This window comes from Pseudomonas peradeniyensis, assembly GCF_014268935.2.
Taxonomy (GTDB): domain Bacteria; phylum Pseudomonadota; class Gammaproteobacteria; order Pseudomonadales; family Pseudomonadaceae; genus Aquipseudomonas; species Aquipseudomonas peradeniyensis.
On sequence record NZ_JABWRJ020000002.1, the window covers coordinates 399,287 to 453,058 of the forward strand.

At 66.0% G+C, this 53,772-nt stretch carries 57 protein-coding genes (2 of these 57 only partly in view); 16 read left to right on the forward strand and 41 right to left on the reverse strand.

All coding sequences use genetic code 11. The features are described 5' to 3' along the window. From lnt to HU751_RS11290, 8 genes are all read right to left on the reverse strand, one after another. Positions 1-202 carry the beginning of an apolipoprotein N-acyltransferase gene (lnt, locus tag HU751_RS11255; RefSeq protein WP_186732684.1) on the reverse strand. It extends 1,316 nt beyond the left edge of the window, so only the first 202 of its 1,518 coding nucleotides appear in the window; it begins with the start codon at positions 200-202; the stop codon falls past the left edge of the window. An 8-nt stretch (positions 203-210) separates the two neighbouring features. Continuing rightward, positions 211-1,050, reverse strand: a complete 840-nt coding sequence (locus HU751_RS11260; RefSeq protein WP_050707049.1) for a CorC family transporter — start codon at positions 1,048-1,050, stop codon at positions 211-213. A gap of 26 nt (positions 1,051-1,076) precedes the next feature. Next, complete coding sequence (ybeY, locus tag HU751_RS11265) at positions 1,077-1,550, reverse strand: rRNA maturation RNase YbeY (RefSeq protein WP_186732685.1); 474 nt, start codon at positions 1,548-1,550, stop codon at positions 1,077-1,079. Then, complete coding sequence (locus HU751_RS11270; RefSeq protein ID WP_165673511.1) at positions 1,543-2,541, reverse strand: PhoH family protein; 999 nt, start codon at positions 2,539-2,541, stop codon at positions 1,543-1,545. The genes ybeY and HU751_RS11270 overlap by 8 nt, the downstream gene beginning before the upstream one ends. A gap of 179 nt (positions 2,542-2,720) precedes the next feature. Then, complete coding sequence (locus tag HU751_RS11275; protein ID WP_050707046.1) at positions 2,721-3,266, reverse strand: tetratricopeptide repeat protein; 546 nt, start codon at positions 3,264-3,266, stop codon at positions 2,721-2,723. 239 nt (positions 3,267-3,505) lie between these two features. Beyond that, positions 3,506-4,789 (reverse strand): glutamate-1-semialdehyde 2,1-aminomutase, encoded by a 1,284-nt coding sequence (hemL, locus tag HU751_RS11280; RefSeq protein WP_186732687.1) that lies wholly within the window; start codon positions 4,787-4,789, stop codon positions 3,506-3,508. Between the two features lie 17 nt (positions 4,790-4,806). After that, positions 4,807-5,430: a thiamine phosphate synthase gene (thiE, locus tag HU751_RS11285; protein WP_186732688.1), complete on the reverse strand. Its 624-nt coding sequence runs from the start codon at positions 5,428-5,430 to the stop codon at positions 4,807-4,809. Positions 5,431-5,444: 14 nt separating this feature from the next. After that, positions 5,445-6,242, reverse strand: a complete 798-nt coding sequence (locus HU751_RS11290) for a hydroxymethylpyrimidine/phosphomethylpyrimidine kinase (RefSeq protein WP_186732689.1) — start codon at positions 6,240-6,242, stop codon at positions 5,445-5,447. Between the two features lie 265 nt (positions 6,243-6,507). Between HU751_RS11290 and HU751_RS11295 the strand changes: the two genes are divergently transcribed. The 4 genes from HU751_RS11295 to HU751_RS11310 all read left to right on the forward strand — a co-directional run bounded on the left by HU751_RS11295 (position 6,508) and on the right by HU751_RS11310 (position 12,476). Then, positions 6,508-8,499: a sensor histidine kinase gene (locus HU751_RS11295; RefSeq protein ID WP_186732690.1), complete on the forward strand. Its 1,992-nt coding sequence runs from the start codon at positions 6,508-6,510 to the stop codon at positions 8,497-8,499. 147 nt (positions 8,500-8,646) lie between these two features. Beyond that, entirely contained in the window at positions 8,647-10,299 is a 1,653-nt protein-coding gene (locus HU751_RS11300; RefSeq protein WP_186732691.1) for an acyl-CoA dehydrogenase family protein, read from the forward strand. Between the two features lie 77 nt (positions 10,300-10,376). Then, positions 10,377-11,840: an AMP nucleosidase gene (gene amn / locus HU751_RS11305; RefSeq protein WP_186732693.1), complete on the forward strand. Its 1,464-nt coding sequence runs from the start codon at positions 10,377-10,379 to the stop codon at positions 11,838-11,840. Positions 11,841-11,846: 6 nt separating this feature from the next. Continuing rightward, positions 11,847-12,476 carry a pseudouridine synthase gene (locus HU751_RS11310; RefSeq protein WP_225933305.1) on the forward strand — a complete coding sequence of 210 codons (630 nt, stop codon included), beginning with the start codon at positions 11,847-11,849 and terminating at the stop codon, positions 12,474-12,476. A 156-nt stretch (positions 12,477-12,632) separates the two neighbouring features. On the opposite strand, the gene HU751_RS11315 is transcribed toward HU751_RS11310, so the two are convergent. From HU751_RS11315 to HU751_RS11325, 3 genes are all read right to left on the reverse strand, one after another. Further along, on the reverse strand, positions 12,633-12,836 hold the full coding sequence (locus HU751_RS11315) for a DUF2788 domain-containing protein (RefSeq protein WP_023378567.1): 204 nt from the start codon (positions 12,834-12,836) through the stop codon (positions 12,633-12,635). Positions 12,837-12,889: 53 nt separating this feature from the next. Next, positions 12,890-13,366, reverse strand: coding sequence for an Lrp/AsnC family transcriptional regulator (locus HU751_RS11320; protein ID WP_011535815.1), 477 nt, complete (start codon positions 13,364-13,366; stop codon positions 12,890-12,892). A gap of 312 nt (positions 13,367-13,678) precedes the next feature. After that, positions 13,679-14,884, reverse strand: a complete 1,206-nt coding sequence (locus HU751_RS11325; RefSeq protein ID WP_186732694.1) for an MFS transporter — start codon at positions 14,882-14,884, stop codon at positions 13,679-13,681. Positions 14,885-15,017: 133 nt separating this feature from the next. Here HU751_RS11325 and HU751_RS11330 point away from each other — a divergent pair, with 133 nt between their 5' ends. Both HU751_RS11330 and HU751_RS11335 read left to right on the forward strand, forming a co-directional pair. Continuing rightward, positions 15,018-15,602 (forward strand): TetR/AcrR family transcriptional regulator, encoded by a 585-nt coding sequence (locus tag HU751_RS11330; RefSeq protein WP_186732695.1) that lies wholly within the window; start codon positions 15,018-15,020, stop codon positions 15,600-15,602. Positions 15,603-15,687: 85 nt separating this feature from the next. Further along, a complete protein-coding gene (locus HU751_RS11335; RefSeq protein WP_186732697.1) occupies positions 15,688-16,524 on the forward strand; it encodes a DUF6515 family protein in 837 nt (278 codons plus the stop codon). Between the two features lie 21 nt (positions 16,525-16,545). Here the strand turns inward: HU751_RS11335 and HU751_RS11340 are convergent, their stop codons facing one another. Continuing rightward, positions 16,546-17,415, reverse strand: a complete 870-nt coding sequence (locus tag HU751_RS11340) for a cation diffusion facilitator family transporter (protein WP_050707035.1) — start codon at positions 17,413-17,415, stop codon at positions 16,546-16,548. A gap of 24 nt (positions 17,416-17,439) precedes the next feature. Then, complete coding sequence (gene pmcY, locus HU751_RS11345) at positions 17,440-17,859, reverse strand: periplasmic Zn2+ metallochaperone PmcY (RefSeq protein ID WP_050707034.1); 420 nt, start codon at positions 17,857-17,859, stop codon at positions 17,440-17,442. A 119-nt stretch (positions 17,860-17,978) separates the two neighbouring features. Between pmcY and hrpB the strand changes: the two genes are divergently transcribed. Continuing rightward, positions 17,979-20,507, forward strand: coding sequence for an ATP-dependent helicase HrpB (hrpB, locus tag HU751_RS11350; RefSeq protein WP_186732698.1), 2,529 nt, complete (start codon positions 17,979-17,981; stop codon positions 20,505-20,507). Between the two features lie 30 nt (positions 20,508-20,537). Here hrpB and HU751_RS11355 read toward each other — a convergent pair whose 3' ends face one another. Next, positions 20,538-21,194, reverse strand: coding sequence for a YciC family protein (locus HU751_RS11355; protein WP_186732699.1), 657 nt, complete (start codon positions 21,192-21,194; stop codon positions 20,538-20,540). Positions 21,195-21,351: 157 nt separating this feature from the next. On the opposite strand from HU751_RS11355, the gene HU751_RS11360 reads away from it, so the two are divergent. Next, on the forward strand, positions 21,352-22,080 hold the full coding sequence (locus HU751_RS11360) for a DUF2076 domain-containing protein (RefSeq protein ID WP_186732700.1): 729 nt from the start codon (positions 21,352-21,354) through the stop codon (positions 22,078-22,080). Positions 22,081-22,146: 66 nt separating this feature from the next. On the opposite strand, the gene HU751_RS11365 is transcribed toward HU751_RS11360, so the two are convergent. The 3 genes from HU751_RS11365 to HU751_RS11375 form a co-directional block, all read right to left on the reverse strand. Further along, on the reverse strand, positions 22,147-23,235 hold the full coding sequence (locus HU751_RS11365; RefSeq protein ID WP_186732701.1) for an AGE family epimerase/isomerase: 1,089 nt from the start codon (positions 23,233-23,235) through the stop codon (positions 22,147-22,149). A 109-nt stretch (positions 23,236-23,344) separates the two neighbouring features. Continuing rightward, the gene (locus HU751_RS11370) at positions 23,345-23,977 is read right to left on the reverse strand and encodes a TetR family transcriptional regulator (RefSeq protein WP_186732702.1); all 633 of its coding nucleotides are present in this window, start codon (positions 23,975-23,977) and stop codon (positions 23,345-23,347) included. A gap of 122 nt (positions 23,978-24,099) precedes the next feature. Continuing rightward, positions 24,100-24,645: a phage infection protein gene (locus tag HU751_RS11375; RefSeq protein ID WP_186732704.1), complete on the reverse strand. Its 546-nt coding sequence runs from the start codon at positions 24,643-24,645 to the stop codon at positions 24,100-24,102. Positions 24,646-24,963: 318 nt separating this feature from the next. Between HU751_RS11375 and HU751_RS11380 the strand changes: the two genes are divergently transcribed. Further along, positions 24,964-27,030, forward strand: a complete 2,067-nt coding sequence (locus HU751_RS11380) for an AsmA family protein (RefSeq protein ID WP_186732705.1) — start codon at positions 24,964-24,966, stop codon at positions 27,028-27,030. 78 nt (positions 27,031-27,108) lie between these two features. On the opposite strand, the gene HU751_RS11385 is transcribed toward HU751_RS11380, so the two are convergent. Next, positions 27,109-27,636, reverse strand: coding sequence for a ferritin-like domain-containing protein (locus HU751_RS11385; protein WP_186732707.1), 528 nt, complete (start codon positions 27,634-27,636; stop codon positions 27,109-27,111). A gap of 27 nt (positions 27,637-27,663) precedes the next feature. Next, positions 27,664-28,005, reverse strand: a complete 342-nt coding sequence (gene osmE, locus HU751_RS11390) for an osmotically-inducible lipoprotein OsmE (RefSeq protein WP_050707118.1) — start codon at positions 28,003-28,005, stop codon at positions 27,664-27,666. A gap of 124 nt (positions 28,006-28,129) precedes the next feature. Here osmE and HU751_RS11395 point away from each other — a divergent pair, with 124 nt between their 5' ends. Then, the gene (locus HU751_RS11395; RefSeq protein WP_186732709.1) at positions 28,130-29,020 is read left to right on the forward strand and encodes a lipase family alpha/beta hydrolase; all 891 of its coding nucleotides are present in this window, start codon (positions 28,130-28,132) and stop codon (positions 29,018-29,020) included. Between the two features lie 117 nt (positions 29,021-29,137). Here the strand turns inward: HU751_RS11395 and HU751_RS11400 are convergent, their stop codons facing one another. After that, complete coding sequence (locus HU751_RS11400; RefSeq protein WP_186713790.1) at positions 29,138-30,010, reverse strand: DMT family transporter; 873 nt, start codon at positions 30,008-30,010, stop codon at positions 29,138-29,140. A 128-nt stretch (positions 30,011-30,138) separates the two neighbouring features. Between HU751_RS11400 and HU751_RS11405 the strand changes: the two genes are divergently transcribed. The 3 genes from HU751_RS11405 to HU751_RS11415 all read left to right on the forward strand — a co-directional run bounded on the left by HU751_RS11405 (position 30,139) and on the right by HU751_RS11415 (position 32,354). Continuing rightward, the gene (locus HU751_RS11405; protein ID WP_186732711.1) at positions 30,139-30,927 is read left to right on the forward strand and encodes an AraC family transcriptional regulator; all 789 of its coding nucleotides are present in this window, start codon (positions 30,139-30,141) and stop codon (positions 30,925-30,927) included. Between the two features lie 64 nt (positions 30,928-30,991). After that, positions 30,992-31,276, forward strand: coding sequence for a PsiF family protein (locus HU751_RS11410; protein WP_050707114.1), 285 nt, complete (start codon positions 30,992-30,994; stop codon positions 31,274-31,276). Positions 31,277-31,346: 70 nt separating this feature from the next. Next, complete coding sequence (locus tag HU751_RS11415) at positions 31,347-32,354, forward strand: AI-2E family transporter (protein ID WP_110734957.1); 1,008 nt, start codon at positions 31,347-31,349, stop codon at positions 32,352-32,354. Between the two features lie 82 nt (positions 32,355-32,436). Here HU751_RS11415 and HU751_RS11420 read toward each other — a convergent pair whose 3' ends face one another. Continuing rightward, on the reverse strand, positions 32,437-33,708 hold the full coding sequence (locus HU751_RS11420; protein WP_186732712.1) for an Hsp70 family protein: 1,272 nt from the start codon (positions 33,706-33,708) through the stop codon (positions 32,437-32,439). Positions 33,709-33,871: 163 nt separating this feature from the next. Between HU751_RS11420 and cbpA the strand changes: the two genes are divergently transcribed. Both cbpA and HU751_RS11430 read left to right on the forward strand, forming a co-directional pair. Further along, on the forward strand, positions 33,872-34,837 hold the full coding sequence (gene cbpA, locus HU751_RS11425; protein ID WP_186732714.1) for a curved DNA-binding protein: 966 nt from the start codon (positions 33,872-33,874) through the stop codon (positions 34,835-34,837). Positions 34,838-34,839: 2 nt separating this feature from the next. Continuing rightward, positions 34,840-35,145: a chaperone modulator CbpM gene (locus HU751_RS11430; protein ID WP_186732715.1), complete on the forward strand. Its 306-nt coding sequence runs from the start codon at positions 34,840-34,842 to the stop codon at positions 35,143-35,145. A 21-nt stretch (positions 35,146-35,166) separates the two neighbouring features. Here HU751_RS11430 and HU751_RS11435 read toward each other — a convergent pair whose 3' ends face one another. The 7 genes from HU751_RS11435 to urtA form a co-directional block, all read right to left on the reverse strand. Further along, complete coding sequence (locus tag HU751_RS11435; protein WP_186732716.1) at positions 35,167-35,709, reverse strand: GNAT family N-acetyltransferase; 543 nt, start codon at positions 35,707-35,709, stop codon at positions 35,167-35,169. Between the two features lie 5 nt (positions 35,710-35,714). Next, positions 35,715-36,239 carry a GNAT family N-acetyltransferase gene (locus HU751_RS11440; protein WP_186732717.1) on the reverse strand — a complete coding sequence of 175 codons (525 nt, stop codon included), beginning with the start codon at positions 36,237-36,239 and terminating at the stop codon, positions 35,715-35,717. A gap of 31 nt (positions 36,240-36,270) precedes the next feature. Further along, positions 36,271-36,969, reverse strand: a complete 699-nt coding sequence (gene urtE / locus HU751_RS11445) for an urea ABC transporter ATP-binding subunit UrtE (protein ID WP_062572701.1) — start codon at positions 36,967-36,969, stop codon at positions 36,271-36,273. A gap of 134 nt (positions 36,970-37,103) precedes the next feature. Continuing rightward, positions 37,104-37,961: an urea ABC transporter ATP-binding protein UrtD gene (urtD, locus tag HU751_RS11450; protein WP_186732718.1), complete on the reverse strand. Its 858-nt coding sequence runs from the start codon at positions 37,959-37,961 to the stop codon at positions 37,104-37,106. Then, positions 37,958-39,037: an urea ABC transporter permease subunit UrtC gene (gene urtC / locus HU751_RS11455; RefSeq protein ID WP_186732719.1), complete on the reverse strand. Its 1,080-nt coding sequence runs from the start codon at positions 39,035-39,037 to the stop codon at positions 37,958-37,960. Before urtC ends, urtD begins: the two co-directional genes overlap by 4 nt. Continuing rightward, entirely contained in the window at positions 39,037-40,524 is a 1,488-nt protein-coding gene (urtB, locus tag HU751_RS11460; protein WP_186732720.1) for an urea ABC transporter permease subunit UrtB, read from the reverse strand. Before urtB ends, urtC begins: the two co-directional genes overlap by 1 nt. Positions 40,525-40,636: 112 nt before the next feature. After that, positions 40,637-41,902, reverse strand: a complete 1,266-nt coding sequence (urtA, locus tag HU751_RS11465; protein WP_186732721.1) for an urea ABC transporter substrate-binding protein — start codon at positions 41,900-41,902, stop codon at positions 40,637-40,639. A 508-nt stretch (positions 41,903-42,410) separates the two neighbouring features. Here urtA and HU751_RS11470 point away from each other — a divergent pair. Beyond that, entirely contained in the window at positions 42,411-42,710 is a 300-nt protein-coding gene (locus tag HU751_RS11470) for a hypothetical protein (RefSeq protein ID WP_186732722.1), read from the forward strand. 86 nt (positions 42,711-42,796) lie between these two features. Here HU751_RS11470 and cycA read toward each other — a convergent pair whose 3' ends face one another. The 13 genes from cycA to cbiE form a co-directional block, all read right to left on the reverse strand. After that, complete coding sequence (cycA, locus tag HU751_RS11475; RefSeq protein ID WP_186732723.1) at positions 42,797-44,212, reverse strand: D-serine/D-alanine/glycine transporter; 1,416 nt, start codon at positions 44,210-44,212, stop codon at positions 42,797-42,799. A 245-nt stretch (positions 44,213-44,457) separates the two neighbouring features. Beyond that, positions 44,458-45,822 carry a PepSY-associated TM helix domain-containing protein gene (locus HU751_RS11480; protein ID WP_186732724.1) on the reverse strand — a complete coding sequence of 455 codons (1,365 nt, stop codon included), beginning with the start codon at positions 45,820-45,822 and terminating at the stop codon, positions 44,458-44,460. Positions 45,823-45,880: 58 nt separating this feature from the next. Further along, complete coding sequence (locus HU751_RS11485) at positions 45,881-47,947, reverse strand: TonB-dependent copper receptor (RefSeq protein WP_186732725.1); 2,067 nt, start codon at positions 47,945-47,947, stop codon at positions 45,881-45,883. 69 nt (positions 47,948-48,016) lie between these two features. Beyond that, positions 48,017-48,448 carry a DUF2946 domain-containing protein gene (locus HU751_RS11490; RefSeq protein ID WP_186732726.1) on the reverse strand — a complete coding sequence of 144 codons (432 nt, stop codon included), beginning with the start codon at positions 48,446-48,448 and terminating at the stop codon, positions 48,017-48,019. A gap of 25 nt (positions 48,449-48,473) precedes the next feature. Beyond that, positions 48,474-48,956, reverse strand: a complete 483-nt coding sequence (locus tag HU751_RS11495) for a copper chaperone PCu(A)C (protein ID WP_186732727.1) — start codon at positions 48,954-48,956, stop codon at positions 48,474-48,476. Between the two features lie 47 nt (positions 48,957-49,003). Continuing rightward, positions 49,004-49,393 carry a DUF2946 domain-containing protein gene (locus HU751_RS11500; protein ID WP_186732728.1) on the reverse strand — a complete coding sequence of 130 codons (390 nt, stop codon included), beginning with the start codon at positions 49,391-49,393 and terminating at the stop codon, positions 49,004-49,006. 153 nt (positions 49,394-49,546) lie between these two features. Continuing rightward, positions 49,547-50,401: an SPFH domain-containing protein gene (locus tag HU751_RS11505; RefSeq protein WP_186732729.1), complete on the reverse strand. Its 855-nt coding sequence runs from the start codon at positions 50,399-50,401 to the stop codon at positions 49,547-49,549. Between the two features lie 26 nt (positions 50,402-50,427). Continuing rightward, positions 50,428-50,865: an NfeD family protein gene (locus tag HU751_RS11510; RefSeq protein ID WP_186732730.1), complete on the reverse strand. Its 438-nt coding sequence runs from the start codon at positions 50,863-50,865 to the stop codon at positions 50,428-50,430. A gap of 72 nt (positions 50,866-50,937) precedes the next feature. After that, positions 50,938-51,348: a type II toxin-antitoxin system tRNA(fMet)-specific endonuclease VapC gene (gene vapC / locus HU751_RS11515; RefSeq protein ID WP_186732731.1), complete on the reverse strand. Its 411-nt coding sequence runs from the start codon at positions 51,346-51,348 to the stop codon at positions 50,938-50,940. Continuing rightward, positions 51,348-51,578 (reverse strand): type II toxin-antitoxin system VapB family antitoxin, encoded by a 231-nt coding sequence (gene vapB, locus HU751_RS11520; RefSeq protein WP_011535889.1) that lies wholly within the window; start codon positions 51,576-51,578, stop codon positions 51,348-51,350. Before vapB ends, vapC begins: the two co-directional genes overlap by 1 nt. An 83-nt stretch (positions 51,579-51,661) precedes the next feature. Continuing rightward, on the reverse strand, positions 51,662-52,390 hold the full coding sequence (locus tag HU751_RS11525; protein WP_186732732.1) for a cobalt-precorrin-6A reductase: 729 nt from the start codon (positions 52,388-52,390) through the stop codon (positions 51,662-51,664). Next, entirely contained in the window at positions 52,387-53,481 is a 1,095-nt protein-coding gene (locus tag HU751_RS11530; protein WP_186732733.1) for a cobalt-precorrin-5B (C(1))-methyltransferase, read from the reverse strand. Before HU751_RS11530 ends, HU751_RS11525 begins: the two co-directional genes overlap by 4 nt. After that, on the reverse strand, positions 53,474-53,772 hold the 3' end of the coding sequence (gene cbiE, locus HU751_RS11535) for a precorrin-6y C5,15-methyltransferase (decarboxylating) subunit CbiE (RefSeq protein ID WP_186732734.1). The gene runs 913 nt beyond the window's last position; 299 of the gene's 1,212 nt are visible here — the last part of the coding sequence; its start codon lies beyond the right edge, outside the window; its stop codon occupies positions 53,474-53,476. The genes HU751_RS11530 and cbiE overlap by 8 nt, the downstream gene beginning before the upstream one ends.

Genomic DNA, 53,772 nt, shown 5'->3' on the forward strand with positions numbered 1-53,772 from the left:
CGCCATAGAGGCCGAAGCCGAAGCACCAGCCACGGCCCAGGGCCTGGCGCGGCGTCAGTTCGCGCAGGCCGGCGTAGAACAGGGCGATGGACAGGATGGCCAGCGGCCAGACGTCGAACGGCGCCAGGGCCAGGAGGGTGGAAGCGCCGGCCGCCATGGCCAGCAGGTTACCGGGCCAGCCGGGGCGGGTGATCCAGCGCATTTTCGTCCTTAACGGTTGATCGGGGTCAGGCGCAGCAAGTGTATCCGCCGGCTGTCGGCGTTGAGAATACGGAAGCGGTAGCCGCCGATCTCGGTGGTTTCGTTGCGCTTGGGCAGGTGGCCGAAGGCGCTCATCACCAGGCCGCCGACGGTGTCGAATTCGTCATCGGAGAATTCGCTGTCGAAGAACCCGTTGAAGTTCTCGATCGGGGTCAGTGCCTTGACCAGGAAGTCGCCACTGGGCAGCGGCTTGATGTAGCTGTCTTCCTCGACATCGTGCTCGTCCTCGATATCGCCGACGATCTGTTCGAGCACATCCTCGATGGTCACCAGGCCCGCCACGCCGCCGTACTCGTCGATGACGATGGCCATGTGGTTGTGGTTGGCGCGGAACTCGCGCAGCAGCACGTTCAGGCGCTTGGACTCGGGCACGAAGGTGGCCGGGCGCAGCAGGTCCTTGATGTTGAAGCTGTCGCCGTTCTCCTTGAGGATCAGCGGCAGCAGGTCCTTGGCGAGCAGGATGCCGAGCACATCGTCATGGCTTTCGCCGATCACCGGGTAGCGCGAGTGCGCGGCGTCGATCACCGCCGGCAGGAACTCGCGCGGCGACTGGCTAGCCTTGATACTGATCATCTGCGAGCGCGGCACCATGATGTCGCGCACCTGTAGGTCGGCGACCTGGATGGCGCCTTCGACGATGGTCAGCGCTTCGCTGTCGAGCAGCTTGTTCTGATGGGCTTCGCGCAGCAGCTCGAGGAGCTCCTGGCGGTTTTTCGGCTCATGGGCAAAAGCCTGGGTCAGTTTGCCCAGCCAGGACTTTTGCCCGTTGCTCGATCGGTCTTCGCTCATGGCGGTTACTCGTGATCCTTGCAGTGTCAGTGTGTGATTGAATCGGTTTCGTCGTCGGCGTAAGGGTCCGGGTGACCCAGTTCGGCCAGCAATTCTTGTTCCAGCGCTTCCATTTCCTCGGCTTCATCGTCTTCGATGTGGTCGTAGCCGAGCAGGTGCAGGCAGCCGTGGATGACCAGGTGCGCCCAATGCGCCTCGAGCGCCTTGCCCTGTTCGCGGGCTTCGCGCTCGACCACCGGCACGCAGATCACCAGGTCACCCAGCAGCGGGATGTCGAGCAGGTCGTCGGGAACGTCGGCGGGGAAGGACAGCACGTTCGTCGCGTAATCCTTGTGCCGGTAGGTGTGGTTCAGCTCGCGGCCTTCGGCTTCGTCGACCAGGCGAATGGTCATTTCCGAGTCGGCGGTGCGCTGGCGCAGGGCAAGTTCGCACCAGCGGCGGAAGGCGGCGTCATCGGGGGCTGCGGCGTCCGTGGCCCGTTGCAGGTCGAGTTCAAGCATCTTTGCCGGGTGCCTCGGGCTTCGACTGACGGGCTTCGAAGCGGTCGTAGGCTTCGACGATACGCTGCACCAATGGATGGCGCACCACGTCCTTGGGCTGGAAATGGGTGAAGCTGATGCCCGGTACGTCCTTGAGCACCTCGATCACGTGGGCCAGGCCCGACTTGGTGCCGCGTGGCAGGTCGACCTGGGTGATGTCGCCAGTGATCACCGCGGTCGAGCCGAAGCCGATGCGGGTGAGGAACATCTTCATCTGCTCGAGGGTGGTGTTCTGGCTTTCGTCGAGGATGATGAAGCTGTTGTTCAGGGTGCGGCCGCGCATGTAGGCCAGCGGCGCGATCTCGATCACCTGGCGCTCGATCAGCTTGGCCACGTGCTCGAAACCGAGCATCTCGTAGAGCGCGTCGTAGAGCGGGCGCAGATACGGGTCGATTTTCTGGGCCAGGTCGCCGGGCAGGAAACCGAGCTTTTCGCCGGCCTCGACCGCCGGGCGCACCAGCAGGATGCGGCGCACCTGTTCGCGCTCCAGCGCATCGACCGCGCAGGCCACGGCCAGGTAGGTCTTGCCGGTACCGGCCGGGCCGATGCCGAAGTTGATGTCGTTGGCCAGGATTTCCTTGACGTAGCGCTGCTGGTTGACGCCGCGCGGACGGATGTTGCCCTTGCGCGTGCGCAGCGAGACGCTGACTTCGTTGACCGCCGGGTTCTCGAGGGTCTCGACCGTCGATTCCTGGAGATAGAGATGGACCGTTTCCGGCGACAGGTCGGTGGCCTTGGCCTCGCGATAGAGGCGGCGCAGCAACTGTTCGGCGGCGGAGGTGGTCTTGGGTTCGCCAATCAGTTCGAACTGGTTGCCGCGGTTGCGGATCTCGATGGCCAGGCGTTGTTCGATCAGGCGCAAGTGCTCGTCGAACTGGCCGCACAGGTTGGCGAAACGATGGGCCTCGAAGGGCTCGAGGATGAAGCGATGGGGTTGTATGGGTGCGTTCAAGGTCGTTTTTAGCCGCTCGACGGCAATGAATGTGAACTCAAGAATAACCCTTGAGTGGCAGTGGCGAAAGCACTGAAACGATCAAGGGTCGGTGCGACGCTTCCGATCCGCGTGTCGATCATGGCAGGGCAAGTTGACGAAACGATGATGCCGGTGGAGCGCGCAGGGGCCGGGGCGGCTCAGGGCAGGGGCGAGAAGGGCGTGCGGCCTTCGGCGTTCTGCAGTTCCAGCAGGTACTTGCGGAAGATCTGGCCGAGCACCTGGGTGGCGTGCTCGAGTTCGTCGCGGGGCATCTGCTCGGTGACTTCGTCGGCCATGTCCAGGGCGTCTTCGGCGCCGTTGACCGCAGCGATCTTGAGCAGGATATAGGCCTGCACGTTGTTGGCCTTGACCCCTTCGCCATGGAAGAACATCGAGCCGAGGCGGTACTGGGCCTGGCCCTGGCCCTGCAGCGAGGCCTTCTCGAACCACTTGAGCGCCTTGTCGAGATGGCGCGGCGTGCCGCTGTAGTAGAACTCGCCCAGCTCGTACTGCGCTTCGGCATCCCCGGATTCCGCCGTCTGCTCGCAGGCCTTCAGGGCATTCTGCAGGTCTTCGGGCGCGGTATCGAGCGTGCAGCGGCCCGTCGTTGGAATCAGCAACGAGTTACCGCCCTCCGCCAGGGCCAGCAGGGGCTGAAGAAGCAACAGGCAGCCCAGGGTCAGGGCGCGGCCGGTGCGGTTCATGGGGATCGACTTACCTCTGCAAAGCTACGGCCAATGTCTCTGGTGGCACATTATGGGATAAGCAGCGCCTACCTTACAAAGTTTTACTCAGATTTCTACAACGCGGTGAGCAGTGCAAGGGTGTGACGCGGTTATCGCTTTGCTCATTTGTCGCCTGTGGCGGCCCCATCGCGGGGCAAGCCCGCTACCACGCATGTCGTTATGGCGTGGGAGCGGGCTTGCCCCGCGATGGAACACCCTTACTTCAGCTTGGCGAACGCCCGCTCGGCCGCATCCAGGGTGATCTGCAGCTCCTTGTCGCCATGGGCGATGGAGGTGAAGCCCGCCTCGAAGGCGCTTGGCGCCAGGTACACGCCACCTTCGAGCATCAGGTGGAAGAAGCGCTTGAAGCGCTCGGCGTCGCTGGCCATCACGTCGTCGAAGGTGACGATGTCGTCGGCGCCGCTGAAGTACAGGCCGAACATGGCGCCCGCCTGGGTGGTGACGAACGGGATGCCGGCGGCATCGGCGCGCTGTTGCAGGCCGTCGAGCATGCGGCTGGTGAAGGCGCTCAGCTCGTCATGGAAGCCTGGGCGGCTGATCAGCTTCAGGGTGGTCAGGCCCGCGGCCATGGCCAGCGGGTTGCCCGACAGGGTACCGGCCTGGTAGACCGGGCCCAGCGGGGCGATGCAGCCCATGATCTCGCGCTTGCCGCCGAAGCAGCCGACCGGCATGCCGCCGCCGACGATCTTGCCGAAGGTCGACAGGTCCGGGGTGATGCCGTAGTAGCCCTGGGCGCCGCCCAGCGACACACGGAAGCCGGTCATCACCTCGTCGAAGATCAGCACCACGCCGTGCTTGTCGCACAGTGTACGCAGGCCCTCGAGGAAACCTGGCGCCGGCGGTACGCAGTTCATGTTGCCGGCCACCGGCTCGACGATGATGCAGGCGACGGTCTGGCCGACGTCGGCGAGGGTTTTCTCGACAGCGGCGATGTCGTTGAACGGCAGGGTCAGGGTGTGCTTGGCGAAGTCCGCTGGCACCCCGGCCGAGCTCGGCACGCCCTGGGTCAGCAGGCCGGAACCGGCCTTGACCAGCAGGCTGTCGGAGTGACCGTGGTAGCAGCCCTCGAACTTGATGATGGCGTCGCGGCCGGTGTAGCCACGGGCAAGGCGGATGGCGCTCATGGTCGCCTCGGTGCCGGAGCTGACCATGCGCACCATCTCCATCGACGGCACGATCGAGCAGACCAGGTCGGCCATCTCGGTTTCCATGGCGGTCGGCGCGCCGTAGGACAGGCCGTGCTCGAGCTGCCTGCGCACGGCATCCAGCACGTCGGGGTGGCCGTGGCCGAGAATCATCGGGCCCCAGGAACCGACATAGTCGACATAACGTTTGTCGTCCTCGTCGATGACGTAGGCGCCTTCGGCGTGCTTGAAGAACAGCGGGGTGCCGCCGACACTCTTGAAGGCGCGCACCGGCGAGTTGACGCCGCCGGGGATGTGTTTCTGGGCTTGGGCGAACAGGGCTTCGGAACGGGACATGGAGTCTTCTCTCGAAATCAGGAAACGAACAGGGCGTTGAAGGCGCGGGCGCGGCGGGTGACTTCCTGCGCGCTGTCGGCACCGAACAGGCCGTGGATCACCGCCAGCAGGTCGGCGCCATGGGCGACCAGCGGGGCGGCGTTGTCGAGGGTAATGCCACCGATCACGGCGATCGGCAGCTTGACCTGGGCGCGGGCCTGTTCCAGCAGTTCGACGCTGGCGGCGGGCGCGCCCGGTTTGGTGACGGAATTGAAGAAGCGACCGAAGGCGACATAGCTGGCGCCTTCGCTGGCGGCCTGCTGCGCGAGGTCGAGGCTGGCGTGGCAGGTCGAGCCGATGATCGCCTGGCGGCCGAGCAGGGCACGGGCCGGGGTGAGCGGGCCGTCGGTCTGGCCCAGGTGCACGCCGACGCCCAGGCGCGCGGCCAGTTCGGCGTCGTCGTTGATGATCAGCTGGGTGCCGTAGCGTTCGCAGAGCTTCGCCAGCGCTTCAGCTTCGCGCAGGCGACGTCCGGCATCGTCGCTCTTGTCGCGGTATTGCAGCAGGCAGACACCGCCTTCGAGTGCTGCCTCGACATGGCTCAGGAAACGGCCGGCGAGCAGCTGGCTGTCGGTGATGGCATACAGACCGCGGAGCGTCATCGGATGGCCTCGAGTCAGGAACAGAAATCCAGGGGCAGGCGGCGCGGCACGTACTGGCCCTTGCCCAGTTGCTCGGCGTCGCGCAGGGTCCGCCAGGTGTAGTCCAGGGCGCTGCGCACGGCGCTGCTCAAATCTTCGCCCAGCGCCAGGCGGCCGGCCAGGGCGCTGGCCAGGGTGCAGCCCGAGCCGTGGTAGCTGCCCGGCAGGCGCTGGCAGGTCCAGGTGTGCTGCTGGCCGTCGCGGCTGTACAGGCGGTTGTGGATTTCCACTTCGTCGCCGTGACCGCCGGTGATCAGCAGGTGTCTACAGAACGGCAGCAGCTTTTCGGCGCATTCGTCCGCGGTGCCTTCAGGCAGTTCCGCCAGGATACGCGCCTCCGGCAGGTTCGGCGTGGCGATGGTGGCCAGCGGCAGCAGGCGCTCGCGCAGCGCGTAGCCGACCTCGTCCTTGCCCAGGCGACCGCCGCCGCCAGCGCGCAGCACCGGGTCGCAGACCAGTGGCAGGTGCGGATGGGCGGCGAGCAGTTCGGCGACGGTGTCGACCATCTCGATCGAGCCGAGCATGCCCAGCTTCACCGCAGCCACCGTGGAGTCGGCCAGCACGGCGTTGGCCTGGGCCAGGACCCACTCGCGGTCGAGCACGCGGAAGTCGGAAACGTTGACGGTATCCTGCACGGTCAGGGCGGTCACGGCGGGCGCGGCGTGACAGCCCTGGGCGATCAGGGCTTCGATATCTGCCTGCAGCCCGGCGCCACCACTGGGGTCGTGGCCGGAGAGACAGAGGACAACGGGGCGGGAGCTGTAGGTATTCATGGTCGGCGAGCTTATCACCAAACCTTTTTCTGCGGTTCGCTCGCGGCGAGAGAATTGCTGATCAAGCGATCAGGTTGGACTGGTTGTATATTCTGAAACATGCGTTCTAGAGCCTCTGTGCGCAAATTGCTAGTAGCTGCTAGTCAGTGCGGGAGGCTATGCTAGAGTGCTCGGATAACTCGATAAATGGGTTCTGCCGGATCACGTCGTCTCAAAGGGATGGGAGGCAACCGCGACGCGACCGCACAGGCCATGCTGGGGCTGTATGCGCTATTTGCTGATTGTGCTTCTGGGCTGCTTGCCCATGCTGGCCGGAGCGGTCGAATTCGACGACGCCACCGGGCGCCTGCCGCTGGGTCGGCACATGCAGGTCTATGAAGACCACGATGGCAGCGCCAGTATCGCCCAGGTCAGTTCCGCGGCGTTCGCCGGGCGCTTCCAGGCGCATCAGGACGAAGTACTCAACGCGGGCTATTCCACCTCGGTGTTCTGGCTGCGGGTCGATCTAGCCTATGCCGCCGCCCCATCAGCCGCGCCGCGCCAGTGGTTGCTGGAACTCGCCTACCCGCCGCTGGATCACCTGGAACTCTACCTGCCGGACGCGCAGGGCACCTATCGCCTAGCCCGGCGCACCGGTGACGCGCTGCCCTATGCCAGCCGGGAGATCCGCCAGAACAACTACCTGTTCGAATTGCCGCTGCAGCCCGGCCAGGCGACCACCGCCTACCTGCGCCTGCACAGCCAGGGCTCGATCCAGGCACCACTGACATTGTGGTCGGCCGAGGCCTACCTGGAAGACCAGCCCACCCGCCTTTACGTACTGGGCATGATCTACGGCGTGCTGCTGGTGATGCTGGTGTACAACCTGTTCATCTACCTCAGCGTGCGTGATGTCAGTTACCTGTACTACATCCTTTATATCGCTTCGTTCGGTCTCTACCAGGTGTCGGTCAACGGCGCCGGCATTGCCTATTTCTGGCCGGACAGCCCATGGTGGGCCAACGCCGCCACCCCGTTGTTCATTGGTGCCGCCGGGCTGTTCGGCTGCCAGTTCGCCCGCCACTTCCTGCAGCTTGGCAGCCTCAGCCGGGGCTTCGACCGCCTGCTGAAGGGGTTGATGGCCGGTGGCGTGCTGGTCATGGTGCTGGCGGTGACCCTGCGCTACGGCGTGGCGCTGCGCATGGCCACGGTGCTGGCGCTGATGTTCACCGTCAGCATCTTCAGTGCCGGGCTCTATGCCTGGTGGCGCGGATTGCGCGTGGCGCGCTGGTTCATCATCGCCTGGACCGCCTTCCTCGCTGGCGGTCTGGTCAACACCCTGATGGTGCTGGGCTACCTGCCCAATGTGTTCCTCACCATGTACGCCAGCCAGCTTGGTTCGGCGCTGGAAGTGGCGCTGTTGTCGCTGGCCCTGGCCGACCGTATCAACAGCCTGCGCGAGCAGCAGGCGCAGACCCTGCGCGAGACCGGGCGCACCCTGGAGCAACTGAACCTGCAGTTGGCGCGCAGCAACCGGCTCAAGGACGAGTTCCTGGCCACCGTGACCCATGAACTGCGCACGCCGATGAACGGCGTGATCGGTTCGCTGGAGCTGCTGCACACTCTGCCCATGAGCGCCGAGCAGGCCCAGTACCACCGCACCGCCACCGGCTCTGCCCAGGACATGATGGCGATGGTCGACGACATCCTCATCCTTACCGAATTGCAGGCCGGGCGCCTGCGCAACCAGGGCATGGCGTTCAGCCTGCGTCGCCTGCTCCAGGAACTGCGCGCCGGCTATGCCAGCCAGGCGCTGGCCAAGGGCCTGTACCTGAGCCTGGACATCCCCGCCGACCTGCCCGACAGCCTGGTCGGCGATGCGCAGAAGCTCGCCCGCTGCCTCGCTTGCCTGGTGGACAACGGGCTGAAGTTCACCCACCAGGGCGGCGTCACCGTGCAGGCCCGTAGCCGGCGCACCGGGCCGGACAGCCTGGTCCTGAGCCTCACGGTCAGCGACAGCGGCATCGGCTTCGACGATCTGGACCAGGCGGTGCTGTACCAGCGTTTCTTCCAGGTGGACGGTTCGATGACCCGGCGCTACGGCGGGCTGGGCATCGGCCTGTCGATCTGCCGGCAGCTGGGCGAGTTGATCGGTGCGCAGCTGTCCCACGAGTCGACGCCGGGCCTGGGCAGCCGCTTCGAGCTGACTCTGGCCCTTGCCGTGGCGCAGGTGCAGGTACCACCGGCGCGTGCCGCCTCGGGGCTGGAGCGCTTCTGACGGACCCTTCGCGGTACCCGTGGGAGCGGGCTTGCCCCGCGATCAGGGCGTGAAGCGCCCCCACGTAGTCCGTTTTGTCACTTTGACTCGAGGGCCTGCGGTGCTTCACTGGGTTATCCAGGCATGAACGGATCCAGGAGGCCACCGATGAACCTGCACCAGTTCGCTGAAACCCACGAAGTCACCAACCAGCCGCCGTCCCTGGACGGCGCCAACCTGTATCGCCTCGACCAGCCCCTGCAGGAGTGGTCGCGCCGGTTCGGCGCCGGCTGGGCCGAGTCGCGGATCGACGCCTACGGTGCCCTGGCCGGTGGTCCTTTGATGGCCGCGGGTTTCCTGGCCAACGCCCACAAGCCCGAATTCAGCAGCCATGACCGCTATGGCCACCGCATCGACCTGGTGGAGTTCCATCCCGCCTATCACCAGCTGATGCGCACCGCCGTCGAGCACGGCCTGCCCTCGCTGCCCTGGGCCGAGCCACGGGACGGCGCCCACGTGGCGCGGGCCTCGATGACCTACCTGCACAGCCAGGCCGAAGCCGGTACCGGCTGCCCGCTGACCATGACCTTCGCCGCCGTGCCGGCCCTGCGCCTGCAACCCGAGCTTGCCGGCTACTGGCTGCCGAAGATCCTGGCTCGCGAATACGACCCGCGCAACGTCGGTGACCGGCACAAGGCCGGTGTCACCATCGGCATGGCCATGACCGAGAAACAGGGCGGCACCGACGTGCGCGCCAACACCACCCGCGCCTACCCGGTGGGCACGCCCGGCCCGGGCCAGCCCTATGAGCTGGTGGGGCACAAGTGGTTCTGTTCGGCGCCCATGTGCGACGCCTTCCTCACCCTGGCCCAGACCGACAAGGGCCTGAGCTGTTTCCTGCTGCCGCGCCACCGGCCTGACGACAACCGCAACCAGTTCTACATCCAGCGCCTGAAGAACAAGCTGGGCAACTGCTCCAACGCCTCCAGCGAGGTGGAGTTCCGCGGTGCCCTGGCCTGGATGATCGGCGAGGAGGGGCGCGGCGTGCCGACCATCATCGAGATGGTGGCCATGACCCGCTTCGACTGCATGGTCGGCTCCAGCGCCCTGATGCGCCAGGCCCTGACCCAGGCCGCGCACCACTGCGCCCACCGCAAGGTCGGCGGGCGCGTGCTGGCCGAGCAGCCGCTGATGCAGAACGTGCTCGCCGACCTGGCCCTGGAAAGCGAGGCCGCCCTGGCCCTGAGCCTGCGCATGGGCCAGGCCCTGGACCGCCTCGACGACCCGCAGCAGGCACACTTCGCCCGGCTGGTCACGGCCGTGGGCAAGTACTGGATCTGCAAGCGTGCTCCCGGGATGATCAACGAGGCCGCCGAGTGCCTGGGCGGCGCCGGGTATGTCGAGGACAGCATCCTGCCGCGGCTGTACCGTGAGGCGCCGGTCAACTCGACCTGGGAGGGCTCGGGCAACGTGCAGTGCCTGGATGTGCTGCGGGCCTTGTCGAAGGAGCCGGGCGTGCTCGAGGCGCTGTTCTGTGAGTTGGGAGACGGCCATGGCGATCCGCGGCTGGCGGCGTTCATCGGCAACCTCAAGGGTGCCTTCGCCGATACCGGCGATATCCAGTACCGCGCCCGGCAGTTGACCGAGGACATCGCCGTGGCGCTGCAGGCCAAGCTGCTGCTTGAGGCGGGCAACGCCACGGTGAGCGATGCGTTCATCGGCAGTCGCCTTGGCGGCGGCGGGCGGGTGTATGGCGCACTGCCGCGCGGGGTGGATGTCGAGGCGCTGGTGGCCAGGGCGACGCCGGTGTGCGCCGGGTAACGCCCTCGTGGGGGTGTATTTGCCCTGCAACGCAGGCAAGATGGCTGTCATGCATTCCATAAGACAGGAAGCCCAGCGTGAGCCAAGCGTTTGTAGTCGTTGATACCCCCGAACAGGCCGTCGACCGTCTGGCGGCCTTGCATGAACAGGCCACCGGGGCCCTGAGCCAGGCCCTCAAGCGCTACCTCAAGGACCGTACCGAGCCGGGTGACGAGGAACGCGCGTTGTTCCGCTATCCGGCCCTGCGCCTGACCTACTCCAGCCAAGGCGAAGTCGCCGCCACCACCCGTGCCTACGCCAAGGTCCAGGTGGACGGCACCTACAGCGTCACCGTCACCCAGCCGGCGGCGTTCCGTGGCTATCTGCTCGAGCAACTGCGCCCGTTGATGCACGACTATACCGTGACCGTGGAAGTCGGTGTCAGCGAGCAGAACATCCCGTACCCCTACGTGGTCGACCAGGGCGATGAGCTGGCGGGCAGCGGCATCACCGCCGCGCAGCTGGCGCGGGTGTTCCCCAGCACCGACCTGTCGGCGGCCACCGACAACATCGCCGATGGCCTGTACGACTGGGAAAGCGCCGAGACCCTGCCGCTGGCGCTGTTCGACGCCGCCCGTGTGGACTTCTCCCTGCGCCGCCTGGTGCACTACACCGGCAGCGACTGGCGGTACATGCAGCCGTGGATCCTTCTCACCAACTACCACCGCTACGTCGACCAGTTCATTGCCCATGGCCTTGAGCAACTGCGCGAGGACCCTCGCTTCGTGCGCATGGTCCTGCCGGGCAACGTGATCATCGAGAAGGGCATGGACAACGGCGAGGCCCAGGCACTGGTCGCCAGCGTGGTCTGGCACCGCTACCAGATGCCGGCCTACCACTTGATTGCGGCCGATGGCGATGGCGTGACCCTGGTCAACATCGGTGTCGGCCCGTCCAATGCCAAGAACATCACCGACCACCTGGCGGTGCTGCGTCCGCACTGCTGGCTGATGATCGGCCACTGCGGCGGCCTGCGCCAGTCGCAGACCATAGGCGACTACGTACTGGCCCACGCCTACATGCGTCGCGACGGCATCCTCGACCGCGTGGTGCCGCCGAACATCCCGATCCCGGCCCTGGCCGAGGTGCAGCTGGCGTTGCAGGAGGCGGCCGCGCAGGTCACCGGCGAGCGTGGCGAGCAGCTCAAGAAGCGTCTGCGCACCGGCACCGTGCTCACCTACGACGACCGCAACTGGGAGCTGCGCTGGGCCCAGGAGCGTCCGTTGATCAACCTTTCCCGCGCCGTGGCGGTGGACATGGAGAGCGGCACCATCGCGGCCCAGGGCTACCGCCTGCGCGTGCCGTACGGCACCTTGCTGTGTGTCTCCGACAAGCCGCTGCACAGCGAGATCAAGCTGCCGGGCTCGGCCAACGCGTTCTACAACCGCGCGGTCAGCCAGCACCTGAAGATCGGCATCGCCGCCCTCGACCTGTTGCGCACCGAGCTCAACTCGCTGCACTCGCGTAAACTGCGCAGCTTCGATGAGCCGCCGTTCCGCTGAGGATCCATGCCCCTGCCACCCCGTAGCACACCGCGCCGCCCTGCGGCGCGGCCCACCGGCCCGCGTCGCCAGCCCAAGGCGCCGCCGGCCGAACCGCGCCTGATCCTGTTCAACAAGCCGTTCGATGTGCTCACCCAGTTCAGCGACGGCGAGGGGCGGGCCACGCTCAAGGACTTCATCGACATCCCCGGCATCTATCCGGCCGGGCGCCTGGACCGCGACAGCGAAGGCCTGCTGCTGCTGACCAACGACGGGCGCCTGCAGGCGCGCATCGCCGATCCGAAGCACAAGCTGGCCAAGACCTACTGGGTACAGGTTGAGGGTGAGCCGAGCGAAGAGCAGCTACAGCGCCTGCGGGACGGCGTCGAGCTCAACGACGGGCCGACATTGCCGGCCCAGGCGCGCCTGCTCGAGGAGCCCGAGCTGTGGCCGCGTAATCCGCCGGTGCGTTTTCGCAAGAGCGTGCCGACGGCCTGGCTGGAGTTGGTCATTCGTGAAGGGCGCAATCGCCAGGTGCGGCGGATGACGGCAGCGGTGGGCTTGCCGACCTTGCGCCTGGTGCGGGTGCGGATTGGCGACTGGACGATCGAAGGGTTGGACCAGGGTTGCTGGCGTGAGGTGCCGGCGAAGCTTTGAGCCGCACGCGTCCCCTGTGGGAGCGGCCTTGTGTCGCGAAAGGGCCGCGAAGCGGCCCCAGCAATTTTTGCCTTGATGCTGAGATCTGGGGCCGCTACGCGGCCCTTTCGCGACACAAGGCCGCTCCCACAAGGAAGGGTGGGGGGCGTCAGGCCGCTACACCCCTTCGAGAAACCCCACCACCACGCTCTTGATGATAAACGCCAGCACGCCCAGGCCCAGCACAAAGAACAGGATCAGCGTGCCAAAGCGCCCGGCCTTGGACTTCTTCGCCAGGTCCCAGACGATGAAGCCCATGAAACCGATCAGCACGGTGACCAGGACGATCATCATCCATTCTTCGAATACTGCGGGATCCATCAGTTCACTCCAGGCAGATTGAGCCCCCGATCATACGCCGCACGCGCAAGGATTCAACGCAGGTGGGTCAATGGCAGCTCGGTGCTGGCCAGCACCTGGTTGAGCACGAAGCTCGAGCGCACGCTGGTCACGCCTTCGATACGGGTCAGGCTGCCCAGCAGCAGCTTCTGGTAGTGGTCCATGTCCGGCACCACCACCTTGAGCTGGTAATCGGCGTCCATCCCGGTGACCAGGCTGCACTCGAGCACCTGGGGCAGGCTGCGGATCGCCGCCTCGAAGGTCTCGAAGCGCTCGGGCGTGTGCCGGTCCATGCCGATCAGCACGTAGGCGGTCAGGCTCAGGCCGAGCTTCTTGCGGTCCAGCAGGGCCACCTGGCGCGAGATGTAGCCATCGTCTTCGAGCTGCTTGACCCGACGTGAGCACGGGGAAGGCGACAGGCCGATGCGTTCGGCCAGTTCCTGGTTGGAGATGCGCGCATCGCGCTGCAATTCGGCGAGGATGCTCAGGTCGTAGCGGTCGAGCTTGCTCATGGAAAGGACCTTTTCTGTTCGGATTGCTGCGAATTATCGATCCTGGGTGAAAAATTGCGCAAGCGCTATTTATCAGAGCAATCTTCGCAATCATCTGCCCCGGCGTCTGGCCTATCTTTATCACCAGAATCACTGCCCGGACATCAGTCCACGGCGACGCGCCCTAGGCGGGCGGTCGCGGCCAGCCATCCAACAGGATCCGCCAGGCCCCCGGGCTACGCACTGTCCAGAAGACGGCGCGAGGTGAGCCGGTGCCACAAGCGCCGAGCACGGACGACAATTCCCAAAGGGAGGCCGCAAGGCCTCCCTTTTTTATTGCTGCGCAGGCTGAACGCGAGAGGCCTTGCGCCGGCCGATTACGGCCAGCGCCGCCAGCAGCACCAGCAACCCGCCAGCCACGGCAATCACGAAGCCGCTGCGCGGTGTGGTGGCGTCCACCCACTGACCGGCGCCTGCCGCGCCGATGGCCACGCCGACATTCAGGCCAGCCAGCAGCCAGGTCAGGCCCTCGGTCAACTGGCGCTCGGGCACGTTGCGCTCCACCAGGGCCATGGCCACGATCATGGTCGGGGCGAAGAATACCCCGGCCAGCAACACCGCCACGGCCAGCAGGGTGAGGGTGTCGACCATGAGCAACGGCAGGGTAGCGAGCAGGGTGGCCAGTGCGCCGAGCAGTAACTGGCGGGGCAGCGGCAACCGCCAGTGCATTGCGCCGAACAGCAGCCCCGAGGCACAGGAACCCAGGGCATAGGCCGACAGCACCAGGCTGGCGGCGGCCAACTGCCCCTGTTCGCTGGCGAAGGCGACACTGACGATGTCCACCGTGCCGACGATCATGCCCATCGCCACCATCAGCAAGGTCAGTTGACGCACGGTCGGCAGCCGCCATACCGGCAGGTCACTTGCCAACGGCGCGTCGACAGCTGCCGGTGGTGGTTCGCTGGCGGCCTGCATCGCCAGTGCCGAAGTGCCCAGTAACAGCAGCGCGGCGGCGGCCAGCAGCCCGGCCTGTGGCCACAGTGCCACGCTGAGTCCAACCGCCAGGGGCGGCCCGGCGATGAAGCTGACTTCGTCGAGCACGGTTTCCAGCGAGTAGGCGGTCTGCAGTTGGGGTTGGCCGCGATACAGGTGGGTCCAGCGGGCGCGGACCATGGCCGACATGCTGGGCATGCACCCGGCCAGCAGGGCGGCGAAGAACAGCAGCCAGTCGGGGCCGCGCAGCCAGGCGCAGGCCGCCATCAACAGCAGCCCGAGCACGCTCAGCAACCCGGCCAGCGGCAGCACCCTGCGTTGGCCCAGGCGGTCGACCAGGCGCGAGACCTGCGGCGACAGCAGGGCATAGGTCAGCACGAAGCAGGCCGACACCGCTCCGGCCAGGGCATAGCTGCCGCGCCATTGCGCCAGCAGGGTGATGATGCCGATCCCGGTCATCGGTAACGGCAGGCGCGCCAGCAGCCCGGCCAGGGTGAAGGCGCGAGTACCCGTGGGAATGAACAACTGGGCGTAGGGGTTGGACATGTTGCTTCCTCCTTGAGGCGGCCCGCTTGCCGGTGGCTGGGCGGGGCGTGAATAATACGTACAGTGCGTATGATTAAATATTCATACGCGTTGAATGTAAATATTCATACGAAGTGTACGTAAAGGAGAGGCCATGGTTCGCCGCACCCGTGCCGAAATGGAAGAAACCCGTGCCGCCTTGCTGGCGATGGCCCGTCAGGTCCTCGGTGAGCAGGGGTACGCACAGACGTCCATGGACGATCTGACCGCCCGCGCCGGGCTGACCCGCGGCGCGCTGTACCACCATTTCGGCGACAAGCAGGGCCTGCTGGCGGCCGTGGTGGCGCAGATCGACGGTGAGATGGATGCGCGCCTGCTGGCCATCTCCGAAGCCAGCGATGACCCTTGGCAAGGATTCTGTCAGCGCTGCCAGGCGTACCTGCGCATGGCCCGCGAGCCGGAGATCCAGCGCATCGTCCTGCGCGATGCGCGGGCCGTGCTGGGCGCCGCTTCGCCCGAGGCGCAGCAGTATTGCATCGCGTCGTTGCAGCGGATGTTGGCGAGGCTGGTCCAACAGGGCGTGGTGGCCGAGGCCGACCCTTGGGCGCTGGCGGCGCTGGTGCATGGCAGCCTGTCGGAAGCGGCATTCTGGATCGCCCAAGGCGAGGACGGTGACGCTCGGCTCGGTCAGGCACTGGGTGCGCTAGAGCTGCTGCTGCGCGGCCTGTTGACGCGCTAGTCTGTCGGCTATTTCATCTGCCGGTCGCGGTCCGCGGAGTAGACTGCGAATGGTAAAGGCGAGCGTTTTCATCGAGAGGAACAACATGAGTTCGCGCATCTGGCGGTTGGCAGGTGTTGGTTTGCTGGGCCTGGGCATCAGCCTGGGTGCCCTGGCCGAAGGGCCTGGAGAAGGGCATGACGGCCATGGCGGCCAGCAGGAGCAGGGCGGTGGCGAACGGCGTGGATCGCCGCTCAATTCACGTGACGAAGTGCGCCAGACGCAACCGCCACGCCAGGGCTACTACCAGGACATTCCCCGTCGCTACGGCGACAACCGATACTGGGAAGCGGGCGGTCCGGGTCAGCGCCCCGGTGGCGACTGGTCCGGCCGGCCCGATGGTCATGGCAATGGCTGGGGGCCAGGGCCGCAGTACCATCCCGGGCATACCGTCGAGCGCTTCCCGGATCGCTACTGGAAAGTGCCGTACCGCGGGCAGGACTATTTCTACTCTGGTGGCTACTGGTACCGGCCCCACGGCGGCGGCTACGTGGTGGTCACGCCACCCTACGGCGTGCGGGTCGGCTACCTGCCGCCCTATGCCCGTGAAGTGTGGCTAAGCGGTGCGCTGTTCTTCCTGGTGGCCGACACGTATTACCAGTACCAGGCTGACAGCCGCGAGTACGTGGTGGTCAACCCGCCCGCCGTGGCGCCTGCGCCTATGCCACAGCAGGGCGGCGGCTACGATGTGATCGCCTATCCGATGTACGGCCAGGGGCCGGAGCAGCAGGAGCAGGACCGCTATCAATGCCATCGCTGGGCGGTGAGCCAGTCGGGGTTCGATCCGGCGACCGCCAGCTATGCGCCGCCGGCCAATGTGGCGGACAACTATCGACGGGCGTTGGGGGCGTGCCTGAGCGGGCGCGGCTACAGCATCAATTGACGGGGCATTCGCGATAACGGACTACACCGGGTCGGCGTGAACCATCACATCGGCCCGCGGGTAGCGCTGGCGAATGACTTGCGAGGCCTGCACGCACAGCTCATGGGCGGCATGCAGCGGCATGTCGCCGGGCAGTTCCAGATGCAGTTGCACGAACCACTGGCTGCCGGACACCCGCGTGCGCAGGTCATGCACCCCCTTCACCCCCGGGATCGCCAGCACCACCTCAAGCATGCGCTCGCCGATATCGGCCGGCAGTTCCTTGTCCATCAGGATTGCCGTGCTCTCGCGGGCGATCTGCAGCGCGCTCCACAGGATGTACAGGGCGATCCCCAGGCCGAACAGGGCGTCGAGCTGCGGCCAGCCGAAGCGGGCGAGCAGCAGCGCCAGCAGGATGCTGGCGTTGAGCAGCAGGTCGGAGCGGTAGTGCAGCGAGTCCGCGCGCACGGCGGTGGAGCCGGTCAGGCGGATGACCTTGCGCTGGAACGCCAGCAGCGCCACGGTCAGCGCCAATGACAGCAGCATCACCGCGATGCCGGCGGCGGTGTCACCCAAGGGCTCCGGCGACTTCAGCCGCTCCACCGCCTGCACCCCGATCAGCACCGCGCTGACCCCGATGAACAGCGCCTGGGCCATGCCGGCCAGGGCTTCGGCCTTGCCGTGGCCGAAGCGGTGGTCGTCATCGGCCGGGCGCAGCGCGTAATGCACCGCCAGCAGGTTGAGGAAGGAGGCGGCGGCATCCAGCGCCGAGTCGGTCAGCCCGGCCAGCAGGCTGACCGAGCCGCTCAGCCACCAGGCCACGGCCTTGCTCAGCACCAGGATGCAGGCGACGCTCAGCGAGGCGCGGGTGGCCAGGCGCAGCAGGCGTTGGTGTTCGGCGGTGGCAGTCATGCGCAGGAGATCGTCCGGATCAGGTCAGGCCGCGGGTACCAGGCCGTAGCTGGCCAGTTGCTCGACGCTGCCGCGGTGCTGGATCAGCCGCGGGTCGTTCAGCGGCAGGCGCTGGCCCAGTTCGCTTTCAAGGATAGCCTGCAGCTTGGTCCGGTCGACCTGGCCATCGGCATTGATCGCCGGCTTGAGCTTGGCCGGGTCGACATGGGCCGTGGTGCCCCCGGGGTAGTAGATGGCGCCGGTGGCGAAGTCGATGCCGAAGGCGATCAGGCCGGGAATGACATAGAACAGGATACCGATGGCATCCAGCGCCGCGACCACCGGATCGATCTTGCCTTCGATCTGGCCGCGACGGTCGGGGTAGAACAGGGTGCCGCAGGCCGTCAGCTGGGTCAGCAGGGTGGCGATGAGGGCGCCACCGATGACGCGGGAAGGGATGCGCATGTGAATCTCCGGAAGATAACGACAAACAACGGCGCGGCAATCGCCCGCGCCTGAGCTTAAGACCATGATAGGGCAGCCTCGGTTCGCCGTTATACTCGGTCGATTGTTCGAGGACCACCATGATTTCATTACCGATCGATGCCGTACTGTCCGACCTGCGCCAGGCCCTGGCCGAACGTGACGAAGCGGTGCTCGAGGCGCCGCCCGGCGCCGGCAAGACCACCCGCGTACCACTGGCCCTGCTCGCTGAGCCGTGGCTGCAGGGACAGACCATCCTCATGCTCGAGCCCCGGCGCCTGGCCGCCCGCGCCGCCGCCGAACGCCTGGCCAGCGAACTGGGCGAGAAGGTCGGCGAAACCGTGGGCTACCGCATCCGCCTGGACAGCAAGGTCGGCCCGAACACGCGCATCGAAGTAGTCACCGAGGGCATCCTCACCCGCCGCCTGCAGGCGGATCCTGCGCTGGATGGCGTGGGGCTGCTGATCTTCGACGAGTTCCACGAACGCAGTCTGGATGCCGACCTGGCCCTGGCCCTGAGCCTCAACGGCCGGGCGCTGTTGCGCGACGAGCCGCCGCTGAAGATCCTGCTGATGTCGGCGACGCTGGAGGGCGAGCGGCTGTCGCGCCTGCTCGACGACGCGCCGATCATCAGCAGCCAGGGGCGCATGCATCCGGTGGATATCCGTTGGAGCCGGCCCTTGCAGCCTGGCGAGTTCGTCGAGCCGCGGGTGGTCGACTGCGTGCTCCAGGCCCTGGCTGACGAATCCGGCAGCCTGCTGGTGTTCCTCCCCGGGCAGGCCGAGATCCGCCGTGTGCATCAGGCGCTGCAGGAGGCCGTGGGTGAGCGTCCGGACGTCCTGCTCTGTCCGCTGCACGGCGAGCTTGACCTGAGCGCCCAGCGTGCCGCCATCGAGCCGGCGCCCAAGGGTCAGCGCAAGGTGGTGCTGGCCACCAATATTGCCGAAACCAGCCTGACCATCGACGGCGTGCGCGTGGTGATCGACGCAGGTCTGGCGCGGGTGCCGCGCTTCGATCCCGGCAGCGGCATGACCCGGTTGGACACCCAGCGCATTTCCCGCGCCAGCGCCACCCAGCGTGCCGGACGAGCCGGGCGCCTCGAGCCCGGCGTGTGCTATCGACTGTGGTCCGAGGCGCAACACGATCAGTTGGCGGCCCACGCCAGCGCCGAGATCCTCCAGGCCGACCTGGCCGGGCTGGCCCTGCAACTGGCGCGCTGGGGCGTGCCGCCGGAGCAGCTCAGCTGGCTCGACCAGCCACCGGCGGCCGCCTACGGCCAGGCTCAGGACCTGCTGGCCCGGCTCGGTGCCTTCAAGCCAGGCTGCCGCGACAACTTGAGCGTACATGGCCAGGCCATGGCCGAGCTGCCTGCGCATCCGCGCATCGCCCATCTGCTGCTGCGCGGGCAGGACCTTGGATTGGCCGACATGGCCTGTGATGTCGCCGCATTGCTGGGCGAGCGCGACATCCTGCGCGGCGGCGGTGCCGACTTGCACAGCCGGTTGGCCCTGCTCAGCGGTGAAAGCCGTGCCTCCCGTGGCGGGCAGGGCGGCGTGCAGCGCGCCCGGCAACTGGCCCGGCAGTATCGCGGCCAGTTGCGTGGCAAACCGCGCAGCCCGGTCGCCGACCCCGACCATCCCCGCTGGCTGGGCGCGGTGCTGGCGCTGGCCTACCCCGACCGGGTGGCGCAGCAGCGTCGCGAAGGCGGCGCCGAGTACCGCCTGGCCAATGGCCGTGCGGCGCTGTTCGCCGAAGCTGATGCACTGATGAAAAGCCCGTGGCTGGTGATCGCCGACCTGGGCAGCCGCCAGGGGCAGCGCGAGGAGCGCATCTACCTGGCCGCCGAGTTCGATCCGGCGCTGTTCGACGGTGTGCTGGCCGAGCAGGTGGAGCAGCTCGACCTGCTCGACTGGGACGAACGTGAACAGGTGCTGCGCGCCGAGCGCCAGCGCAAGGTCGGCGAACTGGTGCTCAGCCGCGAGCCGCTGCCGGGGCTGGATGACGACGCACGGGCCAGGGCATTGCTGGGGCTGGTGCGGCGCAAGGGCCTGAACCTGCTGACCTGGACCCCGGAACTGCGCCAGTGGCAGGCCCGTGTCGCGCTGTTGCGTCAGCTGGACCTGGAAAAGGACGGCCACAGCGAGTGGCCCGACCTGGGTGACGACGCCTTGCTCGCCAACCTGGAAGACTGGTTGCAACCTTATCTGGGCAAGGTGTCGCGGCTGAGCCACTTCGCCAACCTGGACCTGCCCTCGATGCTGCGCAACCTGCTGCCCTGGCCGCTGCCCCAACGTCTGGACGAGCTGGCGCCATCACACCTGGCCGTGCCCTCGGGCTCCAGCATTCGCCTGGACTACAGCGAGCAGCCACCGATCCTCGCCGTACGCCTGCAGGAACTGTTCGGCCTGGCCGACACCCCGCGCATCGCCAATGGCCGCCAGCAGGTCAAGCTGCACCTGCTGTCGCCGGCGCGCCGGCCGGTGCAGGTGACCCAGGACCTGGCCAACTTCTGGCGCACCACCTATGCCGAGGTGAAGAAGGACCTGAAAGGGCGCTATCCCAAGCACTACTGGCCGGACGATCCGCTGGTGGCCGAAGCCACGGCCAGGGCCAAGCCAAGGAAGGCCTGACCCGTGCATTCGCTCGGGAGAACGCCGGCCTCAGGCGCCGGCTTCACCCTCGAGCAGCATGAACAGGCGGTACAGCACCACGGTGCTGAACAGCTGCAGGAAGCCGCTGAGGCTGTCCAGCGCCAGTTGCACGCCGGGCTGCGGCTCGGGGAACAGCTGCAGCAGCAGGCCGTCGATCAGCCACAAAGGCGCCAGCACCGACAGCATGCAGACCATGATGCGCAGGAAATGCCCGGTGGTCATGCGCGCGCTGGTGCGCATCGACTCGATCACCGGCAGGCCACGCAGCACCAGCAGGTACTCGGCGAACACCAGGTTCACCATGATCCATACACCGGGGAAGATGAGCAATGCCAGGCCCGCCATGATCAGCAGCGAGCTGATCACGATCAGCAGGGCCAGCATCGGCCACAGCTGCAGGGCGCGGGCGAACAGGTCGCGCTTGGCGGTGTCCTGGCCGTTGCTGCGGGTGTCGAGGTAGAGAATCAGCGCGGCGCTGTACAGCGGGTAGAACAGCAGGCTGACGAGCATGCCGTAGGCCGGCGAGGCCTGTGCACCCAGCTGGCTGTAGAGCAGCTGGGTGCCGAGGGCCTCGAGTACCACCAAGGGCAGGCACAGCTGGAGGATGCTCGTCAGGTGACGGCGGAAGAAGTACAGGGAGTCGCGCAGAACGCTCAGCGGATTCATCGGTCAACATCGCATGGCAGAAAAAGCAGGGCGTAACTTTAGCCCACTCGGCCCGCTTGCTGAAAAAAGTTTCATGGCCCGGACAATTGAATCGCTTTGCCCGGGCCTCCATCTTTGACGCTGTCCGATGTCCTGTTCAGCGCACGAGGTTGCCCCGATGAACACTGAAGAACAAACCCTGATCGATGGCCTGTTCGGCCGTCTCAAGCAAGCCGAGGATCCGGCCCAGCCGCGCGATGCCCAAGCCCAGGCGCGGATCGAGGAGCACCTGCGCCAGCAGCCGGCGGCACCTTACTACATGGCCCAGGCGATCCTGGTCCAGGAGACGGCGATCAAGCGCCTGGACGAGCAGAACAAGCAGCTCGAGGCCGAACTGCGCCAGGCTCGCGCGCAACTGGATGCGAGCCGCCCCAGCAGTGGCGGTGGTTTCCTCTCCAGCATCTTCGGCGCGGGAGCCCGCAATCCAGAGCCGCAGCGCCCGGTCGCTCCGCCGCCGACTTCCTCGGGTGGCTGGCGCGAACCGGCGCCCCAGGCCTACGCTCCGCCACCACCGCAGCAGGGCTTCGGCGCGGCGCCCGCCCCGGCACGCAGCGGCGCCAGCAGCTTCCTCGGCGGTGCCATGCAGACCGCCGCGGGTGTGGCCGGTGGCGTGTTGCTGGCCCAAGGCATCAGCAGTCTGTTCAACCACAATTCGCAGCCTGAGGAGATCGTCGAGGTAATCAAGGAAGCGCCGGCGCCGGCCAGCGACGCGGGTGGCTGGAATGACCAGGACAGCCAGCGCCAGGTGGCGGACAGCGGTGGCTGGGGCAATGACCAGGGTGGTTATGCCGATGCCGGTTACAGCAATGACGATGGCGGCTTTTTCTCGGACGACGACTACGCCTGAGGGCTTGGCATGCCCGAGAAGTTCCAGGGGTGCCTTGCGCCCCTCACGGGCACGCCCGCGACAAACTCAGGCCAGGCGCTGCAGGCCTTCCAGGCAAGTCGCCAGGTGGTAGGGCGTGGTCGAAGGCATGTCATGGCGGCTCACCGCCCCCGCGCCATCGCGGCACTCATGCCAGCCGCCTTCATGCAGGAAACGTGACTCCAGCGCCGCAAGCTGTGCCAGCAACCGTGCCTCGCTTCCCGGCCGCAACGCCAGTGCCCGCAGGTACTCCGCCTGGGCCCAGATCCGCTGGGTCGCATCGAGCACCTTGCCGTCCATGTCCAGCATCGCCAGCACCGCCGTATCCTTGACTCCGTACTGCTCGGCAAAGTCGAAGGCTCGCTCGATGGAAGCGTGCAGCGCCGTGCCGCGCAGCAACGGCGAGGTATCCAGCAGGTAGAACCATTCGAACTGGTGGCCTGGCTCGAACCAGTTATCCACAGCCCCACGCGGTTTTTCCAGCATCAGGCCGTGGCTTGGCTCGATGAACTGCGCCTGCAGCGCGTCGCACAGCTGCAGCAGCGACTGGCGAACCTCGTCGTCCTCGCGCTCGGCCAGCACCTGGAGAAAGGCCTCGGCCAGGTGCATCTGCGGGTTCTGCAGCGGGCCGCTGCCCAGGTCCGACCAGTCCTCACCGAGGCTGGCCTCGTACAGGCCATCGTCGCGGGCGAACTGCTCGGCAATGACTTCGAGGGCGCCGTTGAGCGTGGCCTCCACCAGGCCTTCGCCGACCTTGCCCCAGTAATGGGCGCAGGCAAACACGATGAAGGCGTGGGTGTAGAGGTCCTTGCGCCGGTCCAGCGGTTTGCCCTGGGCGTCGATGCTGTAGAACCAGCCGCCGTGCTCGGCGTCGTGGAAGTGCTTCTGCAGCGAGCGGAACAGCGTGGCGGCGCGTTCGGCGGCGCCCGGTTGCTCGATGCGGCTGCTGAACAGGTAAAGCTGACGGGCACAGGCCATGGCCCGGTAGCGCTGCACGGGCATTGGGCGGTGCTGGGTGTCCAAGGCTTCGTACGGCAGGGCCATGTCGGCGTTCCAGCCCGGGCCTTGCCACAGCGGCACGATGCGCTCGGCGAAGTGCTGGCGGAAACGGGTCAATGCGGGGCGGGGGTCGGACATGGTCGCGCTCGTGACGGTCGGGCAGGGCGCCATGGTAGCAGAAGTGGCAACTGCTTCGTGTGCGCGGGCAGCGTGGGAGCGGGCACATGATCCGATCTGGGCGAAAGCGTCAGCCGGGATTACCCAGCCCCTGCCAGTGCCGCGCGCCGACGAATATGAAGCGCAGTTGCTGGGTGATCTTTTCTTGTGGCGTCAGCGCCTGTGGATGACCGGGCTCGGGGCTGTCGATCAGCTCGGGCAGGGTAGCGAACACGGTCTTGACCACCAGGTCGGCCATCACCGCCAGGGCGGCGCCGTCCAGATGCTGCCAACGCGGCATGCGTGCCAGGTCCGTGGCCAGGTCGCTGCTGATGTCCTGGCGCAGGCGGGCGATGGCCTGGCGCACCGGCTGCGAGCCGCCGTATTGCTCGCGGGCGAGGAACAGGAACTGCGCGCGGTGGGCGATGACCACGTCGAGGAAGATGCGCACCGAGGCGTCGGTGATGCCGCCCAGTTCGAATTCATTGTGGCGCACCAGGCGGATGGTCTGGCGGAAGGTGGTGTCCACCTCGGCGACCAGGGCCAGGCCCAGGGCATCCAAGTCGGGAAAGTGGCGGTAGAAGCCCGTGGGCACGATACCCGCGGCCTTGGCCACCTCGCGCAGGCTGATGCTGCCGAAGCCACGGCCGCTCTCCATGAGCAGGCAGGCGGCGTCCAGCAGGGCCTGGCGGGTTTGTAACTTCTGTTCGGCGCGCGGCAGCATGGGGCAGGATTCTATGACTGTACGACTGGGCATTCTGGATAAAAAAACAAAGCCCGGTCAATGGACCGGGCTTGGAGGGTAGCAGGCGCAGTGGGGCGGGTTGTTGTTCTCGGCCATGGCGATCAGCTCACACGGCTGAGTTCGACCAGACGATCCGAGCCACCCTCGGCGACACGGTTGTTGCGTTCGTTGAGGCGATCGGCGCCACCTTCGGCGACACGGTCGTTGCGTTGGATCAGACGATCCGAGCCACCTTCGGCAACGCGGTCGTTGCGTTGGATCAGACGATCCGAGCCACCTTCGGCAACGCGGTCGTTGCGTTGGAGCAGACGATCCGAGCCACCTTCGGCAACGCGGTCGTTGCGTTGGATCAGACGATCCGAGCCACCTTCGGCAAAACGGTCGTTGCGTTGGATCAGGCGATCCGAGCCACCTTCGGCGACACGGTTGTTACGTTCGAGCAGACGCTCGGAACCGCCTTCGGCCAAGCGGCCTGCGCGTTCCTGCAGGCGCTCGGCGCCGCCTTCTGCCAAGGTGTTCAGCGGTTGGCTGACGGTGGCGGCGCTGGAGCGCGATTCGGCGCTCAGGTGCTGGTCTTCGGCTGGCAGGGCGAAGGCGTTGGCGGCAAGTACGGACAGGGTCAGGCTCAGCAGCAGGTGGCGTTTCATGGTTCGGTGCTCCTCAGGGGGGGCTGGAAAGTGGGTACGAAGCCAATGCTACGCCTGGTAACTCCAGAGAAAAGTTCATCAGGATAATGGTAACAATCGACGGGATTGATACTGTGCTTGGAGGGCTCTGGATCAATGTTTTCAGGTGTTCCGCAAGCGCTGAGGCACGCTTGAGCCCCGGTAACACTGCCGCTGTCCATGGGCGAAAAGCTGAGAAAGGCGTCAGGAAAATCCTGGTTATCATGGCGCACGGATTAAACCCGGCGGTTTTTCATCAGTCCGACATAATGAGTGCCATGCAGTCAGGAGAACCATGCAATGACGCGCCCTGCCAGAATCCTCATCTGGACCTTCGCCACCCTCGCCACCCTGCTGGCGATCCTGGTGGTGGTGATAGCCACTTTCGACTGGAACCGCGTCAAGCCGCTGCTCAACGAGAAAGTCTCCGAAGCCCTGCACCGGCCGTTCGCGATCAACGGCAACCTCGCCGTGCACTGGCGCACCGAGCCCGAGGAAGGCGGCTGGCGGGCCTTCGTGCCCTGGCCGCACTTCAGCGCCGAGGACCTCACCCTGGGCAACCCCGACTGGCTCAAGGAGCCGCGCATGGTCGCCCTGGAGCGCGTGGACTTTCGCCTGGCGCCGTTGCCGCTGATCGTCCAGCGCATCAGCATCCCGCGCATCGACCTGGTCAAGCCCAGCGCCAGCCTTACCCGGCTGGCCGATGGCCGGGCCAACTGGGTGTTCGATTTCGGGCCCAAGGATGAGAACGAGGTTCCGTCGAAGTGGGAGCTGGACATCGGCGCCATCGGCTTCGACCAGGGCAATGTCAGCTTCGACGACCAGACGCTGAAGACCAGCATGAAGGTGCAGGTCGACCCGCTGGGCAAGCCGATCCCGTTCAGCGACATCGTCGGCAAGGCCCGCGCCGAGAAGGCCGGCAATGCCCAGGCCTACGCCTTCGGCTTCAAGGCCCAGGGCCGCTACAAGGGCCTGGCGGTGGCCGGCACCGGCAAGATCGGCGGCCTGCTGGCGCTGCAGGACGCCAGCCAGCCGTTTCCGCTGCAGGCCGACGTGCGTATCGGCGACACCCGGGTCGCATTGGCCGGGACCCTGACTGACCCGCGCAACCTCGGCGCCCTCGACCTGCGCCTGAAGCTTTCCGGCAGCAGCCTGGGCAACCTCTACCCGCTGACCGGCGTGACCTTGCCCGATACGCCGCCGTATGCCACCGATGGTCATCTGACCGCCAACCTGCACGCCGCCGGCGGCGCGCAGTTCCGTTACGAGGGCTTCAACGGCAAGATCGGCGATAGCGACATTCACGGCGACCTGGCCTTTGTCGCCAGCCAGCCCCGGCCGAAGCTCTCCGGCAACCTGGTATCCAACCAGCTGCTGTTCAAGGACCTGGCGCCGCTGATCGGCGCCGACTCCAACAGCGAGCAGAAGGCCCGCGGCGGCGCCAGCAAGCAGCCGGCCGGCAAGGTGCTGCCGGTCGAAGAGTTCCGCACCGAGCGCTGGCGAGCCATGGACGCCGACGTGACCTTCGCCGGCAAGCGCATCGTGCACAGCGAGAAGCTGCCGTTCAACGACCTGTCCGCCCATGTGATCCTCGAGGACGGCCTGCTGCGCCTGGAGCCGCTGCGCTTCGGCGTGGCCGGCGGCAACCTCGATTCCAACATCCGCCTGGACGGGCGCAGCGCGCCGTTGGAGGGTCGCGCCCGGCTGACCGTGCGTGGCTTCAAGCTCAAGCAGCTGTTCCCTGGCTTCGCGCCGATGCAGACCAGCTTCGGTGAGCTCAACGGCGATGCCGACATCAGTGGCCGCGGCAACTCGGTGGCGGCACTGCTGGGCACTTCCAACGGGGATCTGCGCCTGCTGATCAACGATGGCGCGATCAGCCGCAGCCTGATGGAGATCGCCGGGCTCAATGTAGGTAACTACGTGGTAGGCAAGTTGTTCGGTGATGAGGACGTGAAGATCAATTGTGCTGCGGCGGATGTCGGGATCAAGAATGGCCTGGCCACTACCCGGTTGTTCGTCTTCGACACCGAGAACGCGATCATCTACATCAACGGCACGGCCAACTTCGCCAGCGAACAGCTGGATCTGAAGATCACCCCCGAGTCCAAGGGCTTGCGCCTGTTCTCGCTACGCTCGCCGCTGTATGTGCGCGGACCGTTCGCCAAGCCGAGTGCCGGCGTACAGGCGGTGCCGCTGGCGCTGCGTGGCGCGGGGATGGTGGCGTTGGGCGTGGTGGCCGGGCCGGCGGCGGGGCTGCTGGCGCTGATCGCGCCGAGCAGCGGGGATGAGCCGAACCAGTGCACGCCGTTGTTGCAGCAGATGCGCGCCGGCAAGGCGCCAGCGGCGGCCGGCAAAGGTCATTGAGGTTCGTGGGAGCGGGCTTGCCCCGCGATGGCATCGACGCCATCGCGGGGCAAGCCCGCTCCCACGTAAACCATGGGATCAGAGGCCTTTCAACAGATCGGACATATCGTCCGCGTGCTCTTCTTCCTGCGCCAGGATGTCCTCGAAGATGCGCCGGGTGGTCGGATCCTTGTCGCCGATGTACTGGATGATCTCGCGGTAGCTGTCGATGGCGATGCGCTCGGCCACCAGGTCCTCCAGCACCATTTCCTTCAACGAACTGCCCGCCACGTACTGGGCGTGGGCGTTCCTGGTCAGGTTGTCCGGATTGAAGTCCGGCTCGCCGCCCAGCTGCACGATGCGCTCGGCCAGCTTGTCGGCGTGCTCGGCTTCCTGGTTGGCGTGCTCGAGGAACTCCGCGGCGGCGACGCTGGCCTTGATGCCGCTGGCCATGAAGTAGTGACGCTTGTAGCGCAGGACGCAGACCAGTTCGGTGGCCAGCGACTCGTTCAGCAGGCGCAGGATTTTCTCGCGGTCGGCGTGGTAACCCTCGGTCACCGCGCCTTGCTCGACATGCTTGCGGGCATTGGCACGCAGGGTCTTCACATCGGTCAGTTCAACGCTCATGTTCATCTCCGTAGGCATCGGGTTGGGTCATGCGCCGTGCGCGGCGTCGCTGTCTTGCTGGCGTTGCTTGCAGGTCTTGAAGCCCTTGGCGTCGACATGGCCGGTGGCGTCGAAGCGCACGTAGTATGGCTGCTGGTGGCCATCGCGGTTGAGGATGTAGTCGTTGCAGGTGCCGCCGTGGGGCAGGTCGATGACATTCGACGGGCTGCCGCCGATGGCGATGACCTTCTGCATGGTCATGCCGTGCTCGACCTGCTTGACCAGCGGCTCGTCGCGGTAGGTGACGTAGTCCACCGGGTTTTCCGGGCGGCTGCCGCAGGCGGCGAGGGTGGCGCTTGCCAGAAGGATGGCCAGGGTTCGCTTGTACATGGTCCCGCTCCTTGCTCAGGGTCTGTTCTGCTTGGAACCGCGCGGCGCGCCGGGAGTTCGATTGCGCTTGTCTCCGATCGCGCTGTAGGGTGGGCCGGTCTGTTCACGGATGAGGGCAAGGGTGATGAGTCAGGAGCTGGCCACGCGTTATCCACTGGTGCTGGTGCCGGGCATGCTCGGGTTCGTGCGGGCGCTGGTCTATCCCTACTGGTTCGGCATCGTTCCGGCATTGCGCCGGGGCGGCGCGCAGGTGTTCCCGGTGCAGGTGTCGCCGCTGCATTCCAGCGAAGTGCGGGGCGAGCAGTTGCTCTGCATCATCGAGGACATCTGCCAGCGCACGGGGGCCGACAAGGTCAACCTGATCGGGCATAGCCAGGGCGCCCTCAGTGCCCGCTATGCGGCGGCGAAGCGGCCTGATCGGGTGGCTTCGGTGACGTCGGTGGCCGGCCCCAACCATGGCTCGGAGCTGGCCGACCACCTCGAACGCACGGCACCTGGTGACTCTGTCCGGGGGCGCATCCTCAAGGCCGTGCTGCATGGCTTCGCTGTGGTGCTGGGTTGGCTGGAGACCGGCTGGCGCCGCGATCCGCTGCCGATCGACGTGCACGCTTCGCACCAGTCGCTGACCAGTGCCGGGGTGGCACTGTTCAACCAGGCTTATCCACAGGGGTTGCCCGAAGTCTGGGGGGGCGAGGGGCCGCCGGAAGTGAACGGGGTGCGCTATTACTCCTGGTCCGGCACCCTGCAGCCTGGGCGTACCGACCAGGGCCTGAACCGTTTTGACGGCAGCAACTACTTCTGCCGCTTGTTTGCCCGCAGCTTCGTCAGGGAGACGGGGCAGTGCGACGGCATGGTCGGGCGCTTCAGCTCGCACCTGGGTCAGGTGATCGGTGACGACTATCCGCTCGATCACCTGGATATCGTCAACCAGTCGCTGGGCGCGGTGGGCAAGGGAGCCCAGCCGGTGAGGCTGTTCACCGAGCATGCCGCCCGCCTCAAGCAGGCAGGGTTGTGATCCATCGCGGGGCAAGCCCGCTCCCACGCCTGTGGATTGCCCCAAAAAGCTTGCAGCGTGATTGCGGGACAACCCAGTTTTCGTGGGAGCGGGCTTGCCCCGCGATGAGGGCGTGGCCTAACGCCGTACCGGCGTGGTCCAACGCTCGGCCAGCAGCACGCCAACCAGTGTCAGCACACCGCCAACCAGGTGATAACTGGCCAACTGCTCATCCAGCACCACGGCGGCGATCACCGCCGTGACCACCGGCAGCAGGTTGAAGAACAGCGTGGTACGGCTCGGCCCCAGACGGTGCACGGCCTGCATCCACACCCGCGGCGCGACCATCGAGGCCAGCAGGCCCGCGTAAAGTACCAGGCCAATGTTGTGGCCGTTCAACCCGGTCTTGGGTGACAGCAGGAACAGCGGCAGCAACACCAGGATCGCCACCAGCACCTGCAGGTACAGCAGCTGCAGCGGTGGCAAGCGCAGCTGCCATTTCTTCAGCAGGAAGCTGTACAGCGCATAGGCGAAGGTAGCCACCAGCATCATCAGGTCGCCGGCGTTCAGCCCCTGGTGCAACAGCACGCCGGGTTGCCCGGCCGAGACCACCTCCAGCACGCCGAAGAACGACACCAGCGCGCCCAGCAGCGCGCCATAGGTCAGCCGCTGGCCGAGCCAGGCAATGGACAGGGCCAGCGACATCAGCGGCATCAGCGAGAGGATGATGCCCATGTTGGTGGCGCTGGTGATGGCCGCGGCGAAGTAGGCCAGGCTCTGGTAGATGGCCATGCCCAGCACGCCCAGCACGAAGATCTTGCCCAGGTGCGGGCGGATGGCTGCGCGGTTGCGCCAGACCTGCGGCAGTAGGAAAGGAGTGAACAGCAGGCCGGCCAGCAGCCAGCGGTAGAAGCCGATCTCGGCAGGGAAGATGGCCCCGGCGGACATCTTGGTGACCACGGTGTTGCCAGCCCAGATGAGGATGGCGATGAGGGGGAAGAGGTAGTTCATGATGACTCTCGAGTTGCGGTTGACCCGTGGGAGCGGGTCAAGCCCGCTCCCACGTGGCGGCCATTATCGCTTGTCTGTTCGAATGCCTATACTTCCATCCAGACAACTCGCCCCGCGAAGCAGACAGCATGACCCGCAAGTACCTCGACATTCCGCAATTCGACCGGCTCCCCGCACCGGTCTACTTCCGCTACGACGAATTCGGCGCCGACACCCACAGCCCGCCGCACCGTCACCCCTGGGGCCAGCTCAACTATGCCTCCCATGGCCTGATGCACCTGGACGTCGAGGGCCAGCGCTTCATCTCGCCCCCGCATTACGCCGTCTGGGTGCCGCCGGACACCGAGCACGGCTGCTACAACCCCCAGGCCATCATCTACCGCTCGGTCTACCTGGAGCGCAGCCTGTGCGCCGAGCTGCCGACGCAGCCCTGCAGCCTGGTGATCAGCGACATCCTCAAGGCGATCCTCGGCGACTTCGCCCGCCGCGACCTGCACATCGCCCAGGACGAGCGCGACCAGCGCCTGGTCCAGGTGCTGATCGACCAACTGCACCTGGCGCCGACGCAGACCTGCTACCTGCCGTTCGCCCGCAGCGACAGCCTGCGCCAGGTGCTAGAGGCGTTGCACGCGGAGCCTGGCGACAACCATCCACTCGCCTATTGGGCCGGGCAGGTGCATGTCAGCGAGCGCACCCTGGCCCGGCAGTTCCTGCGCGAGCTGGGGATGAGCTTCGGCGAATGGCGTCTGCGCCTGCGCTTTCTGCGGGCCATCGAGGCACTCGAGGCGGGCACGCCGATCCAGGCCATCGCCTTCGATCTGGGCTACAGCAGCGCCTCGGCCTTCATCGCCATGTTCCAGCGCCAGGCCAACTGCACCCCGGAGCAGTACCGGCGGCGGGCGCGGACAGAGATGTAAGAATTCTTGTCTACACTCAGCTGCGACGAGCGCGCATCCGGCGCGCAGGCAAGGAGACCACTCCATGAAGCTGCTGCACGTACCCCTGCTGGTGTTGGGCCTGTTGATCGCGGGCCAAGGGTTCGCCGCCACCGCGCAACAGGAAAAGATGAAGACCTGCAACGCCGACGCCACCACCAAGGCGCTCAAGGGCGATGAGCGCAAGGCGTTCATGAGCACCTGCCTGAAGAAGGATGTGCCGCAGACCCAGCAGGAGAAGATGAAGACCTGCAACGCCGACGCCACCACCAAGGCGCTCAAGGGCGATGAACGCAAGACCTTCATGAGTGACTGCCTGAAGAAGAAATGACCTGCGCCTATGCCTCTGCCGTGAAGGCTGGCAGACTGCGGGACTTTCCGCTGTCTGCCGTTGAGGCTGTATGACTTTCACTCCCCGCCAGGTCACCCTGGCCAGCTGGATCATCGTCATGGCGGGCCTGTTGCTGGCGCTGCCGCTGAAGCTGCTGCCGAGCCTGCTGGCCGGCCTGCTGGTCTACGAGCTGGTCAACATGCTCACTCCGCGGCTGCAACCGCTGATCGCCGGGCAGCGCGCACGCTGGCTGGCGGTGGCGCTGCTCGGCACCCTGGTGGTGAGCACGCTGACGTTGCTGATCGCCGGCGCCTTCAGTTTCCTGCTGCACGAGGCCGAGAACCCCGGCGCCTCGCTGGACAAGTTCATGGGCCTGGTCGAGCGCGCGCGAGGCCAGCTGCCGCCGTTCATCGAAGCCTACCTGCCGGCCAGCGCCGCCGAGTTCAAGGTGGCCATCGGCGACTGGATCAAGAGCCACCTGAGCGACCTGCAACTGGTGGGCAAGGGCATGGCGCACATGTTCGTGACCCTGCTGATCGGCATGATCCTCGGCGCCATCGTTGCCCTGCAGCGCATCCCCGACATCTCCCGGCGCAAGCCCCTGGCGGCAGCGCTGTTCGAACGCCTGAGCCTGCTGGTGCAGGCGTTTCGAAACATCGTCTTCGCGCAGATCAAGATCTCGCTGCTCAACACCGTCTTCACCGGCATCTTCCTGGCCGTGGTGTTGCCGCTGTTCGGCGTGCACCTGCCGTTGACCAAGACGCTGATCGTGCTGACCTTCCTGCTGGGGTTGTTGCCGGTGATCGGCAACCTGATGTCCAACACCCTGATCACCATCGTCGGGTTGTCGCTGTCGATCTGGGTGGCGATGGCGGCGTTGGGGTACCTGATCGTGATCCACAAGGTCGAGTACTTCCTCAACGCGCGGATCGTCGGCGGGCAGATCAGTGCCAAGGCCTGGGAGCTGTTGCTGGCGATGCTGGTGTTCGAGGCGGCGTTCGGGCTGCCGGGGGTGGTGGCGGGGCCGATCTATTACGCCTACCTGAAGAGTGAGTTGAAGCGGGCGGAGTTGGTCTGATCATCGCGGGGCAAGCCCGCTCCCACAAAGCAGTCATGAACTTGGCGTGGGAGCGGGCTTGCCCCGCGATAAGGCCTTTGAATCAGGCCGCGCCGTAACGCTTGCGCGCCTCGATCGCCAGCCCGCTGCCGATACTGCCGAAGATATTGCCTTCCACATGCCGCGCATTGGGCAGCATAGCCGCCACGCTGTTGCGCAGCGCTGGAATCCCGCTGGAACCACCGGTGAAGAACACCGTGTCCACCTGGCCCTCGCTCACGCCGGCCTTGGCCAGCAACTCGCTCACGCTGCCACGCACCCGCTCCAGCAGCCCATCGATGGCCTCCTCGAACAGTACCCGGGTCAGCTCGGCCGACAGCTCCGGCTCGATACGGCCAAAGTCGATGTGCCGGCTGTCGCGCTCGGTCAGCTCGATCTTGCTGGCCTCCACCTCCATCGCCAGCCAGTGCCCGGCGCGCTGTTCGATCAGGTTGAACAGGCGATCGATGCCCAGCGTGTCCTCGATGTCGTAGCGCATGTTGCCCAAGGCCAGCTGCGACTTCTGCGAGTAGAGGGCGTTGATGGTGTGCCAGGTAGCCAGGTTGAGGTGGTAGCTGGTGGGCATCAGCGCGCCGCTCTTCATCCGGCTGCCGTAGCCGAACAGCGGCATCACGCCCTGCAGGCTCAGCTGCTTGTCGAAGTCGGTACCGCCGATGTGCACGCCGCCGGTGGCCAGGATGTCGCTCTGGCGCTCGGCCACCAGGTGGCGCTCGGGCGACAGGCGGATCAGGGTAAAGTCCGAGGTACCACCGCCGATATCGACAATCAGTACCAGCTCTTCCCGGCTGATGCCTGACTCGTAGTCGAACGCCGCGGCGATCGGTTCGTACTGGAACGACACGTCCTTGAAGCCGATCTTGCGCGCCACCTCCGCCAGGGTGTCCTCGGCCTCCTGGTCGGCGGCCGGGTCTTCGTCGACGAAGAATACCGGGCGGCCCAGCACCACCTGGTCGAATTCACGGCCGGAATCGGCTTCGGCGCGCTTTTTCAGCTCGCCGATGTACATGCCCAGCAGGTCCTTGAACGGCAGGGCGCTGCCCAGCACGCTGGTGTCGTGCTTGATCAGCTTGGAGCCCAGCAGGCTCTTGAGCGAGCGCATCAGGCGGCCTTCGTAGCCTTCCAGGTACTCGTGCAGGGCCAGGCGACCGTACACGGGACGACGCTCCTCGATGTTGAAGAAGACCACCGACGGCAGGGTGATCTTGCCGTCTTCCAGGGCGATCAGCGATTCGACGCCCGGACGGTGCCAGCCGACCGTGGAGTTGGAGGTGCCGAAGTCGATGCCAAGGGCACGGGCCGGGGATACGTCAGACATGAAGGAGAGCTTCCGGAGGCAAAACGGCCGCGCAGTTTATGCCAGTCTGCGGCTAAATCAAGACCGGTCGTCTGCGATAGCGCAACCCCGGATGAACCTTGAAAGGCTATGCTTGACCCCAATCTTCAGTGGCAATACGTACATTCACATCGGTGATCCATAGATGGACTTCAAAGACTATTACAAGATACTCGGCGTCGAGGCGAGCGCGGACGAGAAGGCGATCAAGGCCGCGTACCGCAAGCTCGCGCGCAAGTATCACCCCGACGTCAGCAAGGAGCGTGACGCCGAGGACAAATTCAAGGAGGCCAACGAGGCCTACGAAGTGCTTGGCGACAAGGACAAGCGCGCCGAGTACGACGAGATCCGCAAGTATGGCGGCCAGCATGGCCGGCCGTTCCAGGCACCGCCTGGCTGGCAGTCCCGTGGCGGCAATGGCGGCGGCGGTGGCTTCGAGGGTGGCGATTTTTCCGATTTCTTCAGCTCGATCTTCGGCGCCCGGGGCGGCAACCCCTTCGGTGGCGGCGGTGGCCGGCAACAACGCAGTGCCGGCAGGCGAGGGCAGGACGTGGAACTGGAACTGGCGGTCTTCCTCGAAGAGACCCTGAACAAGGAATCCAAGCAGATCAGCTTCCAGGTGCCGCAGACCAACGGCGCCGGGCAGCGCACCGGCTTCACCACGAAAACGCTGAACGTGAAGATCCCCGCCGGGGTGACCGACGGCGAGCGCATCCGCCTCAAGGGCCAGGGCGCGCCGGGCGTGGGCGGTGGCGCCAATGGCGACCTGTTCCTGACCATCCGCATGGCACCGCACCCGCTGTTCGATGTCGAAGGCCATGACCTGATCATCACCGTGCCCCTGGCACCGTGGGAGGCGGCGCTCGGCGCCAAGGTGGCCGTACCCACCCTGACCGGCAAGATCAACCTGACCATCCGCCCTGACAGCCAGAGCGGCCAGCGCCTGCGGGTCAAGGGCATGGGCCTGTTGAACAAGCAAGGCGAGCGCGGCGACCTGTACGCCCAGCTCAAGGTAGTGATGCCTGCCCAATCCGACGACGCAACTCGCGCATTGTGGACCCAGCTCTCCGAGAAAGCCGCGTTCAACCCGAGGACTCAATGGAGTAAGTGATCATGAGCAGCCCCCTGATCGTTCAACTGGACATGCGTACCCTGTGCCAGGAGGCCGACATCACGGCCGACTGGGTGATCGAGATCGTCGAGCACGGCATTGTCGAACCGTCGGGGCGAACGCCCGAGGAGTGGGTGTTCGATGACCGCGCGCCGGTGACCTTGAAGCGCGCGGTGAAGCTGCATCAGGAGCTGGAGCTGGAGTGGGAAGGGGTGGCGCTGGCGTTGGAGCTGTTGGAAGAGGTGCAGCAGTTGCGCAGCGAGAACAGCATGTTGAAGCAGCGGTTGGGCAGGTTTACCCAGATGTGAGAGTTAAAGCATCGCGGGGCATCAACGCCGTTCTGAGGCGGGGGCCAGGACCTTGAAATACAACGCTGTTGCCCGGTAAACCCCTTCCGGTCCGCAGGCATAATCCGGAATCTCCCCTGCCTTGCTGTACCTCAGCACCCGATAGAACGCCTCTGCCTCGGACCCAGCCTCGGTATCGAGAAACAGCATCCCCCGCCCGATCCGCCGCGCCTCGGTCTCCAGCGCGTTCATCAACTGCTGCCCCAGCCCACGCCTGCGCGCATCGCTGTGCACCAGCAGCTTCTGCACCTCGCCCCGGTTCAGCCCGTTGGGCTTCAGGCACAACCCCAGCTGCACACTACCCAGCACCTCCTGCCCCTGGGCGATGACCCAGAGCAGCCGCTCGCCACCGGCCAGCTTTGCCTTCACCTCATCGAAGTAGGCCTTGGCCTGCTGCTCGTCGATATCGGCTAGAAACCCCACCGACGCGCCCTGGCGCACCGCATCGAGCAAAAGGGTCACCAACCCGTCGCGGTAGTACGCCAGGCCTTCGTGGGTCACGCGGTGCAGCTGGGCGGTGTTCATCGGCTTCAGGTCCTTGAAGGGGGAAGGGAGTTGTCATTCAGGTACAGCTGCATGAAGGTCAGGTCTAGCCAGCGCCCGAACTTCACCCCCACCTGCGGCATCTGCCCGGTGGTGCTGAAACCCAGGCGTTCGTGCAGGCGGATCGACGCGGCGTTGCCGCTCTCGATGGCGGCAACCATCACATGTTTGTCGCAGTGGCGCGCGCGCTCGATCAGCGCGTCCATCAACACCGGCCCCAGGCCCTTGCCGCGTTGGTCGCCACGCACGTACACCGAGTGCTCGACGGTATGCCGGAAGCCTTCGAACGGCCGCCAGTCGCCAAATGAGGCATAGCCCAGCACGCCGCTGTCGTCCACCGCGACCAGGATCGGGTAGCCCTGCTGCGCACGGGCCTCGAACCAGGCCAGGCGGTTGCCCAGGTCCACGGGGGTTTCGTTCCAGATCGCCGTGGTGTTGGCCACGGCGTCGTTGTAGATGTCGAGGATGCCCGGCACGTCGTCGATCAGGGCGTCGCGGATCTGGTAACTCATGACAGCGTCTCGCAAGGGAAGTGGTTGCAGATTAAATGGTAACCAGGCCGCGCACACCTTCGGCCTGCATGTTTTCACCCCGGCCGCGCTGGACGATCTCGCCGCGTGCCATGACCAGGTATTGGTCGGCCAGCTCCTCGGCGAAGTCGTAGAACTGCTCCACCAGCAGGATGGCCATGTCGCCCCGGTCGGCGAGCTTGCGGATCACCGCGCCGATCTCCTTGATCACCGACGGCTGGATGCCTTCGGTGGGCTCGTCGAGGATCAACAGGCGCGGGCGGCTGGCCAGGGCGCGGCCGATGGCCAGCTGTTGCTGCTGGCCACCCGAGAGGTCGCCGCCACGGCGTTGCTTCATCTGCTCCAGCACCGGGAACAGCTCGTAGATGAAGGCGGGTACTTCCCGTGCCTCGCGGGCGGGGAAGCGCGACAGGCCCATCAGCAGGTTTTCCTCGACGGTCAGGCGCGGGAAGATCTCGCGGCCCTGGGGCACGTAGGCGATGCCGGCCTGGACCCGTTGCTGGGGCTTGAGCGTGGTGATCGGCTTGCCTTCCCATTCCACGCGGCCCTCGCGGGCCGGCAGCAGGCCCATCAGGCAGCGCAGCAGGGTGGTCTTGCCCACGCCGTTGCGACCCAGCAGGCAGGTGACCTCGCCGACCTTGGCCTCGAAGGACAGGCCGCGCAGGATGTGGCTGCCGCCGTAGTATTGGTGCAGGGTGTCGATCTTGAGCATGTGTTGTCCTTTTCGAATCTGCTTTGTGTTTTCGGGCCTCATCGCCGGCAAGCCGGCTCCCACAGGGGCTGCGCTTGCACAAACCCTGTGGGAGCCGGCTTGCCGGCGATGAGGCCGGTACAGCCACCCAGAATTCAGCGGCCCAGATACACCTCGACCACCCGCTCATCCTCCTGCACCTGCGCCAGCGACCCTTGCGCCAGCACGCTGCCCTGGTGCAGCACCGTCACATGGTCGGCAATGCTGCCGACGAAGCCCATGTCATGCTCCACCACCATCAGCGAATGGTGGCCCGCCAGCGAGCGGAACAGCTCGGCGGTGAACTCGGTCTCGGCATCGGTCATCCCCGCCACCGGCTCGTCGAGCAGCAGCAACCTCGGCTCCTGAACCAGCAGCATGCCGATCTCCAGGAACTGCTTCTGCCCATGGGATAACAACCCCGCCTGGCGCTGTGCCAGGGGCAGCAGGCGCAGGGTGGCCAGCACCTCCTCGATGCGCTGGCGCTGCTCGCCGGACAGCCGCGCCACCAAACTGGCCCACACCGACTTGTCGGCCTTGAGCGCCAGCTCCAGGTTCTCGAACACCGTCAGCGCCTCGAACACCGTGGGCTTCTGGAACTTGCGACCGATGCCGGCCTGGGCGATCTGGCACTCGCTCATGCGGGTCAGGTCGAGGGTGTCGCCGAAATACGCCGTGCCGCTGTCGGGGCGGGTCTTGCCGGTGATCACGTCCATCATCGTGGTCTTGCCGGCGCCGTTGGGGCCGATGATGCAGCGCAGCTCGCCGACGCCGATGTACAGGTTCAGGTCGTTGAGCGCCTTGAAGCCATCGAAGCTGACGCTGATGCCCTCCAGGCTCAGCACCGTGCCGTGGCGGGTGTCGAGCCCGGCCTCGCGGCGCCGGCCCAGGCCGATCGCCTCGCGACCGCTGCCGATCTGGTCGAAGATCGGTTCCAGCATGAATTCCGGATGCACCGGGGGCACGCTTCTCATGGCTGGCTCCTTTTCTTCACAAGGCCGACCACGCCCTTGGGCAGGTACAAGGTGACGAGGATGAACAGCGCGCCGAGGAAGAACAGCCAGAACTCGGGGAACGCCACGGTGAACCAGCTCTTCATGCCATTGACCAAACCGGCGCCGAGCAGCGGCCCGATCAGCGTGCCGCGCCCGCCCAGGGCCACCCACACGGCGGCCTCGATGGAGTTGGTCGGCGACATCTCGCTGGGGTTGATGATGCCCACCTGCGGCACGTACAGCGCTCCGGCCAGGCCGCACAGCACGGCGCTGAGCACCCATACCAGCAGCTTGAAGCCGCGCGGGTCGTAGCCGCAGAACATCAGGCGGTTCTCGGCATCGCGCACGGCAGTGAGCAGGCGACCGAACTTGCTCTGGGTCAGGCGCCAGCACAGGAACAGGCTGCCCAGTAGCAGGCCGACCGTCAGCAGGAACAGCGCGGCGCGGGTGCCCTGGGCGGTGATATCGAAACCGAGGATGGTGCGGAAATTGGTGAAACCGTTGTTGCCGCCAAAGCCGGTCTCGTTGCGGAAGAACAGCAGCATGCCGGCGAAGGTCAGGGCCTGGGTCATGATCGAGAAGTACACGCCCTTGATCCGTGAGCGGAAGGCGAAGAAACCGAACACCAGCGCCAGCAGCCCCGGCGCCAGCACCACCAGGCACAGCGCCCAGGCGAAATGCTGGGTGCCGGCCCAGTACCAGGGCAGCTCGCTCCACGACAGGAAGGTCATGAACCCCGGCAAGCCATCGCCGGCCGCCTGGCGCATCAGGTACATGCCCATGGCGTAGCCGCCCAGGGCGAAGAACAGGCCGTGGCCCAAAGACAGCAAGCCTGCGTAGCCCCAGACCAGGTCCAGGGCCAGGGCGACGATGGCGTAGCAGAGGATCTTGCCGACCAGGGTCAGGGTATAGGCCGAGACCTGTAAGGCGTGCCCGTCAGGCAGCAGCGACAGTAGCGGCAGGGCCAGCAGCACCAGGACGACAACGGCGCCGACGGCCATTGAAACCCGGGTGCCGGCCTTGCGCGTGGCAGTGACAATCAATGGCTGGTTCATCAGTCGATTACCCGTCCCTTGAGGGCGAACAGGCCTTGCGGGCGCTTCTGGATGAACAGAATGATTAGCGCAAGGATGAGGATCTTGCCCAGCACCGCACCGATCTGCGGCTCCAGCAGTTTGTTGGCGATGCCCAGCCCGAAGGCCGCCCACAGGCTGCCGGCCAGCTGGCCGACGCCGCCGAGCACCACCACCAGGAACGAGTCGATGATGTAGCTCTGGCCCAGGTCCGGCCCCACGTTGCCGACTTGGCTCAGGGCCACGCCGCCGAGCCCGGCAATGCCTGAGCCAAGACCGAAGGCGAGCATGTCGACGCGCCCGGTGGATACCCCGCAGCAGGCCGCCATGTTGCGGTTCTGGGTGACGGCGCGCACGTTCAGGCCCAGCCGGGTGCGGTTGAGCAGCAGCCAGGTGAGCAGAACCACGGCGAGGGCGAAGCCGATGATCACCAGGCGGTTGTACGGCAGCACCAGGTTGGGCAGCACCTGGATGCCGCCGGACAGCCAGGCCGGGTTGCTCACCTCGACGTTCTGCGCGCCGAAGATCAGGCGCACGGCCTGGATCAGGATCAGGCTGATGCCCCAGGTGGCTAGCAGGGTTTCCAGTGGGCGGCCATACAAGTGGCGGATCACCGTGCGCTCCAGGGCCATGCCGACCCCGGCGCTGACGGCGAAGGCCACCGGCAGGGCGATCAGCGGGTAGAACTCGATGGCGCCCGGGGCATAACGCTGCAGTAGCACCTGGACCATGTAGGTGCTGTAGGCGCCGAGCATCAGCATCTCGCCGTGGGCCATGTTGATCACCCCGAGCAGGCCGAAGGTGATTGCCAGGCCCAGCGCCGCCAGCAGCAGGATCGAACCCAGCGACAGGCCGCTGAAGGCCTGGCCGAGCAGTTCGCCGACCAGCAGCTTGCGCTGTACCTGGGCCAGGCTGGTTTCTGCGGCGATGCGCACGGCGGCGTCGGTTTCGGCGTCGGGTTGCAGCAGGGCTTCGAGGCGGGTGCGGGCCAGCGGGTCGCCGGTTTCGCCGAGCAGGCGCACCGCGGCCAGGCGTACTGCAGGCTCGCTGGCGCCCAGTTGCAGGTTGGCCAGGGCCAGGCCAAGGGCCGCGTGCACGGCGGCGTCCGGTTCGCTGGCGAAGCGGCGGTCGAGGAAGGCCATCTGCGCCGGTTGCGCGGTTTTTTGCAGTTGCTGGGCGGCGACCAGGCGCACGTTGGCTTGGTCACTGAGCAGTTGATGGCTGGCCAATGTGTTGTCGATCAGGCCGCGCAGGCGGTTGTTCAGGCGCAGTTTGCGCGTGTCGTTTTCGGCGATGCGGCCCTGGCGCAGGTTTTCCAGCAGCGGCAGGCGGGCGGCATCGGGTTGTGCGGCCCAGGTTTCGAGCAGGCTGGCCTGTTCGGCGGGTTTGGCGGTGAGGAAGAACTCGCCTTCGCTGGCTTGGGTGGCCAGGGGCAATAGCAGTAGTAATGTGAACAGGAGTCTGAGCATGCGGGCAGTCCTGGAAATCGGCGGTGGATTCATCGCGGGGCAAGCCCGCTCCCACGCCGCCCCCCATCCAGAGGTGAGTGCAGCGTGGGAGCGGGCTTGCCCCGCGATGGCGTCAGTTGCCCTTCACTGCATAGTCAGGCCGCTTGTCATTCCCCGGAATGAACGGGCTCCAAGGCTGCGCCCGCAGCGGCTCCTCGGTCTGCCACACCACACTGAATTGCCCATCATCCTGGATTTCGCCGATCATCACCGGCTTGTGCAGGTGGTGGTTGCTCTTGTCCATGGTCAGGGTGAAGCCCGACGGCGCCTTGAAGCTCTGCCCGGCCAGCGCCTCGCGCACCTTGTCCACATCGGTGCTGCCGGCCTTCTGCGCCGCCTGCGCCCACATGTGGATGCCCACGTAGGTGGCCTCCATCGGGTCGTTGGTCACCGCCTTGTCGGCCCCCGGCAGGTTCTTGGCCTTGGCGTAGGCCTTCCAGTCGGCGACGAACTTCTGGTTGACCGGGTTATCCACAGACTCGAAGTAGTTCCACGCCGCCAGGTGCCCCACCAGCGGCTTGGTGTCGATGCCGCGCAGCTCCTCTTCACCCACCGAGAACGCCACCACCGGCACGTCGGTGGCCTTCAGCCCCTGGTTGGCCAGCTCCTTGTAGAACGGCACGTTGGAGTCGCCGTTGACCGTGGAAATGACCGCCGTCTTGCCCCCGGCCGAGAACTTCTTGATGTTGGCGACGATGGTCTGGTAATCGCTGTGGCCGAACGGCGTGTACACCTCTTCGATGTCCTTGTCGGCCACGCCCTTGCTGTGCAGGAAGGCGCGCAGGATCTTGTTGGTGGTGCGCGGGTAGACGTAGTCGGTGCCCAGCAGGAAGAAGCGCTTGGCGCCGCCGCCGTCCTCGCTCATCAGGTACTCCACCGCCGGGATCGCCTGCTGGTTGGGCGCCGCGCCGGTGTAGAACACGTTCGGCGACATCTCTTCACCCTCGTACTGCACCGGGTAGAACAGCAGGCCGTTGAGCTCCTCGAACACCGGCAGCACCGACTTGCGCGACACCGAGGTCCAGCAGCCGAACACCACCGCGACCTTGTCCTGTGTCAGCAGCTGGCGGCTCTTCTCGGCGAACAGTGGCCAGTTGGACGCCGGGTCCACCACCACCGGCTCCAGCAGCTTGCCGTTGACCCCGCCCTTGGCGTTGATCTCGTCGATGGTCATCAGCGCCATGTCCTTGAGCGAGGTCTCGGAGATCGCCATGGTCCCGGACAGCGAATGCAGGATGCCGACCTTGATGGTCTCGGCGGCCTGGATGCTCCAGCTCAGGCCCATCGCGGCGATCGATGCGCTGAGGGTAAAGGCCTTGATCAGACTGCGTCGCTTCATGTGCTCACTCCGATGTGATGGTGGGTGTTGGCCTAGTTGGAGAGTGCAAAGGCTGTGCCGAGCGATGGAATGTGCGTGATAGAGCGGTTGTGCGACGAATCGGGGCGCGAGGTGGGGCCAGGATGGTGCTTGCAGGTTGGGCCTGCACAGGATTGGGGCCGGGGGCGATGAACACTTTTGACACATAAGCACTACTTGAGTACCGTGCCGCACCGCAGTAGTTTCTGCGGTTCGGGATTGGCGTCCCGGATACAGAGAGCGGGCACTTTTAGCAGTGTCCTGCGTGGCTGCACCCGTTATGGGCGGAGCCGTGTGTGGGAGCCTTCGGGCTCACCGGCTCTCTCTGTCCGGCACGCCAACCCGCACGGCTCCGTCCACCCATATTGGCGTGTGGGTGCGGAGCGTCATTACGGAGAGCCGCAAGGAGATGCACCATGCTCAAGAAGATCGTTCCAGATCCACCATTCGCATTTGCTGAAATCGCCACCTTTCATCGAGAGGTGCAGCCATGAACCAGGAATCGCTGGTCAACCACAGTCCTCGCCAATCACGTCCCGTCACCGCTTGTTCCCACTTCGGCACCTGCAATCACGCCCATGCCCCGATTCTCTCGGTACGTGCTGGCGTTGATAGCGAGGATGCGCTGGTGTGCGCGGTGGCGGCGTTGAAGGCGGCTTATGAGACCAATGCTGCCGCGTTGGAGAAGGCGGGGGAGCCGTTGCGCAGTTTGCTGACGGCGACGGAGAACTCGCTGGAGAAAGGCCTGGCGCTGGCCGAAGCCGTGCTTGAAGGGTTGGAGCAAGGCTAGCGGGCCTCATCGCGGGGCAAGCCCGCTCCCACGCCGATCTCACACGGCAGGCGTGGGAGCGGGCTTGCCCCGCGATGGGTTCAGGATCAGCTGTTCGACGCCCCACGCACGGTGGCACGCGGCTGACGCCTGCTGCGCACGAACTGATAGGTCACCGCCAGAATCACGAACCAGATCGGCGTCACCACCAGCGCCGAGCGCGTATCCGCCTCCAGGCTCAACAGCACCAGAATGCCGGCGAAGAACACCAGGCACACGTAGCACATGAAGCGCCCGCCCGGCATCTTGTAGGTGGACTGCTCATGCAGCGCCGCGCGCTGTTTGCGGTAGCTCAGGTACGACAGCAGGATCAGCGTCCACACGAACATGAACAGCACCGCCGACACCGTCGTCACCAGGGTGAAGGCTTCGATCACATTGGGTACCAGGTAGATCAGCACCGCGCCCAGCAGCAGGCAGGTGCAGGAGAAGTACAGGCCGTTGGCCGGCACCGCGCGGCGCGAGAGCTTCTCGAACGCCTTGGGCGCATCGCCCTCCTGGGCCAGGCCGAACAGCATGCGGCTGGTGGAGAACACGCCGCTGTTGGCCGACGAGGCCGCCGAGGTGAGCACCACGAAGTTGATGATGCTGGCCGCCGCCGGCAGGCCGGCCAGCACGAACAGCTCGACGAACGGGCTCTTGCCCGGCACCACGTCGCGCCATGGAGTCACGGCCATGATCGCGATCAGCGCCAGCACGTAGAACACGATGATGCGGATCGGGATCGAGTTGATCGCCCGCGGCAGGGTGCGTTCGGGGTTCTTCGCCTCGGCGGCGGTGGTGCCCACCAGCTCGATGCCGACGAAGGCGAACACGGCGATCTGGAAGCCGGCGAAGAAGCCGAGCAGGCCGTTGGGGAACATGCCGCCGTCATTCCACAGGTTGGCCAGGGTGGCGGTGTGGCCTGCTGGCGACTGGAAGCCGGTAACGACCATGTACAAGCCGGTGGCGACCAGGCCCATGATGGCGATGATCTTGATCAGGGCGAACCAGAATTCCATTTCGCCGAACATCTTCACCGTGACCAGGTTCAGCGACAGCAGCAGGGCCACGCAGCTCAGTGCCGGTATCCACTGCGGAAGGTCCGGGAACCAGAATTGCGTGTAGGCGGCGATCGCCACCACGTCGGCGATGCCGGTGACCACCCAGCAGAACCAGTAGGTCCAGCCGGTGAAGTAGCCGGCCCAGGGGCCGAGCAGGTCGGCGGAGAAATCGATGAACGACTTGTAGTTGAGGTTCGACAGCAGCAGCTCGCCCATGGCGCGCATGACGAAGAACAGCATGAAGCCGATGATCATGTAGACGAAGATGATCGACGGGCCGGCCAGGCTGATGGTCTTGCCCGAGCCCATGAACAGGCCGGTGCCGATGGCGCCGCCAATGGCGATGAGCTGGATGTGGCGGTTGGTCAGGTTGCGTTGCAGGTGCTGCTCTTCAGAGGGTGTCTGGGAGGTCCGGGTCATAGGCTGCATTCCATTGAGGGTCAGTCTTTTTGTGAGCGAAAGCCGAGTAGGCTATCACGTCGCGTTCCGATCGCGGGTGTGGCAGATCGGCACGATCTTGGCGGTGCAGCGCGGTGCTCGACATGACGGGAATCAATGGTTGTTGGTGCCGGCCTCATCGCGGGGCAAGCCCGCTCCCACGCCATGGATCGTGCACGGCGTGGGAGCGGCGGTGCGCCGATGCGACTTGCCCCGCGATAGCGATATCAGGCCCGAACCAGGAGCCGGCGCCTTACCACCAGGCTATCCACCACCCACATCACCACCATCGAAATCCCCACCAGCGGGAAGGCGACGCCCAACACCACCATCACCCCCACCGCCGTCTTCCAGCGCGGCAGGTCATGACGCAGCGGCGGCACCCCCAGCCCACCAGCCGGCTTGCGCTTCCACCACATCACCAGCCCGCTCACCGACCCCAGCAGGATCATCAGGCACACCAGCAGGATGACGACCTGGTTCAGCGGCCCAAACATCTTCCCTTCATGCAGCATCACCCCCAGCTCCGTGGCACGCGCCACCGGGCTGTAGTCCTGCCAGCGCACATCGGCCAGCACCTTTGCGGTGTACTGATCCACATGCAGGGTGGCATCGTTGCGCGGATCGTCGGCGAATACCGCGATGGTGAACACCCCGTCGGCACTGGTCGGCAGGGTGATGCTGTAGCCCGGCTCGACCTCGCGCAGATTGGCGATGTTCTCGACCTGCTGCAGGCTCACCTGCGGCGCCGCCGGCGCCTGGTCCATCGTGTGATGCCCGGCATGCTCGGCATGGGCACCGGACACCGGCATCGGGGTGTTCTCCATGGCCCACGGCACGGTCTGGCGATGGGCTTCATTCAGTTCGCGTGCCTGCCTGTCGGACTTGGGCACGTCATTCCACATGGCCGCCGGGAACCGGTTCCACAGGTCGGCATACTGCTTGCCCCACAGCCCGGTCCAGGTCATGCCGCTGATCAGCATCAACAGCAGCAAGGCCGAACCCCAGAAGCCGGTGACGGCATGCAGGTCGCGCCACAGCAACCGGCCGCGTGCGCTCAAGCGTGGCCACAGCACCCCAGCGCTGTTGCGCCCGCGTGGCCACCACAAATAGAGGCCGGACACGACCAGGACGATGCCCCAGCCGGCCGCCAGTTCCACCAGCCGGTCACCGACCGTGCCGACCATCAGTTCGCCATGTAGGGCGCGGGCAATGGCCTGCAGGTTCTGCTTGCCGTCCTGTTCGCCCAGCACTTTGCCGCTGTACGGATCGACGAAGACGTTCAGCTCGCGACCGCCGTCATGCACGACGAACTGTGCGCTGCGCTCGGCGCCCACCGACGGCAGGTACTGCCCCACCTGACCCTGTGGATAAGCCTGGCGCACGTTGGCCAGCAGCGTGTCGGCGTCCTGTCGGTGATGGCCTGCCTCGACCACCATCAGCTCGCGGTACATCAACGGATCGAGCTGCGGCTTGAACAGGTAGATGATCCCGGTGATCGCCAGCAGGATCATGAACGGTGCCACGAACAGCCCGGCATAGAAATGCCAGCGCCACGCAAGGTTGTAGAAGGAAACGATTGGTTTGCTCATATGAGCCTCCCGTAGACCTTAAGTGGGCGCGGTCAGGTCCCGCGCCCGTTTGTTGTTGTCAGAAGCTGAAGTCGACCTTGGTCCAGAAGGTCCTGCCTGGCTCGTTCACCGGTTCCGTGGCGTTGGCCGGGTAGCCGAACCCGGCGTTCCCGGCCAGGTTCAGGTGCTCGGCGTAGGCCTTGTCGAACAGGTTGTCGACGCCCGCGCTGAGCTTGAGGTTGTTGTTGATCTTGTAGGCACCGTTGAGCGAGAACACGCCGAAGCCTGAGCTTGTGTCGTAGTCCTTGCCGACCACGTTGCCCTGGTTCTTGGCGATGCGGTTCTGCTCGGCGACCAGGCGCCACAGGGCGCCGACGCTCCAGGTGTCGCGGCTGTAGGTCAGGCCGAGGCGGCTTTCCAGCGGTGGCATCTGTGGCAGGGCCTTGCCGGCGCTGCTGTTCTTGCCCCAGGCGTAGGCCAGGGTGGCGTCGGCCTTCCAGTTCTCGGTCAGCTTGTAGGCCGCGCCCAGCTCACCGCCCATGATGCGGGCGTCGATGTTCTGCGCCTGGGAGGTGAGCGAGCCCATCATGTTGCGCTGGTAGTCGAACAGGATGTAGTCGCGCACTTGCCCGACATAGCCCGAGGCCCAGGCCTCCAGGCGCTCGTCGCGGTACTGGATGCCGAAGTCGAGCTGGGTGGTCTTCTCTGGCTTGATGCCGTCGAAGGCGTTGACCGAACCGGCCGGGGCGCGCTTGGGCGAGAACAGCTCCCAGTAGTCGGGGAAGCGCTGGGTGTGGCCCAGGCCGATGTAGGTGGTGGCCGGAATCGCCGCCAGGTCGTGCTCGTAGCGCACGAAGCCGCTGGGCAGGGTGTCGGCGCGGGTGTCGCCTTCGGTGGCGCTGCCCTTGCGGAAGTCGCGGGCCGAGGCGCGATCCAGGCGGGCGCCGGTGACCAGGCGATCCTCGCCGGTCGCATACCAGGTGAGTTCGCCGAAGGCGCCGTAGTTGTGGAAGTCGGCGTCCTTGGTCCAGGGCTTGCCCTTGTGCGCGTTGACGCCCATGCCACCGCGCTGACGGTGCTCGTTGGTCTGCGCGTCGATGCCGCTGATCAGTTGCACGTCGGCCCAGCGCCAGGTGGCCTTGATCCGCGCGCCCATCGTGCGTCGGTCGACGTTGCTGACCATGGGCATGCCCATCATGCCGGTGCCCGATGGGGTACGCAGGGTGTAGTTGTCCATCACGTGGTCGGCGTAGTTGTAGTAGACCTGCGCCTCGACCTTGTCGAGCACCTCGCCGAGATTGGACTTCTCGAAGCGCAGCCCCAGGCTTTCGCGCTTGAACTGCGAGCCGTCCATGCCGCGCCCGGCGGAGCGGGCCTCGCCGTCGCCCTTGCCGGCGGTCAGCTCGAGCAGAGTGTCGGCGTCCGGGGTCCAGCCGAGGCTGACGTCGCCGTTCCACTTGTCCCAGCGCGACGGCACGGTGTCGCCGTTGCCGTCCTCGAAGTCGTCCGAGTGCGACTGGTTGCCGATGAAACGCACGTAGCCGAGCGAGCCGCCGGCCGCGGCGTCGAGCACCTTGTCGAAGCGGCCGTTGGAGCCGGCCAGCACGCTGCCGTTGACCCGGCTGCCGAGCTCGCCGAATTTCTCCGGGTCACGTTCGAACAGGATGGTGCCAGCGGAGCCACCCGGGCCCCAGATCACACTTTGTGGGCCTTTGATCACCGTGAGTCGGTCGTAGGTTTCCGGCGAGATATACGAGGTCGGGGCGTCCATGCGGCCGGGGCAGGCACCGAGCATCATGCCGCCATTGGTGAGGATGTTCAGGCGCGAGCCGAACATGCCGCGCAGCACCGGGTCGCCATTGGTGCCGCCGGCGCGGACCACCGAAAAGCCGGGGATGGTCTTGAGGTAGTCACCGCCGTCGCTGGCCGGCACGGGCTGGCGCGGGTCCTTGGGGTTGGTGACCACGGTCAGTGGCGAACTCGGGGCGATGGCGGTGATCACCGTCGGGCTCAGCTCGGCCGGGTCGTGCACATGGCCTTCGTGGCCGTTTTCGGCGGCAAAGGCCAGTGGCGCGAGCAGCGAGCCGCAGAGCACGGCGATGGTGCCACGCAGGGAAAGGGCAAAAACAGGGGTGCAGCCGGACATAATGATTCCAGTCGATCAGTCGTGAGTCAGCGCGAAGCCTCCTGGCTTCGGGCGTTTAGCGTGTTGTGTTCAAGCGACGATCGAATGGGGCGGAGCGCGGCTGCGGGCGCCGGGGAATACAGCCTGCCGGGCATGGCCCTGGCGCGTGGCGACGGTGAGGTGGCTGGGTGGGGTGACGCTGCCTGCGCTGAGCGGGCTGAGGCTCTGGGGCAGGGCGGGGCAATTGAACAGCAGGCTGCAATAGCCGCACTTTTCCCACATGACATGCAGCTGGCCATCGTTGCCGTGGCCGTGGTGCTCGTCGTGACCGTGCGCCATGGGCATGCTCATCGACATGTCCATGGGCATGGACATGCCGGCGTGGTGCTCCATCGGCATCGACTGGGAAACCAGCGGGCCGATGAAGATCATCCACATGGCGAACAGGCTCAGCCAGCCGCCACCGACGCGCCTGCGATCAGGGCGGGTAGTGCGGACGGAGCTGTAGCGCGGCAGGCTCATGGTGAGCGCCTGTCAGTCGATCAAGTCAGTGCGCGTGCTCGTGCGCAGCCTGCTCGGCCGGTGGCTGCTTCTGCACGGCGACTTCGACGGTGATGTCACCGGCCTTCTCGAAGTGCAGGGTCAGCGGGAAGCGCTTGCCGTCGGTCAACAGGCTGCGGTCCTTGGGCTGCATGATCATCACGTGGTAGGCGCTGGGGGCGAAGGTCAGGTCCTTGCCAGCGGGTACTACCACGCTCTGCACCTGCTGCATCTTCATGGCGCCGGTTGCACTCATCGCATGCTCGTGCAGCTGGGCGTCGGCGCTGATCGGCGTGTCCGCCGAGAGCAGGCGGTCGTCGGTCTTGCCGTTGTTGTGCACGACGAAATAGGCCGCGACGTTGGGCGCGTTCGGCGGCAGCTCCAGCGACCAGGGGTGGGCGATGTGCAGGTCGCCTTTGCTGTATTCGTGGGCGTTGGCATAGGCGCCGGGCAGCAGCAGGGCGGCCAGGACGAGGGCTTGCTTGAGCATGGGTGAGTCTCCGATCTGTTGAGGTTCAGGCAGACAGCGTAGTGAACTCAGGCCAGGGGAGAGGCACGGGGATTGAGCGCGGGCCATAGCTGGCGCGGCGTGGGCTGGTAGTCGGCGAGTTGTGGCGCGTGCCCCGCAGGCAGCACGGGCGGGTTGTGCAACTGCGGCGGGTAGCCGGGCAGGGCCAGCAAGGGCACTGCGCCCAGGCAGCACCAGCAGTTCATCATGCTGGCGCTGTCGTCGCTTTGCGTCCCCAGGTCGATCTTGGCCAGGGCCTGGACATCGACCTTGGCCTTGTTGGCCATGCTGGAACAGAAAGCCCCCCACAGCAGCTGTTCGGCCGGGCCTTTCGGCGCGGCGGAGGACAGCGGCATGGCCAGCAGGTTGAACAGCACTGCGAAGCAGGCTATCCAGGCAATGTGCCGACGTGGGGGCATGGAGAGATCCGGTCAGGAATCGTGATGGCTATTGTACGGCGGAGTATAGGTAAAAATGCCGGGGTGCGGTGAAGTGCCGCACCCGCAGGCATTCGCATGCCCCTGTAGGAGCGGCCTTGTGCCGCGAAAGGGGCGCAAAGCGCCCCCGGGCTATCAGGCCTTGCCACGCCCCAGCAGCCCGCGCACGGTCTCCTGCAGGTCGGCCGGCAGCACCACGACCTTGGCGTTGTCGCTACCCGCCAGGTTCTCCATCGCCCCGATATACCGCTCACCCAGCAGGTACATGGCCGGCACGGTCTCGCTGCCCACCGCTTCCTTGACCAGGGTGATCGCACGCGCCGATGCCTCGGCCAGGTTGACCTGGGCCTCGGCATCCAGCTTGGCCGCCTGCAGGCGCGCCTCGGCTTCGAGAATCGCCGCCTGCTTGTTGCCTTCGGCGCGAGTTACGTCAGCTTTACGCTCACGTTCGGCGGCGGCCTGGCGTTCCATGGCGGTCTGCATGCTCGGCGAGGGCTTGATGTCCTGGATCTCCACCGAGCGCACCGTCACGCCCCAGTCTTCGGTCTGCTCGGACATCGCCTCGCGCAGGCGTGCCTTGATCTGCTCGCGGCTGGACAGCGCTTCGTCCAGGTCCATGGCACCGACGATGGCGCGCAGCGAGGTCATGGTCAGGCTGGTGACGGCGAACGAGAAGTTCTGCACGCCGTACGAGGCCTTCTGCGGGTCGACCACCTTGGCGAAGCACAGGGCGTTGGCGACGATCACCGCGTTGTCCTTGGTGATGATCTCCTGCTGCTGCACGTCGAGGATGATGTCCTTGGTCGGCAGGCGGTAGGCGACCACGTCCATGTATGGAATGACGATGTTCAGGCCGGGTTTGAGGGTGCTGTGATAGCGGCCCAGGCGCTCGACGATCCATTCCTCGCCCTGGGGCACGATGCGCACCCCCTTGAACACGGTGATCAGGACAAATGCGGCGAGGGTGCCGACGATGATGAGGCTGGTCATGCTGCGAACTTCCTTTTAGTGCGGATTCAGGCCCGGGTGACCCGGGCGGTGTTGCCTTCGATGGCGGCCAGGCGTACGCGCTCGCCGGTGGGGATGTCGTTGTCCGAGACGCAGGTCCATTCCTCGTTGCCGAGGATGGGCTTCTGAAAGCGCACCCGGCCTTTCTGGAACTGCGAGACGTTGGCGGTCAGCAGGCCGACCTCGCCGATCACGCTGTCAGCGGTCCAGCGCACGTCCGGCTTCTTGCGGCGGAACACCTTGAACCAGAGCACCGTGGTGATCGATGAGAACACCACCCACAGCAGGCCCTGCATATCGAGTTGCAGGCTGGGGGCGAGCAGCGAGACGAGCGACACCAGCACGGCGCCGATGCCGAACCAGAGGATGAAGAAGGTGGGGAGCACCAGTTCCAGCAGGATCAGGGCCACGCCGAAGACGAGCCAGATCCACCATTGCATTTCCATATGGGTGGAGCCTTCCAGAAGGGGAGAGGTGATTCTACGGCAGGATCAAGGCACAGGGCCATCTCGTGACCGTCAGCGTGGGTGTGTTACCCAGTCTTCCACACGCAGCCCCGGCACACGCTGGAACTCGCGCAGGTTGTTGGTCACCAGCGTAAGGCCGCGAGCGCGGGCGTGGCCGGCAATCATTCTGTCGTAGGGGCCGATGGGCGTGCCGGCCTTGGCCAGCTCCGCACGTAGCTGCGCGGTGTGAGCTGCGCCCTGAGTGTCGTAGTCAAGCACATCGAGCCGTGCGGCGAACCCCTCGACAATGGCCAGGTTGCGTTCCGGCGCCGCGGATTTCTCCGCACCGTAGATCAACTCCATCAGGGTTACCGTGCTGATGGCCAGCTGGCCGTGATGGCGATTGAATGCCTCGCGCACTACCTGTGGCTTGTTCTTGATGGTGAAAATGCAGATGTTGGTATCGAGCATGTACCTGAGCATCAGAATCCTTCGCGCTCCTGGTCGGCTGGCTGTTCCCTGCTTGCCATGAAGTCCGCACTCACATCGTCACCCTCGAACCAGCTGTCCCAGCTTTCGCCGGCAGGCGAGATGATGCGGGAACGGCCCACCGCAACGATGTCCACGCGGGTGACGTCTTCTGGAAGGGCGAGGGCTTTTGGCATGCGGATAGCCTGGCTGCGGTTACTTTTGAAGACTGCACCTTGCTCCATGATGGGCCTCCTTGAAAGCGCAAATGTATGACCGGAGTTTAATTCTGGAGGTGGATATGTCAATGGGATATACAGGGTGCCGATCAGGCCTTGGGCAGGTGGAGCGCCTCCAGCAGCCGCCTCGCATCCTGGAATTCCCGATCCACTTCCGGCAGTACTGGCCGTTTGAGTACCAGCACCGGCACCCTGCGTGCCCGTGCCACTTCCAGCTTTGGCTCGGTAGCCGTGCTGCCGCTGTTCTTGCTCACCAGTACGTCGATCCGTCGACGTTCGAACAGGGCACGTTCATCGTCGATGAGGAAGGGCCCGCGCGCACCGATCACCTCGCAGCGTTCATTGCCAGGGCACGCCTCGAGGGCGCGCAGGGTCCAGAACTGGTGTGGTGGGATTTCGTCCAGATGTTGCAGGGGTTCACGGCCAAGGGTGAACAAGGGGCGCTGGAACGGAGTCAGCGCCTCGATCAGCCCGGCCCAGTCCTCGACTTCGCGCCAGTCATCACCGGGCTGCGCCTGCCACGCCGGGCGGCGCAGCGCCCAGCAGGGAATACCGGCGCTGCGTGCGGCGAGGGTGGCGTTACGGCTGATCTGCGCGGCATAGGGATGGGTGGCGTCGATCAGCAGGTCGATGCCTGCTTCGCGCAGGTAATCGGCCAGGCCTTCGGCGCCGCCGTAGCCGCCGACCCGCACCTGGCAGGCCAGGTCCTGGGGCACACGGCCGATGCCGGCGAGGCTGTAGACATGCTGCGGACCAAGCTGGCGAGCGATGGCCAGGGCTTCGGTGACGCCGCCGAGCAGCAGGATGCGGCCATTCATGCCACACCAGCCTTGCCGACGATGCCGCCCTGGCGGTCGATGGCGAACACTTCCACCTGCACCTGGGCCGGCACCACGCTGCGGGCGAAGGTCAAGGCATGGCGGCACACCTCATCGCCCAGGGCGATGCCGGCGGCATGCGCGAGGGCGAGGGCCTGCTGGCTGGTGTTGGCGGCGATGATCGCCTGTTGCAGCGCCGTGTCCGCGCCAATGGCCGCCGCCCAGCCCGCCAGCTGCGGCAGGTCGATGCTCGAATGGCGGCTGTGCAGGTCCATGTTTCCGGCGGCCAGCTTGCTGATCTTGCCGAAGCCGCCGCATAGTGTGAGGCGCGGCACCGGTACCTTGCGCAGGTGCTTGAGCACGGCGCCGACAAAGTCGCCCATCTCGATCAGGGCGATCTCCGGCAGGTTGTAGACCCGGCGCATGGTGTCTTCGCTGGCGTTGCCGGTGCAGGCGGCGATATGGGTGTAGCCGTTGGTGTGGGCGACGTCGATGCCCTGGTGGATCGAGGCGATGTAGGCCGAGCAGGAGAACGGCCGGACGATGCCGCTGGTGCCCAGGATCGACAGCCCGCCGAGGATGCCCAGACGTGGGTTCATGGTCTTGAGGGCCAGCTGTTCGCCGCCTTGCACGTTGACCGTCACTTCGAAACCGCCGTGGTAGCCGCAATCGCCCGCCAGTTGCAGCAGATGGTCGCTGATCATCTTGCGCGGTACCGGGTTGATGGCCGGTTCACCGACTGCCAGCACCAGCCCCGGGCGAGTCACGGTACCCACGCCCACGCCCGCGATGAAGCGTACGCCGGGCTCGGCGCGCAGGCGCACCTGGCTGTAGAGCAGGGCGCCGTGGGTGACATCGGGATCGTCGCCGGCATCCTTCAAGGTGCCGGCCTCGGCCATGTCGCCCTTGAGGTGGCAGAACTCCAGGCGCATCTGCACCACCTTGCCCTTGGGCAGGGTGATCTCCACCGCGTCGTGCTGTTGCCCGGTCAGCAGCAGGCGCGCCGCCGCCAGGCTGGTGGCGGTGGCGCAGCTGCCGGTGGTCAGGCCGCTGCGCAGTGGCGCGGCCTGTTCGCGGGTTTCTTCACGCATCGAGGGGTTTCACCACGTCGAGCAAGGTGATTGGCAGGGCCTGGCGCCAGGTGTCGAAACTGCCCAGTGGTTGAGTGTGGGCTATGTGGATGCGGGTCAGCTCGCCGCCGTGCTGCTCGCGGAACTGCGCCAGGGCGACCTCGCTTTGCAGCGTGACCGCATTGGCAACAAGGCGTCCGCCCGGCAACAGGCGCTCCCAGCACAGGTCGAACACGCCTTCGCGGGTGACGCCACCGCCAATGAAGATCGCATCCGGACGTTCCAGCCCGGCCAAGGCTTCGGGTGCCTTGC

Excerpts from the sequence above, each read along its gene's own strand:
- HU751_RS11260 (WP_050707049.1), bottom strand. The coding sequence starts at position 1,050 with ATGAGCGAAGACCGATCGAGCAACGGGCAAAAGTCCTGGCTGGGCAAA.
- ybeY (WP_186732685.1), bottom strand. The coding sequence starts at position 1,550 with ATGCTTGAACTCGACCTGCAACGGGCCACGGACGCCGCAGCCCCCGAT.
- HU751_RS11275 (WP_050707046.1), bottom strand. The coding sequence starts at position 3,266 with ATGAACCGCACCGGCCGCGCCCTGACCCTGGGCTGCCTGTTGCTTCTT.
- hemL (WP_186732687.1), bottom strand. The coding sequence starts at position 4,789 with ATGTCCCGTTCCGAAGCCCTGTTCGCCCAAGCCCAGAAACACATCCCC.
- thiE (WP_186732688.1), bottom strand. The coding sequence starts at position 5,430 with ATGACGCTCCGCGGTCTGTATGCCATCACCGACAGCCAGCTGCTCGCC.
- HU751_RS11290 (WP_186732689.1), bottom strand. The coding sequence starts at position 6,242 with ATGAATACCTACAGCTCCCGCCCCGTTGTCCTCTGTCTCTCCGGCCAC.
- HU751_RS11295 (WP_186732690.1), top strand. The coding sequence starts at position 6,508 with ATGCGCTATTTGCTGATTGTGCTTCTGGGCTGCTTGCCCATGCTGGCC.
- HU751_RS11300 (WP_186732691.1), top strand. The coding sequence starts at position 8,647 with ATGAACCTGCACCAGTTCGCTGAAACCCACGAAGTCACCAACCAGCCG.
- HU751_RS11310 (WP_225933305.1), top strand. The coding sequence starts at position 11,847 with ATGCCCCTGCCACCCCGTAGCACACCGCGCCGCCCTGCGGCGCGGCCC.
- HU751_RS11315 (WP_023378567.1), bottom strand. The coding sequence starts at position 12,836 with ATGGATCCCGCAGTATTCGAAGAATGGATGATGATCGTCCTGGTCACC.
- HU751_RS11320 (WP_011535815.1), bottom strand. The coding sequence starts at position 13,366 with ATGAGCAAGCTCGACCGCTACGACCTGAGCATCCTCGCCGAATTGCAG.
- HU751_RS11325 (WP_186732694.1), bottom strand. The coding sequence starts at position 14,884 with ATGTCCAACCCCTACGCCCAGTTGTTCATTCCCACGGGTACTCGCGCC.
- HU751_RS11330 (WP_186732695.1), top strand. The coding sequence starts at position 15,018 with ATGGTTCGCCGCACCCGTGCCGAAATGGAAGAAACCCGTGCCGCCTTG.
- HU751_RS11335 (WP_186732697.1), top strand. The coding sequence starts at position 15,688 with ATGAGTTCGCGCATCTGGCGGTTGGCAGGTGTTGGTTTGCTGGGCCTG.
- HU751_RS11340 (WP_050707035.1), bottom strand. The coding sequence starts at position 17,415 with ATGACTGCCACCGCCGAACACCAACGCCTGCTGCGCCTGGCCACCCGC.
- pmcY (WP_050707034.1), bottom strand. The coding sequence starts at position 17,859 with ATGCGCATCCCTTCCCGCGTCATCGGTGGCGCCCTCATCGCCACCCTG.
- hrpB (WP_186732698.1), top strand. The coding sequence starts at position 17,979 with ATGATTTCATTACCGATCGATGCCGTACTGTCCGACCTGCGCCAGGCC.
- HU751_RS11355 (WP_186732699.1), bottom strand. The coding sequence starts at position 21,194 with ATGAATCCGCTGAGCGTTCTGCGCGACTCCCTGTACTTCTTCCGCCGT.
- HU751_RS11360 (WP_186732700.1), top strand. The coding sequence starts at position 21,352 with ATGAACACTGAAGAACAAACCCTGATCGATGGCCTGTTCGGCCGTCTC.
- HU751_RS11365 (WP_186732701.1), bottom strand. The coding sequence starts at position 23,235 with ATGTCCGACCCCCGCCCCGCATTGACCCGTTTCCGCCAGCACTTCGCC.
- HU751_RS11370 (WP_186732702.1), bottom strand. The coding sequence starts at position 23,977 with ATGCTGCCGCGCGCCGAACAGAAGTTACAAACCCGCCAGGCCCTGCTG.
- HU751_RS11375 (WP_186732704.1), bottom strand. The coding sequence starts at position 24,645 with ATGAAACGCCACCTGCTGCTGAGCCTGACCCTGTCCGTACTTGCCGCC.
- HU751_RS11380 (WP_186732705.1), top strand. The coding sequence starts at position 24,964 with ATGACGCGCCCTGCCAGAATCCTCATCTGGACCTTCGCCACCCTCGCC.
- HU751_RS11385 (WP_186732707.1), bottom strand. The coding sequence starts at position 27,636 with ATGAGCGTTGAACTGACCGATGTGAAGACCCTGCGTGCCAATGCCCGC.
- osmE (WP_050707118.1), bottom strand. The coding sequence starts at position 28,005 with ATGTACAAGCGAACCCTGGCCATCCTTCTGGCAAGCGCCACCCTCGCC.
- HU751_RS11395 (WP_186732709.1), top strand. The coding sequence starts at position 28,130 with ATGAGTCAGGAGCTGGCCACGCGTTATCCACTGGTGCTGGTGCCGGGC.
- HU751_RS11400 (WP_186713790.1), bottom strand. The coding sequence starts at position 30,010 with ATGAACTACCTCTTCCCCCTCATCGCCATCCTCATCTGGGCTGGCAAC.
- HU751_RS11405 (WP_186732711.1), top strand. The coding sequence starts at position 30,139 with ATGACCCGCAAGTACCTCGACATTCCGCAATTCGACCGGCTCCCCGCA.
- HU751_RS11410 (WP_050707114.1), top strand. The coding sequence starts at position 30,992 with ATGAAGCTGCTGCACGTACCCCTGCTGGTGTTGGGCCTGTTGATCGCG.
- HU751_RS11415 (WP_110734957.1), top strand. The coding sequence starts at position 31,347 with ATGACTTTCACTCCCCGCCAGGTCACCCTGGCCAGCTGGATCATCGTC.
- HU751_RS11420 (WP_186732712.1), bottom strand. The coding sequence starts at position 33,708 with ATGTCTGACGTATCCCCGGCCCGTGCCCTTGGCATCGACTTCGGCACC.
- cbpA (WP_186732714.1), top strand. The coding sequence starts at position 33,872 with ATGGACTTCAAAGACTATTACAAGATACTCGGCGTCGAGGCGAGCGCG.
- HU751_RS11430 (WP_186732715.1), top strand. The coding sequence starts at position 34,840 with ATGAGCAGCCCCCTGATCGTTCAACTGGACATGCGTACCCTGTGCCAG.
- HU751_RS11435 (WP_186732716.1), bottom strand. The coding sequence starts at position 35,709 with ATGAACACCGCCCAGCTGCACCGCGTGACCCACGAAGGCCTGGCGTAC.
- HU751_RS11440 (WP_186732717.1), bottom strand. The coding sequence starts at position 36,239 with ATGAGTTACCAGATCCGCGACGCCCTGATCGACGACGTGCCGGGCATC.
- urtE (WP_062572701.1), bottom strand. The coding sequence starts at position 36,969 with ATGCTCAAGATCGACACCCTGCACCAATACTACGGCGGCAGCCACATC.
- urtD (WP_186732718.1), bottom strand. The coding sequence starts at position 37,961 with ATGAGAAGCGTGCCCCCGGTGCATCCGGAATTCATGCTGGAACCGATC.
- urtC (WP_186732719.1), bottom strand. The coding sequence starts at position 39,037 with ATGAACCAGCCATTGATTGTCACTGCCACGCGCAAGGCCGGCACCCGG.
- urtB (WP_186732720.1), bottom strand. The coding sequence starts at position 40,524 with ATGCTCAGACTCCTGTTCACATTACTACTGCTATTGCCCCTGGCCACC.
- urtA (WP_186732721.1), bottom strand. The coding sequence starts at position 41,902 with ATGAAGCGACGCAGTCTGATCAAGGCCTTTACCCTCAGCGCATCGATC.
- HU751_RS11470 (WP_186732722.1), top strand. The coding sequence starts at position 42,411 with ATGAACCAGGAATCGCTGGTCAACCACAGTCCTCGCCAATCACGTCCC.
- cycA (WP_186732723.1), bottom strand. The coding sequence starts at position 44,212 with ATGACCCGGACCTCCCAGACACCCTCTGAAGAGCAGCACCTGCAACGC.
- HU751_RS11480 (WP_186732724.1), bottom strand. The coding sequence starts at position 45,822 with ATGAGCAAACCAATCGTTTCCTTCTACAACCTTGCGTGGCGCTGGCAT.
- HU751_RS11485 (WP_186732725.1), bottom strand. The coding sequence starts at position 47,947 with ATGTCCGGCTGCACCCCTGTTTTTGCCCTTTCCCTGCGTGGCACCATC.
- HU751_RS11490 (WP_186732726.1), bottom strand. The coding sequence starts at position 48,448 with ATGAGCCTGCCGCGCTACAGCTCCGTCCGCACTACCCGCCCTGATCGC.
- HU751_RS11495 (WP_186732727.1), bottom strand. The coding sequence starts at position 48,956 with ATGCTCAAGCAAGCCCTCGTCCTGGCCGCCCTGCTGCTGCCCGGCGCC.
- HU751_RS11500 (WP_186732728.1), bottom strand. The coding sequence starts at position 49,393 with ATGCCCCCACGTCGGCACATTGCCTGGATAGCCTGCTTCGCAGTGCTG.
- HU751_RS11505 (WP_186732729.1), bottom strand. The coding sequence starts at position 50,401 with ATGACCAGCCTCATCATCGTCGGCACCCTCGCCGCATTTGTCCTGATC.
- HU751_RS11510 (WP_186732730.1), bottom strand. The coding sequence starts at position 50,865 with ATGGAAATGCAATGGTGGATCTGGCTCGTCTTCGGCGTGGCCCTGATC.
- vapC (WP_186732731.1), bottom strand. The coding sequence starts at position 51,348 with ATGCTCAGGTACATGCTCGATACCAACATCTGCATTTTCACCATCAAG.
- vapB (WP_011535889.1), bottom strand. The coding sequence starts at position 51,578 with ATGGAGCAAGGTGCAGTCTTCAAAAGTAACCGCAGCCAGGCTATCCGC.
- HU751_RS11525 (WP_186732732.1), bottom strand. The coding sequence starts at position 52,390 with ATGAATGGCCGCATCCTGCTGCTCGGCGGCGTCACCGAAGCCCTGGCC.
- HU751_RS11530 (WP_186732733.1), bottom strand. The coding sequence starts at position 53,481 with ATGCGTGAAGAAACCCGCGAACAGGCCGCGCCACTGCGCAGCGGCCTG.